Annotated in this window: 44 protein-coding genes; 20 read left to right on the top strand and 24 right to left on the bottom strand. The window is 69.7% G+C overall.

Annotated elements, in window-relative coordinates; all coding sequences use genetic code 11:
* Positions 1 to 186 precede the first annotated feature (186 nt).
* Positions 187 to 432 (top strand): hypothetical protein, encoded by a 246-nt coding sequence (locus ACWD3C_RS38455; RefSeq protein ID WP_451151604.1) that lies wholly within the window; start codon positions 187 to 189, stop codon positions 430 to 432.
* Between the two features lie 191 nt (positions 433 to 623).
* Here ACWD3C_RS38455 and ACWD3C_RS38450 read toward each other — a convergent pair whose 3' ends face one another.
* The 3 genes from ACWD3C_RS38450 to ACWD3C_RS38440 form a co-directional block, all read right to left on the bottom strand.
* The gene (locus ACWD3C_RS38450; RefSeq protein WP_451151602.1) at positions 624 to 1820 is read right to left on the bottom strand and encodes a helix-turn-helix domain-containing protein; all 1197 of its coding nucleotides are present in this window, start codon (positions 1818 to 1820) and stop codon (positions 624 to 626) included.
* A gap of 349 nt (positions 1821 to 2169) precedes the next feature.
* A complete protein-coding gene (locus ACWD3C_RS38445) occupies positions 2170 to 2433 on the bottom strand; it encodes a Txe/YoeB family addiction module toxin (RefSeq protein WP_451151600.1) in 264 nt (87 codons plus the stop codon).
* Complete coding sequence (locus ACWD3C_RS38440; protein ID WP_451151598.1) at positions 2430 to 2702, bottom strand: type II toxin-antitoxin system Phd/YefM family antitoxin; 273 nt, start codon at positions 2700 to 2702, stop codon at positions 2430 to 2432. The genes ACWD3C_RS38445 and ACWD3C_RS38440 overlap by 4 nt, the downstream gene beginning before the upstream one ends.
* 171 nt (positions 2703 to 2873) lie before the next feature.
* Here ACWD3C_RS38440 and ACWD3C_RS38435 point away from each other — a divergent pair, with 171 nt between their 5' ends.
* The 7 genes from ACWD3C_RS38435 (at position 2874) to ACWD3C_RS38405 (ending at position 12824) form a co-directional block, all read left to right on the top strand.
* The gene (locus ACWD3C_RS38435; protein WP_451151596.1) at positions 2874 to 3236 is read left to right on the top strand and encodes a type II toxin-antitoxin system RelE/ParE family toxin; all 363 of its coding nucleotides are present in this window, start codon (positions 2874 to 2876) and stop codon (positions 3234 to 3236) included.
* Positions 3233 to 3550, top strand: a complete 318-nt coding sequence (locus ACWD3C_RS38430; RefSeq protein ID WP_269736097.1) for a helix-turn-helix domain-containing protein — start codon at positions 3233 to 3235, stop codon at positions 3548 to 3550. Before ACWD3C_RS38435 ends, ACWD3C_RS38430 begins: the two co-directional genes overlap by 4 nt.
* 234 nt (positions 3551 to 3784) lie before the next feature.
* Complete coding sequence (locus ACWD3C_RS38425; protein WP_451151594.1) at positions 3785 to 5827, top strand: thioredoxin domain-containing protein; 2043 nt, start codon at positions 3785 to 3787, stop codon at positions 5825 to 5827.
* A gap of 220 nt (positions 5828 to 6047) precedes the next feature.
* Positions 6048 to 7310 (top strand): glycosyltransferase, encoded by a 1263-nt coding sequence (locus tag ACWD3C_RS38420; protein WP_451151592.1) that lies wholly within the window; start codon positions 6048 to 6050, stop codon positions 7308 to 7310.
* Positions 7307 to 9004, top strand: a complete 1698-nt coding sequence (locus ACWD3C_RS38415) for an ArnT family glycosyltransferase (protein WP_451151590.1) — start codon at positions 7307 to 7309, stop codon at positions 9002 to 9004. The genes ACWD3C_RS38420 and ACWD3C_RS38415 overlap by 4 nt, the downstream gene beginning before the upstream one ends.
* A complete protein-coding gene (locus tag ACWD3C_RS38410; RefSeq protein WP_451151588.1) occupies positions 9001 to 10323 on the top strand; it encodes a glycosyltransferase in 1323 nt (440 codons plus the stop codon). The genes ACWD3C_RS38415 and ACWD3C_RS38410 overlap by 4 nt, the downstream gene beginning before the upstream one ends.
* Positions 10324 to 10475: 152 nt before the next feature.
* Positions 10476 to 12824: a galactose oxidase-like domain-containing protein gene (locus ACWD3C_RS38405; protein WP_451151586.1), complete on the top strand. Its 2349-nt coding sequence runs from the start codon at positions 10476 to 10478 to the stop codon at positions 12822 to 12824.
* A 34-nt stretch (positions 12825 to 12858) separates the two neighbouring features.
* Here the strand turns inward: ACWD3C_RS38405 and ACWD3C_RS38400 are convergent, their stop codons facing one another.
* The 4 genes from ACWD3C_RS38400 to trhA all read right to left on the bottom strand — a co-directional run bounded on the left by ACWD3C_RS38400 (position 12859) and on the right by trhA (position 16690).
* Positions 12859 to 13605 (bottom strand): Mut7-C RNAse domain-containing protein, encoded by a 747-nt coding sequence (locus tag ACWD3C_RS38400; protein WP_451151584.1) that lies wholly within the window; start codon positions 13603 to 13605, stop codon positions 12859 to 12861.
* A 3-nt stretch (positions 13606 to 13608) separates the two neighbouring features.
* A complete protein-coding gene (locus ACWD3C_RS38395; RefSeq protein WP_451151582.1) occupies positions 13609 to 14241 on the bottom strand; it encodes a TetR/AcrR family transcriptional regulator in 633 nt (210 codons plus the stop codon).
* 5 nt (positions 14242 to 14246) lie between these two features.
* Positions 14247 to 15845, bottom strand: coding sequence for an MFS transporter (locus ACWD3C_RS38390; RefSeq protein WP_451151580.1), 1599 nt, complete (start codon positions 15843 to 15845; stop codon positions 14247 to 14249).
* A 131-nt stretch (positions 15846 to 15976) separates the two neighbouring features.
* Positions 15977 to 16690 carry a PAQR family membrane homeostasis protein TrhA gene (trhA, locus tag ACWD3C_RS38385; RefSeq protein ID WP_451151578.1) on the bottom strand — a complete coding sequence of 238 codons (714 nt, stop codon included), beginning with the start codon at positions 16688 to 16690 and terminating at the stop codon, positions 15977 to 15979.
* 320 nt (positions 16691 to 17010) lie between these two features.
* Here trhA and ACWD3C_RS38380 point away from each other — a divergent pair, with 320 nt between their 5' ends.
* The gene (locus ACWD3C_RS38380) at positions 17011 to 18837 is read left to right on the top strand and encodes a phosphoenolpyruvate carboxykinase (GTP) (RefSeq protein ID WP_451151576.1); all 1827 of its coding nucleotides are present in this window, start codon (positions 17011 to 17013) and stop codon (positions 18835 to 18837) included.
* 97 nt (positions 18838 to 18934) lie between these two features.
* Here ACWD3C_RS38380 and ACWD3C_RS38375 read toward each other — a convergent pair whose 3' ends face one another.
* The 7 genes from ACWD3C_RS38375 to ACWD3C_RS38345 form a co-directional block, all read right to left on the bottom strand.
* On the bottom strand, positions 18935 to 20089 hold the full coding sequence (locus ACWD3C_RS38375; protein ID WP_451151574.1) for a methyltransferase domain-containing protein: 1155 nt from the start codon (positions 20087 to 20089) through the stop codon (positions 18935 to 18937).
* Positions 20080 to 21033 (bottom strand): ATP-grasp ribosomal peptide maturase, encoded by a 954-nt coding sequence (gene tgmB, locus ACWD3C_RS38370; protein ID WP_451151572.1) that lies wholly within the window; start codon positions 21031 to 21033, stop codon positions 20080 to 20082. Before tgmB ends, ACWD3C_RS38375 begins: the two co-directional genes overlap by 10 nt.
* A gap of 4 nt (positions 21034 to 21037) precedes the next feature.
* Positions 21038 to 21268: a hypothetical protein gene (locus ACWD3C_RS38365; RefSeq protein ID WP_451151570.1), complete on the bottom strand. Its 231-nt coding sequence runs from the start codon at positions 21266 to 21268 to the stop codon at positions 21038 to 21040.
* 398 nt (positions 21269 to 21666) lie between these two features.
* Positions 21667 to 22032, bottom strand: coding sequence for a DUF6415 family natural product biosynthesis protein (locus tag ACWD3C_RS38360; RefSeq protein ID WP_451151568.1), 366 nt, complete (start codon positions 22030 to 22032; stop codon positions 21667 to 21669).
* Positions 22029 to 22253 carry a hypothetical protein gene (locus ACWD3C_RS38355; RefSeq protein WP_451151566.1) on the bottom strand — a complete coding sequence of 75 codons (225 nt, stop codon included), beginning with the start codon at positions 22251 to 22253 and terminating at the stop codon, positions 22029 to 22031. The genes ACWD3C_RS38360 and ACWD3C_RS38355 overlap by 4 nt, the downstream gene beginning before the upstream one ends.
* A gap of 2 nt (positions 22254 to 22255) precedes the next feature.
* A complete protein-coding gene (locus ACWD3C_RS38350) occupies positions 22256 to 22567 on the bottom strand; it encodes a hypothetical protein (protein ID WP_451151564.1) in 312 nt (103 codons plus the stop codon).
* 127 nt (positions 22568 to 22694) lie between these two features.
* Positions 22695 to 23945 carry a helix-turn-helix domain-containing protein gene (locus tag ACWD3C_RS38345; protein ID WP_451151562.1) on the bottom strand — a complete coding sequence of 417 codons (1251 nt, stop codon included), beginning with the start codon at positions 23943 to 23945 and terminating at the stop codon, positions 22695 to 22697.
* A 170-nt stretch (positions 23946 to 24115) separates the two neighbouring features.
* Here ACWD3C_RS38345 and ACWD3C_RS38340 point away from each other — a divergent pair, with 170 nt between their 5' ends.
* Positions 24116 to 24796 (top strand): HAD family hydrolase, encoded by a 681-nt coding sequence (locus ACWD3C_RS38340; RefSeq protein WP_451151560.1) that lies wholly within the window; start codon positions 24116 to 24118, stop codon positions 24794 to 24796.
* Positions 24797 to 24866: 70 nt separating this feature from the next.
* On the top strand, positions 24867 to 25109 hold the full coding sequence (locus tag ACWD3C_RS38335; RefSeq protein WP_451151558.1) for a CYTH domain-containing protein: 243 nt from the start codon (positions 24867 to 24869) through the stop codon (positions 25107 to 25109).
* Positions 25110 to 25235: 126 nt separating this feature from the next.
* On the opposite strand, the gene ACWD3C_RS38330 is transcribed toward ACWD3C_RS38335, so the two are convergent.
* Positions 25236 to 25688: a winged helix-turn-helix transcriptional regulator gene (locus tag ACWD3C_RS38330; RefSeq protein ID WP_451151556.1), complete on the bottom strand. Its 453-nt coding sequence runs from the start codon at positions 25686 to 25688 to the stop codon at positions 25236 to 25238.
* 63 nt (positions 25689 to 25751) lie between these two features.
* Between ACWD3C_RS38330 and ACWD3C_RS38325 the strand changes: the two genes are divergently transcribed.
* Entirely contained in the window at positions 25752 to 26171 is a 420-nt protein-coding gene (locus ACWD3C_RS38325; RefSeq protein ID WP_451151554.1) for a YybH family protein, read from the top strand.
* Between the two features lie 10 nt (positions 26172 to 26181).
* Here ACWD3C_RS38325 and ACWD3C_RS38320 read toward each other — a convergent pair whose 3' ends face one another.
* Together ACWD3C_RS38320 and ACWD3C_RS38315 are read right to left on the bottom strand one after the other, a co-directional pair.
* The gene (locus tag ACWD3C_RS38320) at positions 26182 to 27225 is read right to left on the bottom strand and encodes an MBL fold metallo-hydrolase (protein WP_451151552.1); all 1044 of its coding nucleotides are present in this window, start codon (positions 27223 to 27225) and stop codon (positions 26182 to 26184) included.
* Between the two features lie 83 nt (positions 27226 to 27308).
* Positions 27309 to 28256, bottom strand: coding sequence for a serine hydrolase (locus tag ACWD3C_RS38315; protein ID WP_451151550.1), 948 nt, complete (start codon positions 28254 to 28256; stop codon positions 27309 to 27311).
* Between the two features lie 103 nt (positions 28257 to 28359).
* Between ACWD3C_RS38315 and ACWD3C_RS38310 the strand changes: the two genes are divergently transcribed.
* Positions 28360 to 29328, top strand: coding sequence for a LysR family transcriptional regulator (locus tag ACWD3C_RS38310; RefSeq protein ID WP_451151548.1), 969 nt, complete (start codon positions 28360 to 28362; stop codon positions 29326 to 29328).
* Between the two features lie 224 nt (positions 29329 to 29552).
* Here ACWD3C_RS38310 and ACWD3C_RS38305 read toward each other — a convergent pair whose 3' ends face one another.
* Positions 29553 to 30785 (bottom strand): hypothetical protein, encoded by a 1233-nt coding sequence (locus tag ACWD3C_RS38305; RefSeq protein WP_451151546.1) that lies wholly within the window; start codon positions 30783 to 30785, stop codon positions 29553 to 29555.
* 226 nt (positions 30786 to 31011) lie between these two features.
* On the opposite strand from ACWD3C_RS38305, the gene ACWD3C_RS38300 reads away from it, so the two are divergent.
* From ACWD3C_RS38300 to ACWD3C_RS38275, 6 genes are all read left to right on the top strand, one after another.
* Complete coding sequence (locus ACWD3C_RS38300; RefSeq protein WP_451151606.1) at positions 31012 to 31983, top strand: serine/threonine-protein kinase; 972 nt, start codon at positions 31012 to 31014, stop codon at positions 31981 to 31983.
* Positions 31970 to 32452 carry a hypothetical protein gene (locus ACWD3C_RS38295; protein ID WP_451151544.1) on the top strand — a complete coding sequence of 161 codons (483 nt, stop codon included), beginning with the start codon at positions 31970 to 31972 and terminating at the stop codon, positions 32450 to 32452. Before ACWD3C_RS38300 ends, ACWD3C_RS38295 begins: the two co-directional genes overlap by 14 nt.
* A gap of 122 nt (positions 32453 to 32574) precedes the next feature.
* Positions 32575 to 33696, top strand: coding sequence for a hypothetical protein (locus tag ACWD3C_RS38290; protein WP_451151542.1), 1122 nt, complete (start codon positions 32575 to 32577; stop codon positions 33694 to 33696).
* Between the two features lie 107 nt (positions 33697 to 33803).
* Positions 33804 to 34565 carry a vWA domain-containing protein gene (locus ACWD3C_RS38285; protein ID WP_451151540.1) on the top strand — a complete coding sequence of 254 codons (762 nt, stop codon included), beginning with the start codon at positions 33804 to 33806 and terminating at the stop codon, positions 34563 to 34565.
* Between the two features lie 10 nt (positions 34566 to 34575).
* Positions 34576 to 35418 (top strand): PP2C family serine/threonine-protein phosphatase, encoded by an 843-nt coding sequence (locus ACWD3C_RS38280; RefSeq protein ID WP_451151538.1) that lies wholly within the window; start codon positions 34576 to 34578, stop codon positions 35416 to 35418.
* Positions 35415 to 36569 carry a hypothetical protein gene (locus tag ACWD3C_RS38275; protein ID WP_451151536.1) on the top strand — a complete coding sequence of 385 codons (1155 nt, stop codon included), beginning with the start codon at positions 35415 to 35417 and terminating at the stop codon, positions 36567 to 36569. Before ACWD3C_RS38280 ends, ACWD3C_RS38275 begins: the two co-directional genes overlap by 4 nt.
* A 22-nt stretch (positions 36570 to 36591) precedes the next feature.
* Here the strand turns inward: ACWD3C_RS38275 and ACWD3C_RS38270 are convergent, their stop codons facing one another.
* From ACWD3C_RS38270 to ACWD3C_RS38245, 6 genes are all read right to left on the bottom strand, one after another.
* A complete protein-coding gene (locus ACWD3C_RS38270) occupies positions 36592 to 37218 on the bottom strand; it encodes a hypothetical protein (protein ID WP_451151534.1) in 627 nt (208 codons plus the stop codon).
* Positions 37205 to 38785: a substrate-binding and vWA domain-containing protein gene (locus ACWD3C_RS38265; RefSeq protein ID WP_451151532.1), complete on the bottom strand. Its 1581-nt coding sequence runs from the start codon at positions 38783 to 38785 to the stop codon at positions 37205 to 37207. The genes ACWD3C_RS38270 and ACWD3C_RS38265 overlap by 14 nt, the downstream gene beginning before the upstream one ends.
* Positions 38782 to 39990 (bottom strand): toxic anion resistance protein, encoded by a 1209-nt coding sequence (locus ACWD3C_RS38260; RefSeq protein ID WP_451151530.1) that lies wholly within the window; start codon positions 39988 to 39990, stop codon positions 38782 to 38784. Before ACWD3C_RS38260 ends, ACWD3C_RS38265 begins: the two co-directional genes overlap by 4 nt.
* A 15-nt stretch (positions 39991 to 40005) precedes the next feature.
* Positions 40006 to 41088, bottom strand: coding sequence for a hypothetical protein (locus ACWD3C_RS38255; protein WP_451151528.1), 1083 nt, complete (start codon positions 41086 to 41088; stop codon positions 40006 to 40008).
* 658 nt (positions 41089 to 41746) lie between these two features.
* Positions 41747 to 42166, bottom strand: a complete 420-nt coding sequence (locus ACWD3C_RS38250) for an SCO4983 family protein (RefSeq protein WP_451151526.1) — start codon at positions 42164 to 42166, stop codon at positions 41747 to 41749.
* Positions 42167 to 42242: 76 nt separating this feature from the next.
* Positions 42243 to 43454: a pyridoxal phosphate-dependent aminotransferase gene (locus tag ACWD3C_RS38245; RefSeq protein ID WP_451151524.1), complete on the bottom strand. Its 1212-nt coding sequence runs from the start codon at positions 43452 to 43454 to the stop codon at positions 42243 to 42245.
* Between the two features lie 230 nt (positions 43455 to 43684).
* Between ACWD3C_RS38245 and ACWD3C_RS38240 the strand changes: the two genes are divergently transcribed.
* On the top strand, positions 43685 to 44290 hold the full coding sequence (locus ACWD3C_RS38240; protein WP_451151522.1) for a hypothetical protein: 606 nt from the start codon (positions 43685 to 43687) through the stop codon (positions 44288 to 44290).
* Positions 44291 to 44504: the final 214 nt, after the last annotated feature.

The raw sequence follows: 44504 nt of genomic DNA, 5'->3' as shown, positions 1-44504 counted from the left end.
CCCACCGCCCTGCGCATACCGCATACCTCCGGCATACCGCAACAATCATGAAACGTCAGATCCCCACCCGCCATAGCGAGTTCAACCTCAGTAACTGCCCCGAAGGCCCCATTGTCTGTGAAGAGCCGCTCACGGGAACCTTCGAGATGGGGCCCGGACTTGGAAGTTCGGGCACAAGGGGTTGATGTGGTCGGCGCGCACGGTCAAGTGCTCACGGATTTTGACATCGTGACCCGGAATGCAGTGGTCCAGGTGAAGTCGGGTTCAGGCAAAGGGGCATTGAAGCAGGCCCAGAGAACCCAAAGCTTGACGGACTATCCGGCAATCGTCTATCTGCCGCAGGGGCGAGGTAGCGTGATCAAGAGTCCTGAGCAGGCCGGCATCATGGTCACTCGCGACAAGGATGTCCTGCTGGATTTCCTGGCTCCGTAATCCAAAGCGCGGCTCTAATTGCCCATCACGATGCGGGCGATACGGTGCGGCACGTCGGCGCTCCTTGTCAGGGTTGGCCACGCCCCCGGACCGTTCGCCCGGTCGCGGGGGTCCTGACTGAGCGTCAGCCTGCCGACTGGCGATGCGCAGCAGTTGCACCGAAGGGTGCAACTCCTCTCGCCGGGGACCTGCTATATCCCGACCCACTCCCCGTATTGCGCCAGCGAACTGTTACGGGTCCGTTCCTGTCGCTTGAGGGCCAGCACGGTGTCCCGCACGGTCGGGTGGTAGCGGGTCTGCTGAGGCGCGATGCGCCGGGCCTGGTGCAGGCAGTCCAGAGCTTCCTCCGGGTGGCCGGCCCAGGCGTGGGAGCGGCCGAGGTCCATCCAGTGGTGCCCGGTCCGGGAGCGGGTCCAGCCTCGCGGGATGTGCACATCCTCGGCGAGTTCGATCGCGCGCCCGAAGTCATCCATCTCCGAGGCGATGGCCACGGCATGCACACCGACGTTCACCGGCCCCCAGGTGACGCCGAAATCGGGCAACTCGCCCGTGGTTCGAGCGAGAGAGCGGGCCTCGGTCAGGCGGGCGTCCGCGTGGTCCCGGCCCTTCATTCGGCCCGCGATTGTCGCGGCCCGCAGATACAGCATGCCCCGCATGGCCTCAATGCCTGCCGGGCGGCGCGATTCCTGGCCGTCGAGATCCCGCAACGCCCGGTCGACCACCCGCAGACCTACGTCGTACCGGCCCGATGACATCGTGGTCTGCGCGCGAAGGAAGGCATGCATGGCGGCCAGGCCCGGCTCATCGGCACGAGGGGCGGTCCATGCCAGCCTGTCCAGCGCGACGGTCGCGAGGTCGAGGAAACCGAGCTTCCACGCCACGGTGAACACGCAGCGGAACGTCTCCGCCAGGCACTCGTAGGCCAGTCGCTGTTCTTCGCCGGTACTGGTGTGCACCGCCTGCACCGATTCATCGATCAGCGCCGGCAGGTCGCGCATCATGTCCGTGTACTGCGCCTGACGGCGCTGCTCCAGAGTCCGCTGGACATCCGTCCAGATCAACGAGGCCGGGCGTGGCGCCGTCTCCCAGTCCAGAGGGATGTCCCAGTTCTCCAGCCCCTCGCGGATCGGCTGGATCAGCGCATCCATCCGGTCCCGGCGCAACTCCTCGGCGTACGGCTGTCCCAGCAGCTCGGACGTGGAGACTCCCAGTGCACGGGCGCAGGCTGCGACGAGAGCTGGGGAAGCGGGCTTCTGTCCGCACTCGACCTTCGACAGCAGCGACTTGGACACGTGCGCCCGCATCGCCAGTCCCTGCTGGGTCAGGCCACGCTGCCTCCGGATACGGGCGATGCGGGCGCCGGTGTGTTCCTCATTGCTCTGCGACACGGCGGACTCCGTTCTGCGGCAACCTCAGACGGTACCCCCGCCACATCGCCCCGGCCGTTGGCGCGGAGCCGGCTCGATCTGTTCGGCCGTCAGACCAGAACGCCGGACCCGGACAAGGGCACCACTGTGACCGAGTACAGCAAGCTCGACACGGTTCTGCAGAGACTCCGGCACCCTCCATCTGCTCCGTGGGCGGCAAGTACGGACAGGCATACACCCGGTCGGTCACGGAGTCCGACAGCCTGTCCCGGACGGTCGCCATCCGGCTGGAACTGCCTGCCGACGATCCACTGGTCGAGGCGGGCACACCGACCACGACGAGCGCGGCAAAGAGGCGGCGCCGTGGAACTCAACCGTCATAGTGGTACCGAGCCTTGAGGATCTTCACTTCTTTCTCGTCCGCCCGGTACACCAGCCGGTGTTCGTCATCGATCCGGCGGGACCAGTACCCGGAGAGGCCGCCCTTCAGTGGCTCCGGCTTGCCGATCCCGGTGAACGGGTCACGCTGGATCTCTCCGATCAGCCGGGTGATCCGGCGGGCCATCTTCCGGTCCGAGCCGAGCCAGTACAGGAAGTCCTCCCAGCCGTCCGGGTCGAAGTGGATGCTCCTCATGGTTCACCCGCCAGGGCCTCCAACTCGTCCATGGTCTTGGTGGCGGCGGCCTGACCGGCTTTGTCGCGTGCGACCGCCTCCATGAGCCGCCGGGCGTTGGCGGGTGAACGCAGCAGGTGGACGGTCTCCTGCCAGGAGTCGAAGTCGTCGGCGGACATCAGCACGGCGTCCCCGCTTTTGGAGCGGATCCGCACGGGGGTGTGATCGGTGTTGACGCGCTCGATGAGGGGAAACAGCGTCTTCCTTGCTTCGCTGGCGCTTATGGACATGTCCCTCACTCCTTTTGGGGCGGTACGAAATGATGGTACTGGTCTGGTACTCATTTTTTCCGTACCGGTTTGTTGGAGGCCGCGTTTGCTCACGTGGCTCCTGTGCCGCCCCGGGCTGCCATGCTCTCGTCTTCGGTCGCCATAAGGTGTAGCGATAGCTATACTCGCCCTGTGAGCGGCGAGTGGGAGATCTTCCTCGTTGACGAGGTTCGTGAGTGGATCGACAGCCTGGACGAGCCGGCGTTCGCACGGGTGGTGCAGGCGCTGGACGCACTGGCCGAAGGAGGTCCCGGGCTGGGGCGTCCGCTGGTCGACACTATTCACGGCTCGTCGATGGCGAACCTGAAAGAGCTGCGACCGGGGACGGTTCGGATCCTGTTCGCCTTCGATCCGTGGCGCAGCAGCATCCTGCTGGTTGCAGGAGACAAGTCGGGCCGGTGGAACGAGTGGTACCGGGACGCGGTCCCTCTGGCCGAGCAGCGCTACGAGACGTATGTGAAGGAACGAACTCGGGAAGAAGGTGGACGACCATGAGCGGCTACACCCGTTGGCAGGACATTCGCGCCGAGTACGTCGCCCGTGCCGGCGGTGAGGAGGCCGTACGGGAAGGCAAGGAGGAACTCCTCGCGGAGATGACCGGGCGCCGTCTGGCGGAGCTGCGACGGGCCCGTGGGCTGACGCAGCAGGACGTGGCCGATCGCATGGGCGTCACCAAGGGTCGCGTGTCGCAGATCGAGCGGGGGCATATCTCCGGACAGGACGTTCTCGCGCGGTTCGCCGCTGCGCTCGGCGGACGTCTGCACCAGGCCATCTACTTCGATGATGGCGATATCGCTGCCATCGCCTGAGGCGGGGGCAGCGTCCGCTCGGGCGATGTGCCACCCCGCCACCGCTGCACCGTGCTGCCAGGTGTATGGGCCGTGGGACGGGTGCCACGGGGCGGGTCAGCTACGTGCCGATGCCCGCGCTGCCGGGGCGGGAACGGCCCGCGCGCCCGGTATCGGCGCCGGGTCCGCCGTCCGGCATGCCTTCCGGCCCGTGGCGCATAGCAGGGCCCCACATACGTGCGCCAGGATGGAGGTATGCCGAACCGACTGGCCCACGAGACGTCCCCCTACCTCCTCCAGCACGCCGAGAACCCGGTCGACTGGTGGCCCTGGTCGGCCGAGGCCTTCGAGGAGGCGCGGAAGGGCAACAAACCGGTCCTGCTCAGCGTCGGCTACAGCAGCTGCCACTGGTGTCATGTCATGGCGCACGAGTCCTTCGAGGACCAGGAGACCGCCGATTACCTCAACGCGCACTTCGTGAGTGTGAAGGTCGACCGCGAGGAGCGGCCGGACGTGGATGCCGTGTACATGGAGGCCGTGCAGGCGGCCACCGGGCAGGGCGGCTGGCCGATGACGGTGTTCCTGACGCCGGACGCGGAGCCCTTCTACTTCGGTACGTACTTCCCGCCCGCGCCCCGGCAGGGCATGCCCTCCTTCCGGCAGGTGCTGGAGGGTGTACGGGCCGCCTGGGCCGACCGGCGGGACGAGGTCGCGGAGGTCGCCGGGAAGATCGTGCGGGACCTGGCGGGGCGGGAACTGAAGTACGCGGCCACCGATGTCCCGGCCGAGCAGGACCTCGCACAGGCGCTGCTCGGGCTCACGCGGGAGTACGACGCCGCGCGGGGCGGGTTCGGCGGGGCGCCCAAGTTCCCGCCGTCGATGGTGATCGAGTTCCTGCTGCGGCACCACGCCCGGACCGGGTCCGAGGGGGCGCTGCAGATGGCGCGGGACACCTGTGAGCGGATGGCGAGGGGTGGGATCTACGACCAGCTCGGGGGCGGGTTCGCGCGGTACTCCGTGGACAAGGACTGGGTCGTGCCGCACTTCGAGAAGATGCTGTACGACAACGCCCTGCTGTGCCGCGTCTACGCCCACCTCTGGCGCACCACCGGCTCCGAGCTCGCCCGCCGGGTCGCCCTGGAGACGGCCGACTTCATGGTGCGGGAGCTGAGGACGGACGAAGGGGGGTTCGCCTCCGCCCTCGACGCCGACAGCGACGACGGGAGCGGCAAGCATGTCGAGGGTGCTTACTATGTCTGGACTCCCGAGCAGCTCACCAGCGCGCTCGGTGAAGCTGATGCCCAACTCGCCGCCCACTACTTCGGCGTCACCGAGGAGGGCACCTTCGAGCACGGGCAGTCCGTCCTCCAGCTTCCGCAGCGCGAAGGGGTGTTCGACGCCGAGCGGATCGCTGGGATCAAGGACCGCCTCCTTGCGGCACGAGCCGGCCGCCCCGCCCCCGGCCGCGACGACAAGGTGGTCGCCGCCTGGAACGGGCTCGCCGTCGCCGCCCTCGCCGAGACCGGCGCCTACTTCGAGCGCCCCGACCTCGTGGACGCCGCGATCGGCGCCGCCGACCTCCTCGTACGGCTGCACCTGGACGACCACGCTTGTCTCGCCCGTACCAGCAAGGGGGGACAGGTCGGGGCGAACGCCGGGGTGCTGGAGGACTACGCCGATGTGGCGGAGGGCTTCCTCGCGCTGGCGTCCGTCACCGGGGAGGGCGTGTGGCTGGAGTTCGCCGGGTTCCTGCTGGACCACGTGCTCGTGCAGTTCGCCGACGAGGAGTCAGGATCCCTGTACGACACCGCCGTCGACGCCGAGAAGCTCATCCGGCGGCCGCAGGACCCGACCGACAACGCCACCCCGTCCGGCTGGAGTGCCGCCGCCGGGGCCCTGCTCGGCTATGCCGCCCAGACCGGCGCCGAGCCTCATCGCACGGCCGCCGAACGGGCGTTGGGCGTGGTGAAGGCGCTCGGCCCGCGCGTCCCCCGCTTCGTCGGCTGGGGGCTCGCCACGGCCGAGGCCCTCCTCGACGGGCCCCGCGAGGTCGCGATCGTCGGGCCGGCGGACCACCCGGGCACAAAGGCCCTGCACCGTACGGCACTTCTGGGCACCGCCCCGGGCGCCGTCGTCGCCGTGGGCGTTCCGGGGAGTGACGAGCTGCCGCTGCTCGCCGACCGGCCCCTGGTCGACGGGGAACCGGCCGCGTATGTCTGCCGTAACTTCACGTGCGACGCCCCGACCACCGATGTGAACCGCCTTCGTACAGCTCTGAATACGGCCCTGAACGGGTGAAACCTTCCCGGACAAGATCGAGCAAGAGGGCGAAAGTGGGCACGTGTTCGGATTCGTCCGATTAAGCATGCCTCCGATCCGAAACAAGCTATTTATCTGAACACCTCCCGGACTTCACGGTTCCCCCCTAGTCTCTCCACCGTGACGCGACAGGAGCGACGCGCCGTCGTCGGGTGATGTCCTGTTCGCGACAGGGGGATTGTGGATCTGGGGGGATCTGTTGCTGACGTCTGTCTTCATCGCCGTCGTCTCACTGGCCTTGTTCTGGATGGCGGCCTTCACCTTGTGGTGGCAGATGCACGCGTGGCGTACGCCCGAAGTGCTTGCCTCCACCCGATTCAGCAGGCCGGACGGCGGGGAGCAGCTGTCCTTCTCGCTGCTGCTGCCCGCACGGCACGAACAGGCCGTGCTCGATCACACCATCCAGCGCCTGCTGGAGTCGTCCCACGACGACTTCGAGATCATCGTCATCGTCGGGCACGACGACCCGGAGACCGCCGAAGTCGCCGACAGGGCGGCCGAGCGGGACCCGCGCGTCCGGGTCGTCGTCGACACCCACGACAAGAAGAACAAACCGAAGGCCATGAACACGGCACTGCCGCACTGCCGCGGCGACGTCGTCGGGGTCTTCGACGCCGAGGACCAGGTCCATCCGGAGCTGCTCGCCCATGTCGACCACGCGTTCCGGAGCACCGGGGCGGACGTCGTACAGGGCGGGGTGCAGCTCATCAACTTCCACTCCAGCTGGTACAGCCTGCGCAACTGCCTGGAGTACTTCTTCTGGTTCCGCTCCCGCCTTCACCTGCACGCCCAGAAGGGGTTCATCCCGCTCGGCGGCAACACCGTCTTCGTGCGGACGAAGGTGCTGCGGGAAGCGAACGGCTGGGACCCCGACTGCCTCGCCGAGGACTGCGACCTGGGCGTCCGGCTCTCCAGCGTCGGCAAGAAGGTCGTCGTCGCCTACGACTCCGACATGGTCACCCGGGAGGAGACCCCGGGCAGCCTGATGTCGCTGATGAAGCAGCGCACCCGCTGGAACCAGGGCTTCCTTCAGGTGTACCGGAAGCGGGACTGGCGACAACTGCCCGGGTTCCGGCAGCGGTTGCTCGCCCGCTACACCCTCATGACGCCATATCTCCAGGCGGTCTCCGGCGTGATCATCCCGCTCAACGTGGCCATCGCGCTCTTCCTGAACGTGCCCGTCGGCGTCGCCTTCATCACCTTCCTGCCGGCTGTCACCGCCCTGGTCACCTTCGTGTTCGAGGTCGTCGGACTGCACGACTTCGGCAAGCAGTACGGGCTCCGAGTCCGGCTCGTCCACTACGTGAAGCTCATCGTGGGCGGCCCCTTCTACCAGGTCCTCCTCGCCGGGGCCGCCGTCCGCGCCGTCTGGCGTGAGCAACGCGGCCGCAACGACTGGGAGCTGACCAGCCACGTCGGCGCACACCTCGCGAACGTGAACCGAGAGGACGTTCCTGCGTGACCTCCACCCTTCCCGCGGCGACCGGAGTCAAGGTCCCCGCGCAACGGACAGCTGCGCCCACCACAGGTTCGGCATATCGAACAGCCCCGTCGAAGCGCCCGCACGGTACGCGCCCCGACCTGCTCCTCTGCGGTGTCCTCCTCGTGGCGATCCTCGTCGTCCAGGGCTGGAACATCGCCGACTACCCGACCCTCAGCGACGACGAGGGCACCTACCTCGCCCAGGCCTGGGCCGTCCAGGAGGGCAGAGGGCTCGCCCACTACACGTACTGGTACGACCACCCGCCCTTCGGCTGGGTCCAGATAGCCGCCCTGACCTGGCTGCCGGCGTACTTCGCGCCCGAGTCGATGACCGTCGGCTCGATGCGTATGACAATGCTGCTGATCAGCGCGGTCAGCGCCGTCCTCGTCTACGTCCTCGGCCGCCGCCTCGCGCTGCCCCGCTGGGCCGCCGGGCTCGCCATGGCGCTCTTCGGGCTCTCCCCGCTGTCGGTGGTCCTCCAGCGCGAGATCTTCCTCGACAACATCGCGGTGATGTGGACGCTGCTGGCCTTCTGCCTCGCGGCCTCCCCGAGCCGCCATCTGTGGCACCACTTCGGCGCGGGCATCGCGGCCGCCGCGGCCGTCCTCACCAAGGAGACGATGCTCCTCGTCCTGCCCGCCGTGCTGGTCACCATGTGGCGGCACAGCCACCGGGACACGAGGAAGTTCGCGATCACGGGCGCCGTCACCGCCTGCGCGCTGATCGGCATCTCCTACCCCCTCTTCGCCCTGCTGAAGGGAGAGTTCCTGCCCGGCCAGGACCACGTCTCGCTCTGGGACGGCATCGCCTACCAGATGACCCGCCCCGGCTCCGGCTTCATCCTCGAACCCGGCACCGGCTCGTACGGCGTACTCCAGTCCTGGCTGTACTACGACCGGGTCCTGCCCCTCGGCGGACTCGCCGGCGCCCTGCTGCTCCTGTGCACCTGGCGCTGGTCGGTGACCGCGCGGGCCCTCGCCGGGCCGGCCCTCGCCGTGGCGATCCTCGCCGGGATGGCCATGCGGCCGGGCTACCTGCCCGCGATGTACATCATCCAGGCCCTGCCCTTCCTCGCCCTGGTCCTCGCCGGCGCCGCCGCGAGCGTCGCCCACCTGGTGCTGCGCCGGTGGCGGCGTACGGCTCAGAAGCGGGCCCTGACCTGGGCGCGGTACGCGGTCGCGGCCGTCCTCGTCGGGGCCTCGGCGGCGTACGTCGTCCCGCGCTGGTACGACGGCGACCGCACCGCCATGACGGCCGACGCCAACGCCCCCTACCGGGCGGCGGTGAACTGGCTCGGCACCGAGGTGCCGGATCCGGGGAGCACCCGGGTACTCGTCGACGACGCGATGTGGCTCGACCTCGTCCACGCGGGCTACGAGCCGGGGCTCGGCGTCATCTGGTTCTACAAGGCCGACCTCGACCCCGCGGTGACGAAGACGATGCCCCGCGGCTGGCGCGACCTCGACTACGTGGTCGCCTCCCCGACGGTACGGCGCGACGCGGTCGACCTGCCCAACGTCCGGGCCGCGATGGAGCATTCGACACCGGTCGCCGTCTTCGGGAACGGCGAGGACCGGATCGAGATCCGACAGATCGACGGGGCCGACAGGGCCGAAGGGTCCGAAGGGTCCGAAGAGGCAGACGGGATCCACGCCGCGGGAGGCGACCGATGAGCAGCAGTTACGAGTCAACCGTCCCGGAGGAACTGGGAGATCCGGCAGTACGCGGTGCCACCGCGAGTGAGCCGGAGGGGCGCGCCGGTGTCGAGAGGGCGAACGCGCGGAGGCCCGGAGGGTTGAGCACGATCGCCCTCTCGACACCGGCTGTAGCGCTCCGGAGGCGAATCGAGCGCGAGAATACAGTCCCGGAACCCGGCGCCGTCACCATCGTCGTACCGACCTTCAACGAGTCCGCGAACGTACAGGAGTTGCTGCACCAGATCACCGAGTCGGTGCCGACGAGGCTGCCCTGCGAGGTCGTCTTCGTGGACGACTCCACCGACGACACCCCCGACGTCATCCGCGAGGCCGCGCAGGACTGCCCCTTCCCCGTCACCGTGCTGCATCGCGAGGAACCGGTCGGCGGGCTCGGCGGTGCGGTCGTCGAGGGGATGAAGGCGGCGACGTCGGACTGGATCGTCGTCATGGACGGGGACCTGCAGCATCCGCCGTCCCTGGTACCCGAGTTGGTGGCGACGGGGGAGCGGGCCTCGGCCGGGCTCGTCGTGGCGTCGAGGTACATCAAGGGCGGCAGCCGCGCCGGGCTCGCGGGCGGTTACCGTATCGCCGTCTCGCGCGGGGCCACGTGGCTGACCAAGACCCTGTTCCCGCGTCGGCTGCACGGGATCAGCGACCCGATGAGCGGCTTCTTCGCCATCCGCCGCAGCGCGGTCACCGCCGAGATCCTCCAGCCGCTCGGCTACAAGATCCTCCTCGAACTCGCCGTGCGCAGCCGCCCGCGCGAGGTCACCGAGGTGCCCTTCGTCTTCCAGGACCGGTTCGCGGGCGAGTCCAAGTCGACCGCGCAGGAAGGCCTGAGGTTCCTGCGCCACCTGGTCGGACTGCGCACGGCCTCGCCCATCGCCCGCATGGTCGTCTTCGGCCTGATCGGCGTCACGGGCTTTGTACCGAACCTGCTCGGCCTGTACGCGCTGACCTCGTTCGGCATGCACTACGTACCGGCCGAGATCCTCGCCAACCAGCTCGGCGTGGCCTGGAACTTCTACCTCATCGAGCACCTGTGCTTCCGCGAGCGCCGCCGGCACCGCGCCTGGTGGGACCGCATCGGCCGGTTCGCGCTGCTCGCCAACGCCGACCTGGTGCTGCGTATCCCGCTGATCGCGCTGTTCGTCACCCAGTTCGGGATGGGTGCGCTGCCCGCCACCGCGCTCGCGCTGGTGACGACGTTCGTCCTGCGCTTTGTCGGGACCGAGGCGCTGGTCTATCTGCCGCGGAGGAGCGGCAGGAGCCGTACAGCAAGGAGGACCGCGTGAACCTCAGAATCAGGCCCGGAGCAATCAGACACGGAGCAATCAGACACGGAGGAATCAGGCCCGGAAGAACCAGGCCCAGGGGAATCAGGCCCGGAGGAATCCGGCCTGGACGGAGAACAGCCCTGCTCGCCGCGGGCGCGCTCACCGCGGGCATGCTGTTCGCGGTGCCCCACCCCGCGAGCGCCGCCAACCTGATCAAGAACCCCGGCTTCGAAACCGCGGGCACCGGCGACATGCCGTACTGCTGGTCGAAGTCGGGCTGGGGCGACAACGACTTCACGTTCGACACGGTCGCCGACGCGCACTCCGGCACCAAGGCCATGAAGGTCGAGCTGACCCGCCGCGCCGACGGCGACCGCAAGGCGCTGATCACCGAGTCCGCCGAGTGCGCGCCGCTGGTCACCCCGGGCAAGCAGTACGACCTCGGGCTCTGGTACAAGTCGACCACCCCCGACACCGCGATCACCCTCTTCCGGCACGACACCACGGCGGGCTGGCAGTACTGGACCGACCTCAAGACGCTGGAGATGGCGGGGAGCTGGACCGAGGCCACGGTGCGCACGCCCGAAGTGCCCGTGGGCACCGACCGGATCACCTGGGGCGTCTCCGTCTACGGCACCGGCTCCGCCACCACCGACGACTACACGATGGAACAGGTCGCCGACCCGGTCCCCGACCCGGTGTGCACGGGCACCCCCGAGGAGTGCGAGAACGGCCGCTGGGACGTGCTGCCCACGCAGAACCCCGTGCGCTCCATGCACTCCGTCGTCCTCAACAACGGCAAGGTGCTGCTGATCGCGGGCTCCGGCAACAGCGAGGAGATGTTCGAGGCGGGCACGTTCACCAGCGCGGTCTACGACCCGCGGAACGGCACGTACAAGACGATCCCCACCCCGGACGACATGTTCTGCGCCGGTCACGTCCAGCTCGACGACGGGCGCGTGCTCGTGATGAGCGGCAACAAGGGCTACCCGTCCGCGGACGGCACGATCGGCTACCAGGGCTACAAGGACTCGTACATCTTCGACCCGGTCACCGAGACGTACAGCAAGACCAACGACATGAACGACGGCCACTGGTATCCGTCGGCCACGATCCTCGGCAACGGTGACGTGATCTCGTTCGGCGGCCTCAAGGAGGACTCGACGGGCTCGGTGACCGCCGAGCTGTGGTCGGACGCGCAGGAGCAGTGGCTGCCGCTGTGGCAGGTCAACCAGACCTGGTCGTACTGGGGCCTGTACCCGTCGATGATCCTCATGCAGGACGGACGGCTCTTCTACTCCGGCAGCCACGTCTTCGGCAACGGCACACCCGGCACCGGTTCGGCGGTCTACGACTACGACGCCAACACCATCACCGAGATCCCGGGCCTCCAGGACAAGGACGAACGCGACCAGTCCGCGAGCGTGCTGCTGCCCCCGGCCCAGGACCAGAAGGTGCTGACCCTCGGCGGCGGCAACATCGACACGAACCCCGACGGGAACCGCCTCACCGACATCATCGATCTCAAGGCCCCCAACCCGTCGTACGTCGCCGGGCCGCCCATCCCGCAGGGCACGGTCGACCTCGGCGACGGCCGGGTCGCCCAGACCGGCGACCAGGGCAAGATGTACGTCTCCGCCGTACTCCTGCCCGACGGCAAGGTGCTGGAGACGGGCGGCGCGCTGCACAACCGGGCCGACCCGGTCTTCGAGACGTCGATCTTCGACCCGGAGACCGAGACGTTCGACCCGGTGGCGGTCGACCCCGAGGCGCGCGGCTACCACTCCTCGGCGTTCCTGCTCCCCGACGGCCGCGTGATGACGACCGGCGACAACCCGGGCGACGGCAGCTGGAACCACGACGTGTCGCTCTACACGCCCCCGTACCTCCTCAAGGGCGAGCGTCCGACGATCACCTCGGTCATCGACACCGAGTGGACGTACGGCGACACCCAGCGCATCACCGTCGACCGGCCCATCGCCAAGGCGGAGCTCATCCGACCGGCAGCCGTCACCCACTCCTCCGACCCGAACCAGCGGTTCGTCGACCTGCCCCTGTCGGTGGACGGCAACAACGTCGACCTGAACGTGACGAGCAACCCCGACCTGGCCCCGCCCGGCTGGTACATGCTCTTCGCGGTCGACGCGAACGGGGTGCCGTCGGTGGCCGAGTGGGTGCACCTCCAGGGCCCGGCGGCGCTCAGTGCGGACGCCCCCTCGGCGCACGTCCACACCTTCGCCGACTCCCTGGAGGGCGACGTCACCAAGCCCGGCAGGAAGCGCACCTCGCAGCCCGTCGGCCCGGCCGTCTCCGGCTGCGACCGGCACTACGGCTCCGCCAACATCTGCGTGCCGACCACCTTCCCGGCCGAGGTCAAGAACACGACCGAGGCACGCTGCACCTGGCTGGAGCAGCACGACTACGGACGGCTTGAGGTCAACGGCAAGGACGACCCGCTGAAGCTGGACCGGAACCGGGACGGACTGGCTTGCGGGAAGGGGGATGTGAGGAAGCGTTAGATTCCCTCGTGCGTATTGGCTTCCTTCGTACGTATCAGCCTCCTTCGTGCGTAGGTGAGTTGCCGAACTCGGCGAGGGCGCGCTCCACGACGGCCACCAGCTGCTCGTGGTGCGCGCCCCTCCAATAGGCGCGCCCGCACTCCTGACACTGCGCGAAGATGTCGTACGACCGCTGCGTGCCCCCTTCGAGCTGGTGGGCGACCTCCGCCTTGGTCGCCTCCTTGAGGAGACCGTTGCAGGCCGTGCACCGTGTCCAGGGCTTCAGCTCGGGCGCGAACCGGCCGAGTACGTCCCGGAGTTGGTCGTCCGGGCGGGTGCTGTAGACGAAGGCGCCGGCCCACAGTTCGCGGCGGCGCAGCAGACCGCGGTCCCGGCTGAGCATCACCCGGCGCTCGGCGGCGGAGCGGGCGGCAAGGGCGGGGTCGCCGATGTCGGTGGACTCGTACGCCGTGTCGACGCCGAGGAGGCGGAGGCGGCGGGCGAGGGTGCCGAGGTGGACGTCGAGGAGGAAGCGGAGCGGGGCGCCCGGGACGCGCTGGGGGCGCTCGACCGGCCGTACTTCCACCGACTCGCCCGCGGCCGGGATGTGCGAGACGGGTACCGGGGAGCCGTCGACGACCAGTGCGCCGACCTCGGTCAGCGGTACGCCGAGCGACTCGATGACATGGCCGAGCGTGGACACGCCGTCGGTGACGACCTTCGTGGGGCCCGAGCGGCGGCCGTGGGGCACGAACATCCCCAGCTCGGGGGCGAACTCGACGTGGATCTGCGGTCCATTCACCGGTCAGCGCTTCGGCAGGTCTTTGAAGAGGTCGAGTGCACGGTCGAGCACCTGGAGCAGGTCGTCCTGGTAGTCGCGTTCGGCCCAGTAGATGACCGCCTCCAGGAGCGCGCCCATCAACGCCATCGCGTAGGCCCGCACTTCGAGGTCGTTCTCGTCGCGCCCGGTGCGCTCCGCCATCGCCCGGCACATCAGGCGGCCGGTGACGGACATGCTCTCCATGGCGCGCGAGCGCACGGCCGGAACGTTGGCCATCAGACCCATCCGCAGCTTCATCTCGCGCTCCGCGAAGGTCGGGTCGTCGGCGATCGCCATGGACAGCCCCTGCCGGATCGCGTACCGCAGCGAGTCGAGCAGCGACTCGTCGGCGGGGCGCTCCCGCAGCAGGTCCTCGACCAGGGGGTCGTACTCGTCCGTCAGGACGATGTCCTCCTTGGTCGGGAAGTAGCGGAAGACGGTGCTCGGCGAGACCTCCGCGCGCTCCGCGATCTGCTCGACGGTCGTGGCGTCGTACCCCTGCTCCTCGATCAGCTCATAGGTGGCGTCTCTGATCGCGATGCGCGTCTTGATCTTCTTCCGCTCCCGCAGGCTCAGCTGCCGGGCGGCCTCGGGAACAGGGGTCCGTGCCGTGGTCATGCCGGTTATTGTCCGCCATCGGGCTGGTGGGAGGCCACGTCGGGCGTGGGGACCGCCTGTACATCGTCTTGTACGTCGTCCTCTGTGCCGCCGCCCTGCGTCGGCCGCACGTTCGGCAGCAGGGCCGCCGTCAGCAGTGCCGTCACCAGCGCGGCGGTGCCGCAGACGATGAGGACCGCGCCCATGCCGTCGACGTACGCGGCGTCGGCGGAGCGGGCGAGGGCGGGCAGGCCGAGCTGGTCGGCGACCAGGTGCGCGGCGGTCAGCGACTCGCGGGCGGCGTCCGCGGCCTCGGCCGGGAGGCCGGAGGTGTCGATGCGGTCGCTGTAGGAGCCGGCGAGGAGGCTGCCGAGCAGGGCGATGCCGATCGCGCCGCCCACCTGGCGCAGCGTCATCAGCAGCCCGGAGCCGCTGCCCGCCTCCTGCGCGGGGATGCCGCCGAGCGCGGCGTCCATCGCGGGCACCATCGCCAGACCGAAGCCGAGGCCCGCGACGGACAGCCAGAGCGCGGTGAATCCGTAGCCGCTGCCGGTGTCGGTGCGGGAGCCGAGGAGTGCGGCGAAGCACAGCACGACGAGCCCCCCGGTGACCACCGGGCGCGGGCCCAGGCGCTGGACGAGGGGTGCGCTCGTGCGCGCGGCGACCAGCAGTCCGCCCATCATCGGCAGCAGCTTGAGGCCGGTGCCGAACGCGTCGCTGCTGCCGACCTCCTGGAAGTACGTCGGCAGCACGAACAGCAGCCCGGCGAAGACGAACGTGCCGAGGGTCGCGGCCAGGGTGTTGAACAGGAAGCCGCGGTGGGCCAGCAGTCTCAGGTCGAGCATGGGCCGTACGGATCGGCGCTCCCGCAGGACCAGGGCGGTGAGCAGGAGTACGGAGACGGCGAACGAGCCGAGCACGGGTGCGCTGTCCCAGCCGCGTGCGGGTGCCTCGATGATGCCGAAGACCAGGGCGCCGAGGCCGAGCGCGCTGTACGCGGTGGACAGGACGTCGACCCTGGGCGTGGCCGGGTCGCGGGACTCCGGCAACAGGAAGACGCAGGCGGTGATGCCGATGGCGACCATCGGGATGTTGATCAGGAAGATCGAGCCCCACCAGTAGTGGTCGAGCAGCAGTCCGCCGACGAGCGGCCCGAGCGGCATGCCCGCGGCCATGGAGGCGGTGACCGCGGCGACGGCCTTGCCGCGCTCCTCGGGGCCGAACATCGACGGCAGTACGGACAGCCCGAGCGGAATCACCAGGGCGGCGCCGACGCCCATGACGGCGCGGGCGGCGACGACCAGCTCGGGGGTGTCGACGAGGGCGCCGAGCAGAGAGCCCGCCAGGAACACGGCGAGCCCCGCGATCAGCATCCTGCGCCGTCCGAAGCGGTCGCCGAGCAGTCCGGCGGGGAGCATCAGCGCCGCGAACACCACGATGTACGCGTCCACGATCCACTGCAGCTCACCGGTGCTCGCCCCGAGCTGCTCGGCCATCGTCGGCAGCGCCACGTTCAGGATCGTCAAGTCGAAGCCGAGCACGAGCATGCTCGCGACCAGGGCCCCGAGGGCCCACCAGCGGCGGGGGTCGAGCTGTGCGTCGGCCCGGTGAGTGACAGTAGCCATGAAATGAGAGTAACTCTCAAAAGGTATCCACTGTCAATGTGTAGGGCGCCGCGCTGTGCCCGTGCATGCGAAATGGCCGCGGCTTCGAAGCCGCGGCCATCGAGGGGGTCGCCTTGGAGGGGCGCTCCGGATCATCCGTGCTGGTAGGCCACCAGGGAGATCCCGACGTAGTGCACGACGAACGCCGCGAGGGTGAAGGAGTGGAAGACCTCGTGGAAGCCGAACCAGCGCGGTGACGGGTTCGGGCGCTTGATGCCGTAGACCACGCCGCCCGCGCTGTAGAGGACACCGCCGACGATCACCAGGACGAGCACGGCGATGCCGCCCGCGCGCATGAAGTCGGGCAGGAAGAAGACGGCCGCCCAGCCCATCGCGATGTAGCAGGGGGTGTAGAGCCAGCGCGGGGCGCCGACCCAGAACACCCGGAAGAGGATGCCCGCCGACGCGGCGGCCCAGATGCCCCACAGCAGCCACTGCCCCTTGGCGCCCGGGAGCAGGAGCATGGTCAGCGGGGTGTAGGTGCCCGCGATGATCAGGAAGATGTTCGCGTGGTCGAGCCGGCGCAGTACGCCGTCCATGCGCGGGCTCCAGTTGCCGCGGTGGTACAGCGCGCTCACGCCGAACAGCAGGCAGGCGGTCAGGACGTATATCCCGCAGGCGATACGGCCGCGGGGCGAGTCCGCGAGAGCGGTGAGGACCAGTCCCGCGATGAGTACGGCCGGGAACATCCCGAGATGCAGCCAGCCGCGGAGCTTGGGTTTGACCGGATGCGGCAAGGAGAGCGCGACGGGACCGCGGCCGGCGGCCGGCGGGTCCGTGGGCGCGTCGGGGACGGACGCATTCATGTCCAGCATCGTACCTACGGAACCGTAAGTTGCGGATCAGTGTGGGGAGATGACTGTTGAAGAGTGGCCATCGTCTCACGGGATACCCGGAGGAGACACACCCCGGGTGAAGAAGTGGTGACGTACGGAGAACATGAGAGTGAGTGGTGATGCTCACGACGCTCAGTTGTGAGGCCCTCTGGACATATGCGCGGATGCGTCGGATGATCAAATGAGTGCGGTCGGCACCGGATGAGCGCCAGTGATCCACACCGTGAAGCATCCGGGCCGCGGCCCCCACGGGGCAATCGACAACAAAATCCCTCACTATAGGAGCAATCGTGGCGCGCGACATCGCGGCTCCCCCCTCGACCGTCCCGACCAACCACCAGGAACTGATCTCGTGGGTGAACGAGATCACCGAACTGACGCAGCCGGACAACGTGGTCTGGTGTGACGGATCCGAGGCCGAGTACGAGCGCCTGTGCGGGGAGCTCGTCGAGAAGGGCACCTTCAAGAAACTCGACCCGATCAAGCGCCCCAACTCCTACTACGCGGCCTCCGACCCGACGGACGTCGCCCGAGTGGAGGACCGCACCTTCATCTGTTCGGAGAAGGAGCAGGACGCGGGCCCGACGAACCACTGGAAGGACCCCGCCGAGATGCGGGACATCTTCCAGGGGGAGAAGGGCCTGTTCCGGGGCTCGATGCGGGGCCGGACGATGTACGTCGTGCCGTTCTGCATGGGCCCTGTCGGTTCGCCGCTCTCCGCGATCGGCGTCGAGATCACGGACTCCGCGTACGTCGCCGTCTCCATGCGCACGATGACCCGCATGGGCCAGTCGGTCCTGGACGAACTCGGCACCGAGGGCTTCTTCGTGAAGGCCGTGCACTCGCTCGGCGCCCCGCTGGCCGAGGGTGAGGCGGACGTCCCCTGGCCCTGCAACCGGACCAAGTACATCTCCCACTTCCCGGAGACCCGCGAGATCTGGTCGTACGGCTCCGGATACGGCGGCAACGCGCTGCTCGGCAAGAAGTGCTACGCCCTGCGCATCGCCTCCGTCATGGCGCGGGACGAGGGCTGGCTGGCCGAGCACATGCTGATCCTCAAACTCACGCCTCCGCAGGGAGAGTCGAAGTATGTCGCCGCGGCCTTCCCCTCCGCCTGCGGCAAGACCAACCTTGCCATGCTGGAGCCCACGATCTCCGGCTGGACCGTCGAGACGATCGGTGACGACATCGCCTGGATGCGCTTCGGCGAGGACGGCCGCCTGTACGCCATCAACCCCGAGGCCGGTTTCTTCGGCGTCGCCCCCGGTACCGGCGAGCACACCAACGCCAACGCGATGAAGACGCTGTGGGGCAACTCGGTCTTCACGAACGTCGCGCTCACGGACGACGGCGACATCTGGTGGGAGGGCATGACGGAGGAGACTCCGGCCCACCTGACGGACTGGAAGGGCAACGACTGGACACCGGCGTCCGAGACCCCGGCCGCCCACCCCAACGCCCGCTTCACCGTCCCGGCCGCCCAGTGCCCGATCATCGCGCCCGAGTGGGAGGACCCCAAGGGCGTACCGATCTCGGCGATCCTCTTCGGCGGCCGCCGCGCGACCGCGGTCCCCCTGGTGACGGAGTCCTTCGACTGGAACCACGGCGTCTTCCTCGGCGCGAACGTGGCGTCGGAGAAGACCGCCGCCGCCGAGGGCAAGGTCGGCGAACTGCGCCGCGACCCCTTCGCGATGCTGCCCTTCTGCGGCTACAACATGGGCGACTACATGGGGCACTGGGTCGAGGTCGCCAAGGGCAAGGACCCCTCGAAGCTCCCGAAGATCTACTACGTCAACTGGTTCCGCAAGGACGACCAGGGCAAGTTCGTCTGGCCCGGCTTCGGTGAGAACAGCCGCGTCCTGAAGTGGATCGTGGACCGGCTGGACGGCAGGGCCGAGGGTGTCAAGACCCCGATCGGCATCCTGCCGACCAAGGCCGCGCTCGACACCGAGGGACTTGATCTCTCCTCGTCCGACCTGGACTTCCTCCTCACCGTCGACAAGGAGGTGTGGCGCGAGGAGGCCGCCCTGGTCCCCAACCACCTCAACACGTTCGGCGACCACACGCCCAAGGAACTGTGGGACGAGTACCACGCTCTGGTCCAACGGCTGGGCTGACGCCCCTGTTTCGCTGCGCGGCCGGGGCCCGCACGAGGGTGTGCGGGCCCCGGCCATCTGCCATGGGGGAGAGACGGCCGGGGTTGGTCGGGCGAACTCAGATGGTGAACGAACATGTGCCGTCAGGGGAGGTCAGGCTTCCACCGTCCGGGGACAGGGCCACGCGCAAGGTGTGGAGCGGGAACCTGCCTTTCTCGTCCCACTTGCTTCGTACGGCCTCCAGACCGTCCCAGAGGCGACGAGGGCCGCCTTGGCGCACGATGGCCGTCGTGCCGTCGTCTTCCGTACGTGCCCACGAGCCGTCAGCAGCCAGGAGCCAAACGACGCGCCGACCGTCGGGGTACGTCGCGGCCCGGGTTTCCACGCCCGGCGTGTCCAGCTCGTACAGCCACCTGAGCGGCCAGTCCCGCCAGAGGTCCGGGACCGGCCCGACCGCCGGACGCACGTCCTCGCCTTCCTGGACTCGGGCCGACGTGAAGACCTCGTTCAGCTTGGGCGGGTAGTCGGCGGTCTGCCGGGTCTCCATGAACGTGGCCGGGTCCGGCTGGATGCTGCCGCGTGCGGTGCCGTCCTCGCCCATGTCGGCCGTGATCAGTAGGGCGGTGTGCGCGATGGTTGTCACGAGCCGTCCACCGGGACGGAGCGCGCGCAGCCACGTTGCAGGGACGGGGCGCACGGAGACCGTGGCCATGATGCGGTCGTACTCGGCATCCGGCAGGGCGCCGGTCGCGTCGATGGACTCCAGACGTGGTGACCGGCCGAAGCCCTCCAGCCGTCCGCGGGCGGCGTCGACCAGGTACGGGTCCACGTCCACGCTGGTCACGTGCTCGTCCCCCACGCGTCGGCCCATGAGGGCGGCGGAGTAGCCGGAACCGGTGCCCACGTCCAGGAGCCGGTGTCCGGGGTCCGCCTTCAGCCGGTGGAGCATGGAAACGATCAGGCTCGGCAGGGTGGAGGAGGACGTGGGGCTCCCGGTTGGCTTCTCCTCCGGCCGCGCGTGGTCGGCGTGCCGGGGGCCGACGCGGGTCACCAAGGTGTTGTCCGTGTAGGCCGCCGCCTGGTGTTCCCGGAAGCCTTCGGCGGGGGCCACCAGCTCCCATTCCTCGGTAGGACTGTCCGGGAGGCGCTGCCACCAGCGGGGTACCAGGAGGTGACGGGGGGTGTTGCTCACCGCCTCGTGCCACTCGGGGGCGTCGGCCGCCACCTTGTCGGCGAGTTTCCGGGCCGCGTCGTGCCAGGGGGTCACGGGCATGCCGCTCCTTCTTGTAGCGCGTCGGCCATGGCCGCGACCAAGGGGATGCCCGCCTTGACCGCGATCCAGTGCCATTGGCCATTGGGGTTCACTTCAAGGAACTTCCAGCGCCCCTCTGGGGTGATGGCGAAGTCCAGGGCCCCGAAGAACAGCCCCAGTTCGTCCAGGAGCCGCCGGACCCCCTTCTTCACCTCCGGAGGGAGAACGACCGGCGCGTATGACAACGAGCGGTAGTCCGTGCGCCAGTCGAGCTGTGCGGCCTCGCTGCCCGCGTGAATGGCGACCGGGAACATGCGGTCCCCGATGACCGTCAAGCGGACCTCGAACGCCTTCTCCACGTTCTCCTGGAGCAGGTGGGCTGTGCCTGCCACTCCGTCGTTCACGTCGTCGGCGCCGACGAGGGACACCGGGAGGAACTGGCGCTCGCCCCCGGGCCCGAGCACCCCGCCGCCCAGGCCTTTGTAGATCACCCGGTCCGTTCCCATGAACTCCCGAGCGTGGTCCGGGTCCGAGGTGATGACGGTTCGCGGTACGTCCAGCCCGGCGCGGGCGGCAACGGCCAGTTGGCGCGGCTTGTAGTTCGCGGCGGCGTCGTGCGCGGGGTGGTTGATCCACCGAACGTCCAGCGACCCGAGCACCCCGAGGAGCCCAGAGCGCGCTTCCGAAACCGCGAGTGCCCGCGCGTGCCCCGGCCAGTCGGCAGGGGTCACGAACTCGTTGGGGCGCCGCCACCACACGGACTTCACGTCCTCCAGGCACGCGGTCCTGGAACCGGTGAGGGTGCCCGCCCAGCCGTCCCCCGTGAGGGAAACGGCCAGGCGGGAGGCGGTGGGGAAGTCAGCCGTGTCGTAACGGACGACGTTCTCACCGCGCTTCACCAGCTCCTCAACCACGGCATCGGACGTCAAGTCGTCCCGGCCGGTCAGGATGAGGATGGTTGCCACCGGGTCACCACAGGTCCGTTCCGCTGTCGGAGCCCGGCGACGAGCCGTCACCGTTACTGGTCTCCGTCTGCGTCTCCGGCATCTCCGCCGTGATGGCGTGCCACGGGTTGCCCTCGGCGGAGACGTTCAACTGGAGCGCGTCGCTGTAGGTGATCACAGGGTCCTCGGTGCTTGCCTCCGGCGGGGAGACGAGACACTGAACGCCGAACGGCACCGGCGTTGTCGCTGTCGTCACTGCTTCCTCCTGGGTGATTCCGTTGGGGGACGGGTGGTGCGTCCGGCCGGCCGTGGTGTCCTCCGGTCCAGTCGGCCGGGAGTCCGTGGTGATGTAGGCCCTGACGTGAATTGGTCGACATGGGTATTGAGCGTGGTAATCGCCCCAGGGCGGGGGCTGGCTACTCGCCCCCATACCAGCGGTCTTCGCGGAAGCCCTTCTTGTGAAGCGACGTGGACACCTGCTCCTGCTTCTCTTTCGAGCCCTGCGCTCCCGCCACTTCGGAGTCACGGTCTCGGCGCCCCTTGGCAGCGTCCACGGTCCTCTTGCTCTTGCCCACGTGCTCGTACTCTTTCTGCTCGGTTCTCATCGAGTCCCGCCCCGGCGGCCACGTCGCAGCACAGCGGCGAGGGTCCGGATCACGGCTGCGCACTGCCCAGGCTCTCCAGGCTCGTGAGGAGCGAATCGACCGAGCGTGCGAGCCTCCGTGCGTACGCGCTGGCCGCCCACGCGCCAGGGTGCAGCGGGATGTCCAGCTTCCTGCGGGCCTCCGCGGCGGCCACGACCGCGCAGGCGACGGGAATGGTCAATGCGGGGTCGTCGTCGGGTTGCTGCGCTGCGACTCGCTCGACTTCGGGGATGAGTACCCCTAGGTGCCCCTTCAGCGTGAGGGTCAGTGTGTCCAGCTCGATCGGGGAAGGCGGTGCGGCGTCGTCCGCGAGCAGGCGGGCCGTGGTGGCGCGCATCGTCTCCGTGTCGACCGGCAAGGGCACGTTCGCTGTCACAACCGCTCTCCCCTCGACCTGGCGTTGACTGCGGCGACGCCTGCGCTCAGGGCCTGGTCACGGGTCGCCGGACGCAGCTTCTCGGGCCTGGCGTCCCACTCCCGACCACCATCGACCGGCCGCAACTGCACGTACGGGCCCACGAACCCCATCACCTTGCCGACCTTCTGCCGCTGGGTGTCCTCGACTGCGTCGCCAAGACGCGGCCTGTAGGCGGTCATCGTCACCGTGCCTCCCTCGCCGAGTAGGCCAGGACACGGATTCGCTCGTCCTCCGGCAGCACGTAGGCACGCACCAGGGCGCCCGTGACGGCGTCGGTAAGGAAGGCGGGCGGTTCGGGGAACGGCCACAGGCGCGGGGCTCGGCGGCGGCGCGCCCCGGCGAGGATGGCGCCCCACATCTCGGGCGACGGGCAGGGCGTCGTCGGGTGCGGACCTGAGGCCGGGACTGAGATCGTGCGGGTGGATTCGCCCGGTGAATGTGCCCCGAACAGGAGGGTTCTCACCCATTCGAGTGCCTGTGATACATAGTGCATGTCGGCGCTCCTTCGCAGCGTTGGCCAACGCCCCGGGAGGTCTCACCACCTCGCCGGGGTCTTTGTCGTCATCAGCGACGCTAGGAGCACCGGGAGCACTGTAGGGGCACAGTTTGTGCCCCTATGGTCATGCGGCCAAGAGGCCGATTTTCACGGCGAGTTCGGATGCGCGATGGCGCCGGGCCGGATCCTTGGACTCGGCTTCTTCGAGGACGATCCGCTTCGCGTACCCGTTGTACTTGATCGTCTCCGGAGCGGCTTCGTGCGCCTTGTCCAGCGTGGCGAGCGCGACATCCGGCTGCCCGTCGAGGTGGTAGCCGCGGGCTTCCTCAATGCGGTGCCGGGCCCGTCGGGGCCTCGACTTGATCGTGTCCGCGTCTGCGGCGGCGGCCTGCCGTACGGACTCTCCGCCTTGGCACAGTTCCACGGCGACAGTGACGGCGTGTGCGCCCATGATGGCGCGGGAGAACGACGTCACGGGATGGTAGTAGTCCTCCGGGAGCCGCTGTGCCATGGCGCGCGCTTGGTCCCAGTACCGCCATGCCGTGCCCGTCTCGGCCCGCCGGGCGGCTGTGTAGCCGATCTCGAAGGTGAGCGCTCCGGAGATGGCCAGGACGTCGTCCGACGCGTCGGGCAGCAGCGGTTCGAGGTACGCCAGAGTCTCAAGGTTCACCGCGTCTGCGGCGTCGAAGTGTGTCTGGCCCGCGTCGCGGTGCGCCTGCGCCGCCAGCCACGCGGCCACGCCGATGGCGTGCGGGTCCTCGGACTCCTGCGCGGCGATCAGCCCTCGCTCGGCGACCCTCCACAACAGGGCCGGATCGGGCTGGTAGGCCACGAAGAACTGACACAAGGAGTAGACCTCGGCGAGCGCGGCCTGTGCCTTCCTGCGGTCCGGTGCGGTGTCGGCCTGCCGTACGGCAAGCTGAGCGTCCTGGATCAGATCCGGCAGTAACGCGCCGATCACCTCGCGGTGGTTGGGCGCGGAATGGCGTGCCTTCCAGGCTCGGGCGAGCCGCGCCTGAAGGTGCGCGGCCGGAGGCGCCTCACGCCGTGTGGTGAGCGGGAAAACGTCGACTGCAGCCCTGACCGCGGCGAGCCGGGGATGGCCAGGGCCAGTGAACAGGTCCACGTGCACGGACTGGTCGCCGGTGAGCTCCGACAGGTCCCGGACACGCAGCAACTCGGCGATGCGCAGGACCATTTCGAGCTTGGGCGTCTTCAGGCGCCCAGTCTCGACCCCCTTCACCCAAGAACCGGTCCTGCCGACCAGGCCTCCGAGCTGATCGCGGGTCATGCCCTTGCGGGTGCGCAAGATCTGGAGACGCTGGCCGAACACAAGCGGGTCGGCGTACGGGTCCGGGGTGGCATCTGGAGACATCAGGCCTTGTCCCTCCTTGCAGCTTCGTCCCTGTCAGGGTAGGGGCGGGGCCGTTCTCATGTGAGGTTCCAGCGGTACGCCGATCTCACGCGCGCTTGACGCAGGGGCCTGCCGCGTGGCCAGGCCTCGTACGTTTTCCGCCCCAGTGACATACGGGAGTTGAGGTGCATATGGCGGAGCGACTGGTCCTATGGGACATCGACCACACCCTGATCGACACGCGCGGTGTGGGCCGCGAGCTGTCCGCCGCAGCCTTCCTGCGGACCACGGGACAGACCATGCGTGAGCAGGCCAGAATCGATGGCATCACAGAGCCGGTCATCTTCCGGGAGACCGCGAAGCTGCACGGGCTGACCACGGACCGGGCCGATTTCGAGGGCTTCGCCCGCGCTCTGACCGAAGAGCACCTGAAGCGGGCCGCACAACTCCGCGAGCGCGGCCACGCGCTGCCGGGGGCGGCAGCGGCCCTCGACGCGCTCAACGCAGTCGGCGTCCGGCAAACCGTCGTGTCGGGAAACATCCGCCCGGTCTCCGAGATCAAGCTCCAGGTCTTCGGGCTCGACCAGCACATCCGGTGGGACCTGGGCGCCTATGGGGAAGAGAATGACGCGCGCGCCGAACTGGTGCGGCTCGCCCTGAATCGCGCCAACGCATCCGCTTCGGAGACCGTATTGATCGGTGACACCCCAGCCGATGTGGACGGTGCGCATGCGAACGGCGTACGGGTGATCGCGGTGGCGTCCGGGCGCAGCGATGAGCTTGCGCTCCGGGGCACCGGTGCTGAGACAGTGCTGTCGGACCTGCTGGACTCGGATCTGCTCGTCAAGCTCGTACGAGGCAGCGACCGATGACCTAAGCCGCAGGTCAACCGCCGGTGATCGAGGCCGAGTTGAAAGCCCGCGTCTATACCCCGAGGCGGTCATGAGGCAGCTCGGCGCGTGGGTCGAGGCTCGGGTCGAGGTGTACCGGGACACGAATTACGACCGGCCGGGCGGCTCGCTGGAGAAGGCCGGGGAAGAGCCCCGGGTGCGCACGGTGCACGGCGCGCACGGCACGCGCACGGTGGTCACCTACAAGAGCGCGGCCGTCGACGAGGGCTCCGGGCCGAAGCCGGAGTACGAGACCCGCGTCGAGGACGCCGACGCGGCGCACGCGATTCTGTGATCCGCCCCGTCCACCGGGTGGGCCGTCGTGCTGTGCGCCCGCTTGCTGCATGCGTGATCACGATGTGATCGATCCCGGCCGGGCGTGACGGGGTGTTGGTCGGTGTCGCCGAGGGAGCCTGCGCTATCACCGGGGACCCTGGGGGCCACGCCGGCCTGCCGGCCGGTCATCGAAGAGGGCTTGTCCACAGCTGATCTCAGCCCCGCCGTCTTGAGCTGGGGCCTCTGCTCCCCAGTCCCACAGGGCTTGGAGGACCGGGCCGAGGCGGTGTCCACGCGGGGTGAGCGCGTAGCGCACTCGCGGCGGCCAGCCCGGGCGACGGTCGCGCTCGACGACTCCGGCCTCGCCGAGCTGTGCCAGCCGGTCGGACAGCACCTTGTCCGACAACGTGGGCAGAGCCACGCGCAGCTCGCTGTAGGAGCGGTCGCCGCGCAGCAGTTCGCGAACCACCAGCGTCGTCCAGCGGCCGTGCAGGGCCGCCAGCGTGATCTCCACTGGGCAGGCGGGAGTGGGCGCCGCGACGTTCGCGTGCGGGGCATCGGGCAGTCCTGGCGGGTGACCAACCGTTCGGTGAGCCACGAGATCGCCTCCTAACGTGTAGAGCGCTTCGATTCTCCCGGCACGGAAGGACGTCTGTCGATCATGCGAGAACTGGCCGATCGGCCCGAAGAGGTGCCCGCAGTGTTCGCCGAGCGGTTCAACAGCGGCGACGCCACCGCGTTGGCGCAGGTCTACGAGGACGGGGCGGTGCTGGTCTCGGAGCCGGGAACGCCGGTGACCGGCCCGGACCTGCACGCCGCCAACGGCCGCCTGCAGAAGCTCGGAGTCCCCATTTCAGTCCGTCCGCGGCACGTCTACCGCAACGGAGACCTGGCGCTGCTGATAGTGGACTGGGCCATCGACGGGACCGGCCGTGACGGGCAGGCAGTGCACGTCGAGGGCACTGCTACCGACGTCGCCCGGCGGGGCTCGGACGGCCGCTGGCGGTACGTCATCGACAACCCCTTCGGTCTCCGTCCACAGCAGCTCGTCTCCGAGGACGCCGTGGAACCAACGTCCTGAGACAGCACACCTAGTGCCTTCCGGGGCGCATGTCGCCGTCATACACGGTGTGGTAGTCCGGGACGACGACCCGGGTTGCCGGAGATGCCTTCTCGACCTGGGCGAGGAAGGCGGCAAGGTCCATCGACGGGTCACGTACCGGGGAACCGCTCAGTGGCACCTCGAAGTTGTCCCAGTGGACGGGGACGACGACGCCGGGGATGTCCAGTGCGCGCAGCAGCCGGGGGACGTAGCGGTGGGTGGCGGTGCTGGAGGGTACGGCGATCATCGCGAGGTCGGGGCACAGACCCCGTACCGCCCGCTCGGAGAAGTCGCTGGCCCCCATGAGGAACGCCGACGGGCCGCCGTCCCCGGCCGTTACCTGGAAGGCGAGGGTGTCGCCCTCGGGCAGGTCCGAGATGGTGCTCGGTACCGTCGTGGGCGGGGTGTTCAGCGTGCCCGGAGCGAAGTAGGCGCACTTCTTGTTGCGGCTGTGCAGGCTCGGCACGACCTCGACCGTGATCCCGCCGAAGTCCAGCACCTCCCCGCCCTTCACCACGGAGATCTGCCCCGCGTCGACCCCCAGGGCGACCAGCAGGTGGTACGTGGTCTCGGTGCCGACGACGCGGGCGCCGGTGGTCCTGGCGATGTGGGGCACGTCGGCGAGGTGGTCCCAGTGGGAATGGCTGACGAGGACGAGTTCGGGGCGGCCGATGTGCGCGTCCACGACCGTGGGCCGGGTCTGCAGTCGGGTCCGCGGGTCGAAGGCGCCCTCGAACAGGCCTGTGCTGAAGCGGGTGAGGTACGGATCGAAGAGTACGGTCCGGTCACCGGCGTCGATGCGCCAGCCGGCGGTGCCGAGCCAGCGGAACGACACCGAACCGGCGGTTCCGTCACCTCGGCCTCGGCCCGTGGATGCGGGCGCCGTGGCGGCTGCGGCGGCCGTGGCCGTGGCCGTGGCCGGGATCAGCGGGGAGGCCGCGCCGAGCGCGGCGCCGCGCAGCACCGTACGACGGTCGGGCCTGCGGTCGGAGGGTACGTCCGGTCCGTCCGCGACATGTCTGTTCTGGGGCATGGCGTCAGGAGACCAGGGCGTGAACCCCCGTGTCCAAGACCAGAATTCACCCCTCCCGATACGCGAACGCATATGTGATCTGGTCACCGGCCGCCGCCGCGAAGGAAACCGACCGCGATTCCGGCTGCGTTGCCTATCGCGGCGTCCACCGTTGGGCGGGAGGCGGTCAGGTCGTGCGTGCGGGCGAAGACGGCGATCGCGTAGCACTCGCCGTCGGGGTAACGGGCGACGCCCGCCTCCATGTGCAGCCCCGGCAGGGTTCCGGTCTTGGCCGCGACCGTGACGTCGTCCGGGAAGCCCGACACCAGCCGGTGGCGGAAGACCTGGCGGCTCATCAAGTCGCGTACGAACGCGCAGGCGTCCGGCGGCCCGGCGGCATCGGTCCAGATGAGCCGGAGCAGCCGTGTGATCTCGCGGGGTGTTCCGGCCGTGGTGTGGCGGGGATCCAGCACGGCCAGCCGTCTCTTGCGCTCGTCGGGCAGGGCCGGGTAGCGGACGGCGAACTCTCTCTCGTCACGTGCCCCGACCTCCGCGAGCATCGACTCCAGCAGGTCTCGCGGGCCGCCCACGATCCGGGTCCGGTCCAGTCCGAGTTCCTTCGCGAGCAGTCGTACGGTGTCCAGGCCGACGCGGGCCAGCAGCAGGTCGGCCGCCGAGTTGTCGCTGACCGACATCGCGAAGTGGGCCAGATCGCGCAGCGACAGCTCGACGTCGTCCAGACAGCCGGCGGTTCCCCAGCCGCCGAGCCGGTCGGCCGCGGTCACCCGCACCCGCTCCCTCGGGTCGAGCTGGCCGGCGACGACCTGCCGGGCGAACTCCAGCACCAGCAGTACCTTGAAGATCGAGGCGATCACGACGGGATCGTCGGCGCCCACGGCGACTTCACGGATACCCGGCTCCGCGCCGGCCTCCGCGCAGAGGTCCGCGCCGAGGTCCTCGGCGACCGTCGTGCGCGCGTGGACGGGAATCACGTGCAGCTGCCCCTTGGCGCCCACCCCCGCGAAAACCTGTCGGATCCGTTCATCGATCACTGTTCCGTCCCCCTGGCCGTCGGTTGGTCCTGATCATCGGCTCGTCGGCCCCCGACCGACTGATCCATCCCCCACGCACGTCCTTCGCATACGATCCTTGATCGTGGATCTCATACGCCACCTGCGTCTTTTCGTCACCGTAGCCGACGAGTTGCACTTCAGCCGGGCCGCCGAGCGGCTGGGCATGGCGCAGCCGCCGCTCAGCCAGGCGATCCGCAGGCTGGAGAAGGAGCTCGGTGCCGAGCTGTTCGACCGCTCGCAGCGCGGCGTCCGGTTGAGCGCCGCCGGGGCGGCGCTGCTGGACGAGGCCCACGAACTCCTCGCCCGGGAGGAGAGGTTGCGCGCACTGGCCCGCCGCGCCGCCGACGGTGGCCTCGGCACGCTCCGCGCGGGCGTACCGCCCGACACCACGGCCGCCGTACTGTCCGCGCTGCTCTCCGCCTGCGCGGAGCACGCCCCGGGGCTGTCCGTCGACCTGCAGGAGGTCACCACCGAGGAGCAGGTGCGGCTGCTCTCCTCCGGAGGTCTGGACGTCGGACTCGTCCACCACCCCGTCGACGCCACCGACCTGCGGCTCGGCCCCGAGATCTCACTGGACCTGGGTGTCGTCCTGCCGCGTACCTCGCCGCCGGCCCGGCTGCCGGAGGTGACGCTCGGCGAGCTCTCCGGGCACGACCTGGTGCTCTTCCCGCGGGCACACGCACCCGGCTGGTACGACCGGATCCTCGACGTGTGCCGCGCCGAAGGCTTCGTCCCCGGCCGCCTTCGACACGCCTCCAACCCCGAGTTCCTGCTCGCCCTGGTGACGGCAGGGCACGGAGTCGCCTTCGACCAGGGACCGGTGGCCCGCAAAGAGCCCCGCGTCGCCTGGCGCCCACTTGCGGACCGCCCCCTCACCCTGCGCATCAGCGGCGCCTGGCTCGCCGGCCGCGGAGCCCACCCGGCCGCCCGTCGCTTCGCGGAACTCGCGGCTGATGTCCTGGCCCGCGACCACACCGCGACTTCACGGCGCGAGGGTGTTCCTCGCCCACCGGACGGTTCCCCGCGCCCGTGGTCGGTGATCTACGGCTAGGTCCGAGTCCGGTTGACGCACCGTCCCCGGTTTGTGTCACGCGCCGTAGACAGCCAAGTCATCAAATCCGGCGGGGCGGCTTCGACTGGGCCAGGCCGGTCCAGCGCCCCCCATCGCTTGGCCGTCCCTGCTCATCCGGCTGTGCCTTGTCGCAGACGAGTGGACCGCCGTACTCGTGTACGGCATCGCGTCCGCCGCTGTGACTGCGCCGACGGGGTGGGTGTTCAGGTGCGGGTTGCGGTGAAGCAGGCCGTGCCGTCCGTGTCCTCGGAGTTGATGTCGCGGCTGCGGTCGTAGGGGTCGACGGCGGGTCCTGTCGCCGGGTGTGTGGCGAGCAGGTCGGAGTCGAACTGCGGGTGCAGATAGCCGTCGTGCACGTGGCAGTCGTCGTTGCCGATGTCCACGTTGTGGAAGGCGACCCACAGCTTGCCCTCGGTCGCCTCGGCATGGGCCGGGTCGTAGGACTCGAACTCCACGATGCGGCGGACGATGGTGCGAGTCACCTCCGTCGCACCGTCGGCGGCCTTCACCACCGGGTAGACGAAGGTGAAGTCGGCGCGGATCTTCACCGAGCCGTACTGCCCCTCCGTGAAGGTCATCCGGCCACGGGTCTTGACCACGTCACCGACCAGCTCCACCTCGTCCGGGTCGAACCGGCTGAACAGCAGCACCGGATCGGTCTCCTCGCCCGGCTTCTCCAGCCAGGTCTCGACCTCCGCCGTGAACTCGTCGTGTGCGGTGTCGAACTGGGCCAGCGCGGTCTCCGGGCGCTCTCCGCGCAGCGTGGCCGGGTCGAGGTTGGCGTCGACCAGGAAGTCCCGGGCGGCCTCCAGCGCCGTGGCGACCTGCTGCCGCGTCATGTGGCCGACCGGCTCGGCCTCGGGTACGACGATGCCCTTCGCTCCGTCGGCCCACCGCCGGGCGGGCGAGCCGCGGAACGGCTCCGCCGGCGTCGGGGTGTCGGGCAGCAGCTCCCGGGCCGGGGCGGCGGTGGGCGCGGCGGTCTCGGCCGACAGCGGCTCGACGTCGGCCGCAGCCGGGCCGCCCAGCCCCTCCGGCAACCGTGACGTCACCAGCGACGGCTTCACCGCGACCACGGCCAGCCCCACCACGAGCAGCACACCCAGCGCCGTACGCACCCGACGCCCCCGCCGCTTCCGCCCGTTCATCTCCTGCCAGGCAGGCCCGGCACGCCACCCCTCCGGCTGCCACGGCTCGGCAGGCGCGGCTTTCCTGTCCTTCCTCCCCAGCGGTCCGCCCGGCCGGCCCTGGGCGTGGGCGGTCTCCTCGTCCAGCTGCCGCAGCCGCTCGGTCACCATCCGCTGCCGTGCGGACGGTTCCTTCGGCGCGCTGCCGCCATTGCCGGATTCGGCCTCACGGACCAGGCGCTCCCACTCCTCGTCAGGGATGTCAGGGACGGACGGCTGGTCGCCGGAAGCAGACGGATTGGTGCTCATCGTGCGTCGTACTCTCTTTCAGGGTTGTTCTCAACGGGCGATGGCATACGTGCCCATTCGCAGTCTGCTCCGGCGTCGGCTTCCATGGGTCCGGTCCACCCGGACCCTACCCACCCCAAACACCCGACCGGCTGAAAAGTGCGAGATTTCGCGGGACACTCGGGGACATCCTGCACCGAACCCCGAAATGAGGTGAGCGGGGGTGCGTACGCCTGTCAGCGACCCCATGAAAATCGGCCCGTACCGGATTGTGGGGCGGCTCGGATCCGGGGGAATGGGGTGGGTTTATCTTGGGCGGTCACCCGGTGGGCGGGAGGTTGCCGTGAAGGTGGCGCGGCCGGAGCTTGCCGCAGAGCCCGAGTTCCGGGAACGGTTTGCGCGGGAGGTGGCTGCCGCGCGGGTTGTCAGTGGTGCGTACACCGCGGCGGTGATCGATGCCGATACGGAGGCCGAACTCCCGTGGCTGGCCACGATGTACGTACCCGGCCCCTCACTCGCGGAGGCCGTGCGTACGGACGGGCCGTTGCCCGAACCGCAGGTGCGGCGGCTCGGTGCCGGGCTCGTGGAGGCGCTTCAGGCGATTCACGCGGCGCATGTCGTGCACCGGGACCTGAAGCCCTCGAACGTGCTGCTCGCCGCCGACGGGCCGCGGGTCATCGACTTCGGGATCTCCCGGGTGGAGGGTGCCCCCGGCCTCACCCGGGCCGGGATCGTGGTCGGGACACCGCCGTTCATGTCGCCGGAGCAGATGACGGCACGGCAGGTGGGGCCGCCGAGTGATGTGTTCTCGCTGGGGGGAGTGCTGGTGTACGCGCTGACGGGCAGGCCGCCGCACGGGACGGGGGAGGGGGTGCGCTACCAGGTGGTACGGGGAGAGCCGCAACTCGACGGCGTACCGGACGGCCTGCGGCCGCTGATCGCACGCTGCCTGGCCAAGCGGCCCGAGGCGCGGCCCCGACTGGCCGACGTACTCGCCGAGTTGGTGGAGGAGGAACGGCCCGGGTCGGCCGCCTGGCCGCCGCCCAAGGTGGCCGAGACCATCGAGGTGCGCCGGAGTGAGCTGAGGGCGCGTGAGCGGGCGCGAGCCGGTACGAGTGAGTCCGTGCCCTCCTGTTTGTTGCTGCACGCGCAGGCGTTGCTCGACGCGGGGCTGACCGACGCGATGGTCGCCGGGGCGGTGGTCCGTGGCGACGCCTGACCCCTACGCGGACCTTGCCGCCTCCGGGCGGGAATCCCAGCGGATCTTTGAGATCGGCGGCCACTGGCGGCAGTTGGTGCAGAACTGGGTGGCCCGGCGCAACTACCACACGGTGACCGACACGGTTTCCGTATCGCTGCAGTTCGACCTCCAGGAAACGGGGCGGATGGTCACCGTGAGGTTCATGACGACCAAGCGGTTGCTGGTCGCCTTCGCTACGGACGGGAATTGTCTGCGACGTGATCAATTGGCCATTGCGGCGGCTGCCTCGAACGCCTGGAATACCGAACAGTTGAATCCGATGTTGTCGGTGTGGGATGTGCGCGGACCTCGACCTTGTCTCGCAGGAGTGTGCGATATTCCATTGACCTGTCGGATCACCCAAGCGGACTTTGATGCTTTGGCCAACGATTGGGTGGAACGGGCGCGGCAGATGTTTCTGCGCTGCCATCAGGTGTTCAAGTTGTAGAAGAGAAAGGGGCGGATTTCCTCAAACCCTTCCGGCGGTGCCGTCATGTCCCCCACTATGAGCGATGTGCCTTTCAGGGCCACGGGGGTGTGGCTTTCCGGCCACGGGGGGTTGTTTCTGCCATGCGTGCCACCAGCGTCAGACGGCTCTGGCTCGTCTTCGTCGTGTTCATGGGAACGGCCGTCGTCCTCGTGCCGCCCGGTCCCGCCTCCGCCGCGGACAGCGCGTCGTGCCCGGGTGAGTTCGTCGAGCGGCTGGAGTGCTGGGAGGAACGGGCCGGTGACGGATACGTCCTCGTCACCCTGAACCAGCGGCTGGAGATCGGCGGCAACGCGCGCGACGGCAAGGAGGTCGCGCAGAGGATCCGGGACCGGCATCAGCTCGTCGTCGAGGTGCCCGACAAGGCGTCCACCGGTGAGGGCGGGTCCGCCCTCCTGGCCCTGGCGGAAGGCCTTCTCGTACATCCGGGCGCCCGGATCGACGCGCTGTCGCCCGAGACCGTACGGGTCCTGGAGGAGGTCGGCGCCTGTGCCGCCGAGAACGCGAAGGGCACCACGGACCTGTGCGACCAGCTCGGCGTCGCCGACCCCGTGCCCGGCAGCAAGCTCATCGAGTCGGGGCACGCCGTCGACCTGGCGGCGAACAAGAACTTCATCGTGCCGCCGTCCGAAGTGACCGGCCAGGAGGGCAACAAAGGCACCCCCGCCAAGGGCGGCAGTTCCCCGGCCATGACCTCCAGCAGGTGGACCATCCTCGCCATGAGCGTGCTGCTCATCCTGCTGCTCGCCGCCCTGGCGACCCTCGTCCGCCGCTCCCGGGGCCCGGTCGCCGTGGGCCATCGCTCTCCGGCCGCCACCCCGGGACCTCGCGCCGCCTCCCCGCCCGCCCGCACCCCCACCCCGACCCCCACCGGCAGCGCGCAATCCGCCGGCTCCCCTTCCGGTCACGCCGACGAGGCCACCACCCGGATCAGGGTCGCCTCCTCCACCCGGTACGGCCGCCGGGTCGAGGCACGTACGGGCTCCGCGCGCACCGCGGTCGTCCGCACCGAACTGCACCCGCAGGGCTACGTCGAACTCGACCGGGTCCTGTACCGCGCGGTCTGGGCCGAGCCCGGCCGCCCGCCCCCGGCCCCCGGCGGACTCGTCGACGTCACCGACGCCCGCGAACGCGAGACAGACGTCCTGTACGCCTTCCCACCGGCCGGCGGCGGCGGACGACACGCGGCCCAGGGCACCCGATAGCCCGGCCCACCAGCCGCACCACACCTCAGCACCAGCACAGGCACCACGCACCCAGCACCACCGCACCCCAGCAGCAGCACCAGCACCGTCACCCCAGGAGAGCCCCGATGCACAGCGAATACCCGCCCACCGTGCCGGCGGAGTACGCCGACATCGAGTTCGAGAACAACGCCCAACGCCTGCCGCTGGTCCTGTGCCTCGACACCTCCAGCTCCATGGCAGGCCCGCCCATCCAGGCGCTCAACACGGCGCTCGCGGAGTGGACCCGGGAACTGCACGACGACGTGAGCCTCAGCTACAGCGTCGAGGTCGCCCTCGTCACCTTCGGCGGCCAGGGCGTCGGCGCCTGGCGCGGGCCGCACATGCTGGACGCGCGCGCCCGGGTGAGCCCGTTCATCCCGGCGCACGCCTTCCAGGCACCCCAGCTCACGGCCGCCGGGGTGACCCTGATGACGGAGGCGCTGGAGCTGTCGATGCACATCGTGGCGGCGCGCAAGGCGGAGTTGCGCGCGTCCGGGCTGCAGTACTACCGGCCGCAGATCTGCCTGGTCACCGACGGCATCCCGACCGACGCGACGGGCCATCTCACCGACTCCTGGCACCGGTTGATCCCCGTGCTGGCCGACGAGCAGGCCGCGCGCCGCTTCCGGCTGTACGCGATCGGCGTCGGCGGGATCGCGGACATGGGGGAGCAGGTGTTGCGGGCGTTCGCGCCCAAGTTCAACGCCCGCCTGCAGGGCTTTCCGTTCCGTGAGCTGCTCCAGATGATGTCGGCCAGCGCGAACGCCGAGCAGAAGGGCGCGGGCGACGAGGTCTTCGAGAAGATCTTCAGCCAGTTCAAGACCCAGCGCCCGGCCTGGGAATCCTGAGGGCGGCGGCATGGACCAGGGGGACGCACGGGGCGGCGCACGCGAGGCGCACGACGTACGGGACTCGCCGTGGCGCATCCACGGCATGAGCGTCGAGGGGTACCGTCACCGCCGCCAGGGCCTGCCCTGCCAGGACGCCTGCCGTTACGCGGCGACCTCGTCCGTGGCCGTCCTCGCCGTCGCCGACGGGGCGGGCAGCCGGCCGCGCTCCGAGGAGGGCGCGCAGCTCGCGGTCGACCTGGCCGCCGAGCACTTCGGGCGCCGGGCGGCCGCGGCGGTGGAGTGCCCACCGGGGGAGGCCGTCCACGAGTTGCTGCAGGACGCCTTTCACGACGTCAGCAAGGTCTTCCTCGACACGATCGACGCGACCGGCGCCGACGTCCAGGACTTCGCCACCACCCTCACGGTCGTCGTGCTCACGGCGGGCTGGCTCGGGCATCTGACCGTGGGGGACGGCTTCGTCGTCGTACGCGCCGGTACGGAGGACGGCGAGCGGCAGTTCCATCTGTTGCCGCAGGCCGCGTCCGTGAGCGAGTACAGCAACGAGACGGTGTTCCTGACCTCGCCGGACGCGGCCCGCTGGGTGCACACCGACTGTGTGGCCGACGACGGCATCGATGGAGTGCTGCTGTCCACGGACGGGCTCGCCCAGGCAGCCTTGGCCCGGCCCAGCGGCGGCGTCCAGGCCCCGAACACGTCCTTCGCCGACGCCGTGTTCCGCTCCCTGGACACCGTGTCCGACAACGCGCACGACAGCCTGGCCGCCCTCCTCCGCTCGGACCGGCTGACCGCGCTGAACGCCGACGACAAGACGCTCCTGCGGGCCGTACGGAAACCGAAGGGGCGGGTATGAGCGGCCGCACGGTCCTCCTCGACGGCAAGCCGGTCACCCTCGCCGAGCTGCCGCTGAAGGGCGGCGGGCAGGCGGCCGTGTTCCCGGTCCAGGGCGACCCGGGGATCGTCGTCAAGATCTACCGCGACCCGCCCGGCCCCGACCAGGAGCGGCGGCTGACCCGCATGCTCACCATGTCCCCGCTCGCCGCCCGCCCCACCGACGCCAGCCAGCCGCCCGAGCTGGCCTGGCCCACCGCGATCGCCCGTGGCACCGACGGCGAGTTCATCGGCTACGCCATGCGCCGCTTCGGCGAACCCGGACACGTCCAGCTGATCGGCCTGTTCACCCGCGCCCAGCGGCTGAAGCTGTTCCCCGGCCGGGCCGACTGGCGGTTCCTGCTCGGTGTCGCCTGGAACCTCGCCTTCATGACCGCCCGTATGCACTACGACAACCTCGTCATCGGCGACTTCTCCGCCAGCAACGTCGTCGTCGACGCCAACGGCTTCGTCACCTTCCTCGACTGCGACTCCATCGCCTTCACCGACCCGGCGACCGGCGAGCAGTTCCCGTGCCTGATGCACACCACCGAATACTCGTCCCCGGAACGCCAGGCGGGCGGCCCGGCCACCCGGCAGAGCGACGACTTCGCCCTCGCGGTCCTCGTCTACCAGCTGCTCACCGCCGGCAACCACCCGTTCGGGGGCGTCCCGCACGACAGCGCGTCGGAGTCCACCGTCAAGGACAACATCGCCGCGAGCGTCAGCTACGTCGTCCGCCCCGAGCTGGTCATCATCCCGCGCGGCACCATCGACCCGTCCGTCCTGCCGCCCGACCTCCTCACCCTGGCCCGCGCCGCCTTCGGCCCCGGCGTCCATGCCCCCGCCTCCCGTCCCCCGGCGGAGGCCTGGCTGCGCGCTCTCGACAAGGAGCGCTCCCAGGTACGGGTCTGCCCCGCCCGCCCCCTGCACACCTACGGCTCCCACCTGCCGACCTGCCCGTGGTGCACCCGGGCGGCGCTCACCGGCCACGACGTGTTCAACGGGCCCCAGGCGACGCCAACTCCCGTGCCTCCGCAGGAGGAACAGCCGACGGATTCCTACGCCGCGCTGAAGATCGTGGCCGCGGTGATCACGGTGGTGCTGCTCATCCTGATCGTGGTCACCGCGTGAGGGTTCAGAGGCTTCAGAGGGTTCAGCCCGACCGGTCCTCCAGATACCGCGTGTGCGACTCCTGCCGCCGCGCCTCGGTGTCCCGCAGTGCGGCCGCCAGGCTTCCGAACTCGTCCTGGAGAAGGGTGAGTTGACGCTCCAGGTGTCGCTCCGGTGGTTCGGTGCCCGGGGTGAGCCGGGTCCACCATCGCGTCCGTACGAAGGTGTCGACCGCCTCGGGGACGTCCTGCCGTACGGCCCTGGAGAGGGCGTGCACGCCCTCCGGGTCCTGTGCGAGGACCTCGGCGACCCAGCCGGGGTCGAGGAGGGCCGTGAGCAGATCAGTCAGCTCGGCGAGCCGGCCGGAGGCGGCGGGCGGCAGATCGATGTCCGCGAGGTAGTCGCGCAGCCTGCCGAAGTCGGCGCGCAGTTCGTCGAGTTGGGCCGACGGGTCCGGGAAGTCCGGCAGCGGCGGGCGTTCCGGCGGGGCGCTCAGGGCGCCCGCGCCGTACAGACCCGCGACCACGACCGGCCAGTACGCGCCCGCCGCACCGGTGAAGGTCAGTGCGAGCCCGACGAGGCCGAGGGCGCCGCCGGTGAGGTTCTTGCGGGACTCCAGGTAGCCCAGAGCCTTGTTGGTACCCCTACCGGCACTTCTATTGGTAGCCACGGATCTCCTCGAAAGCGTCGTCGAGCGAGCCCTGCCGGGCGTCGAAGAGACGGCCGCCGGTCAGTTCGGCGATGTGGTCCAGCTCGTCCCGGTCGGAGTCGCCGAAGAGGATCGAGAAGACGGGGACGTTCCGCTGCTGGTGGTCGCTGAGTCGACGGTGGAACGCGTCGAACTCCTCCGGGCTCGCCCCGGTCGTGTTCTCGCCGTCCGTCATCAGCACGATCGACGTGAACGTGTCGCGGTCGGCGCCGAGATGCTCGTACGCCTTCTGCAGCGACGTGTAGATCGCGGTGTCGCCCTGGGCACTCAGCTCCCGCGTGTCCTGACGGATACCGTCGAGCCCGGACCGTGGGTCCTCGGGCCGTACGACATGGGTGCGCACGCTCTTCACCTCCGACCCGAACGGCATCAGCGTCACCTCCTCCCGCTCCCGGAAGTCGCTGGTCAGTTCCGTGAGGGCGGTCTTCAGCCGGTCGAGCCGTTCGCCCTCCATCGAGCCCGAGGTGTCCAGGACGTACACGGTCCGGGAGGGGCGGCGGAGCTTGTCCTCGTACGCGTCGAGGAGCCCGTCGGCGACGGAACGGGTGCCCGGGAAGGGCAGTTCGCGCCGGCGGTCGGTGTCGAGCCCGGCCGCGGGCGGCACGGAGGGGACGACCGGGCGGCGCAGGGTGCGCTCGGTGATCAGCCGCTGGGTCTCCGGGGTGCGCAGGGCTTCGGCGAGGCGGCGGACGTCGTCACGCACGTCCTGGCTCGTGGAGGCCAGCGAGGAGAGCGGGTAGTCGGCGGTGACCACGCCGTCGCGGGGCAGGATCACGGTCAGGTCGCCATGGGTCCGGAGCACCGACTCGTAGTTGAGCAGCGCGTCGACATCGCCGCGCCGGTCGTACGCCTGGGCCAGCCATCCCGACGAACCCGACGTCAGCCGCTGCCCCTTGAAGAACTCCCTCAGCCGCGGCGTCGCCTTCCCCACGTCCGCGTCCGTCAGCGCGGACTGGGCGCCGGAGAGCGCGGAGGCAACGGAGATGAGGGTCGAGAAGCCCGAGTTGGAGCGGGACGGGTCGGTCATGCCGTACGTCAGCTTCCCGTCCGCCACCGCCTCGTTGATGTCCGACCAGGTGATGTCCGCCGGCTTCCACCCCAACTCCCGTACGGTGTCCGGCTTCACGCCGATCGCTACCGGGCTGGACATCACCGGCGTCTCCGACACGATCTCCCGCGCCGCCTCCGGGCGCAGCCGCAGGTAGTCGTTCGAGGCGAGCCAGACCGCGTCGTACGAGTCCGACGCCCTGCCCTTCGCGAGCAGCTCGACCGCGCCGAGGGTGCCCATGTAGGTGGGCCGGATCTGGATGCCGGTGTCCTGGTGGAGCTGCTCCCACACCGGTTCCATGTCGGCGAGTTCGGAGGAGGCGAGGACGCGGAGGGTGCCGGGGATGGGCTTGGTGTTGGTGTTGGTGTTGGTGTTGGTGTTCGTGTTGGTGGTGGCGGGGGTCGGCTCGTTGGTGGAGCAGCCTGTCAGGAGGGCCGCCGTTGTGGCGAATGCGAGGGCGAGAGCTGTGCGCGTTCTCATCCGAGCCCGCCTTCCAGCGCGCCCTGCGAGCGGCTGCGCTCCAAGTACGCGGTGGCGTGCTGGAGTTCGGAGGTGAGGGACTCGACGGTGGCCGCCATGGTCTCGGTGGCCTGGACCTTGTAGGTGTCGATGGCGTCGAGGGTGCGGTAGATCTGCTGGAAGGCGGAGCGGAGCGTTTCGGCGCCGACGGCCGGGTCGGCGGCGATGCGCTGGATCTCGCCGGACTGGGTGGCGAGCATCTCCGCGTTGCCGCGGATCAGGTCCTCGGTCGTGCCGCGCAGGGCGTTGACCTGGTCGACGACCTTGCGCTGGTTGTCGAGGGCGGAGGCGAGCATCACGGAGATGCGCAGCGCCGAGACCGTGGTGGTCGCGGCTCGGTCCACGCCCTTGATCAGCTCGTCGTTGTTGCGCCGGACGACGTCCATGGCCAGGTAGCCCTGGGCGCAGACCGCGAGTTGGGTCAGCAGGTCCTGGTGCTTCTGGCGGACGGGGAAGAGGACGTCCGCGCGGAGGCTGTCGGCCCGGGCCGGGTCCGTGGCCTCCGCCGCCGCGATGTGCTCCTCGACGGCCGTGTCCAGGGCTTCGGTGAGGACGACGTACTCCTGGAGCTTGCCCATCGTCTCCCAGAGGCGGACGCGCTCGGTCTGCAACGCGGCGTTGTCGCGGCGGAGTTCGTCCTGTCCGCCGCGCAGCGAGCCCACGATCTTGTTCAGCGTGCCCTGCGCGGAGGCGTACTTGGCGACGTGGTCGCGCAGCTTGTTGCCGCCGGGGAGTTTCGAGAGGAACCTGCGGCCCTTGCTCCCGGGCAGGTCCCTCGGGTCCAGGTCCTCCACCACACGCCGGAGTTCCACGAGCGAGCCCGCTACGTGGGACTGAGCGTCCTCGCCCTTGGAGGGGAGGCTGCGGATGGTGCGCTCCAGCATGCGGTTGGACTGGGCGGCGGCGGTGCGCATTTCGCCCGAGCCGAGGGCGGTGATCTCGCCGACCTTGCCCGCGAACTCGGGGGAGCGGGCGTCCAGGGCGGCGAGTCCGCGTACGTACTCGGTGGCCTTCTGCGCCATGTCCTCGCGTACGGAGTCGTCGACGGGTACGAGCCCGCCGGCCTGCTCGCGGGGGACGGGGGTGACGGGCTCGGGTGGGGTCAGGGTGAGGGTGGTGTTGTTGTCATTGGGGTTGTTGGGGTTATTGGTGTCGTTGGTGGTCACTGGTTGATCCCCCGTTCAGCTCTTCGCCCGGTGCGTCATCTCGTGCAGCACCTCGGAGGTGGGCACGGGTGCCTGGCGGACGGTGAGCTTCGGCATCAGGTGGGTGGAGTGCCTCGCGGCTGCCGCCTCGAACTCTGCGGTCGCGCCCTGCGGGCGGAAGCCGTGCCGGACCGCGAGCCTGCGCAACTCCGGGTCGGTGCTGAGGAGTTCGCCGAGGGCGCGGCCCTCTTCGGTGACCGGGACGACGGTGTGGTCGCTGTTGACGGTGGTGTCCGGGTAGAGGACGACCATGTCGTCCACGGTGTCGCCCACGGTCTGGCCCTGTGTGAGGAGCGAGGCCACCTGGGACTCGTAGACGAGGACGAGCGGATTGCCGACTCCGCTGATGAAGTCCCGGAACGCCGCGTCGGAGCTGCTCTGCTGGGCGCCCTGGACGCTGGTGAGCCTGCGCATCAGGTTCGCGGTGGTGTCGATGGCGGCCTTGTCCGCGACCACGCGGCCGCCGTTGGCCACGTATGAGGTGGCGGCGAGGTAGAGGGCGCCCGAGTTGGAGGTGGTCGGGTCGGTGGTGGCGACGTAGAGGAGGCCGGTCAACTCGCCGTACTTTTCGGCGCCCTTGAGGTTCTGCCAGGTTCGGTCGTTCTCCGCGGCCTTGAGGTAGGCGTCCATTTTGAAGGTGCCGCTGTTCTTGCTGAGCGTGGCGAGCCCGTTCTGCTGGAGTACCTCGGCGGCGGCGCGGTGGGCGACGATGACGAGGGGGGAGTAGAAGGGGCGGGGGAGCGGCTGGCGTACGTTGTATTTGTCGGCCAGTTCGTCGGCGGGGGCCTGGCTGCCGGGGAACGCGAAGTCGTGGCCCTTGAGGTCCAGACCCTCCATGGCCCAGGAGCCGGATGTCTCCGTCTGCACGGTGTAGCCCTGGGCAGCGAAGGCCTTCACCACGTCGGGATCGGCGAAGAACTCCGCCTTCTCCGATCCGATCACTCCTCGCACGGTCTTCGTTGCCGTGTCCGTGTCCTGCGCTTCGCGGCCTGTGACGACGGCTGCTGCCACGCCGCCGAGCAACAGGACCGCCAGGACGATTCCTGCGATACGTCTCACATGGGTGAGGTTGCTCCCGGACTCCAACATTCCTCACGGTCGGGGGTGAACGGGAGGTGGCGTGTCGGTCTCGTTACGCAACGGGACCCTCCGGGGGAGGAGGGGAGGGTGCGGGTTGTGTGTGGCTGGTCGCGCCCCGCGGCGGAGCCGCTGATGTCACCGCCCCGCGCCCCTTATGGGGCGCGGCTGTCCCGCCGTTGTGGCTTGGGCGCCTGCGGTGTCGTGTGGGGTCGGTGGCGCGCCGGGGGTCTCCGTCCTCGGTCCGGCGGGCGCTGTTGCCGGGTACGGCACCCGGCGACGGACGCCGGCCGCTGCGGGCGGACACCCCCGGCACACCCCCTTCCCGCCGTACGCGGCTGCGGGTGCGTGGAGGCTGGCGCGCGCGGACGGGCTTCTGCCGTGCGTACGGGGCTGACGGTGCGTGGGGTACAGGGGCCTGCCCCCCCTGATCCGCCGCAACGGCGCTCAGCCCTCGCGGCGCATCCCGGCGGTGCCAAGCGACCCGGAACCCACGCGGGCCCGGCCCAGGGCAAGGGCGCCCTCGGCATAAGACGGGCGCCCCCAGCCCCTGCTCAAGCCAACGCAGTGCTGTGGCGCCCGGTCCGCGCGTCGCTGCGGGTGCGCGCGGACCGGGGCCGTCGGTGGGAGCGGGGCCGGCTCAGTGGGAGGCGAGTTCGCGGGGCTCTGTTGCGGCCGCGTGGGCGTCCATGCGCTCGGCGGCGAGGATGGCGACGGCTGTGTCGGCGCGGGAGGCGGCGACGACGAGGGTGCGGCCCGCGAGGGTGTGGGCGCGCTGGTGCAGGGCGGAGAGGTCCGGCTTGTGGGGGGTGCCGACGGCCGCTGCCCGTACGGTCGGGCGTCCGCCCCGGAGTCGTACGATCTGGTCGGCCAGGCGCTCCGCGGCGATGTCCAGGTCGCCGGAGGGGGCCAGGGCGCGCAGTTCGTCGGTCACGGCGAGCAGTGCCGTCAGGTGGCCCGCGAGCTGGATGTCGAGCTCTTCCTCGCGGGAGCGGTGGGGGAAGTCGGGGGTGGTGCCGGCCATCGCGTGGACCGACTTGGTGCGGATCGGCTCGTACATGGGATGGCCTCCAAGCTGTCGTCCATCCACTCTATCTTAGATTTCGTCTAAAGTTGAGTGCGGTCCGGGCGCGGCGTCAGGGCTGGCCGTAACCGTTCAGGAAGTGTCCGATCCGTGTGATCGCCGACCGCAGATCCACGACTGACGGCAGTGTCACCACCCGGAAGTGGTCGGGCTCGGGCCAGTTGAAGCCGGTGCCCTGGACGACCATGATCTTCTCGCGGCGGAGGAGGTCGAGGACCAGCTGCCGGTCGTCCTTGATCTTGAAGACGTTCGGGTCGAGCCGGGGGAAGAGGTACAGCGCCCCCTTCGGCTTCACGCATGTGACGCCGGGGATCTGTGTCAGCAGCTCGTACGCCACATCCCGCTGCTCCTTCAGCCGCCCACCGGGGAGTACGAGGTCCTTGATGCTCTGCCGCCCGCTCAGCGCGGCCACGACTCCGTGCTGTCCCGGCATGTTCGCGCACAGTCGCATGTTCGCCAGGATCGTCAGGCCCTCGATGTAGGAGTCGGCGTGTGCGCGCGGGCCCGAGATCGACATCCAGCCCACCCGGTAGCCCGCCACCCGGTACGCCTTCGACATGCCGTTGAAGGTGAGGGTCAGCAGGTCGGGGGCGATGGAGGCCGTCGGGATGTGCGTGGCGTCGTCGTAAAGGATCTTGTCGTAGATCTCGTCGGAGCAGACCAGCAGGTTGTGGCGGCGGGCGATGTCCGTCAGGCCCTGGAGCATGGCCTCGTCGTACACCGCGCCCGTCGGGTTGTTCGGGTTGATGATGACGATGGCCTTGGTGCGGTCGGTGACCTTGCGTTCCACGTCGGCCAGGTCGGGCATCCAGTCCGCCTGCTCGTCGCAGCGGTAGTGCACCGCTGTGCCGCCGGAGAGTGAGACGGCCGCGGTCCACAGGGGGTAGTCCGGTGCCGGGACGAGGACCTCGTCGCCGTCGTCCAGGAGGCCCTGCATCGCCATCGTGATCAGCTCGGACGCGCCGTTGCCCATGAAGACGTGTTCGACGTCCGTCTCGATGCCGAGGGTCTGGTTGTGCATGACGACGGCCCGGCGTGCGGCGAGCAGTCCCTTCGCGTCGCCGTAGCCGTGGGCCGACGAGACGTTGCGGAGGATGTCCTCCAGGATTTCCGGCGGGCACTCGAAGCCGAAGGCGGCCGGGTTGCCGGTGTTGAGCTTGAGGATGCGGTGTCCCGCCGCCTCAAGCCGCATCGCCTCCTCGAGCACCGGGCCCCGGATCTCGTAACAGACGTTGGCTAGCTTGGTCGACTGGATCACCTGCATGCCCGTGAGCTTACGGCGCGGTAACGCATCCCGGACCGTGTTTTCCACCACGTGAGACGGTCGCTTTGCGGTGAAATGGGCCTCCGCTGTCCCCTGGCCCCCTCCCGTCCCTACAATCCGCCGCCATGTCCAGCCATCCTCAGCATCACAACGGGGCATACGGCGTGAATGCTGCTAACAGTATGAACGGCGCGAAATCGGATGATCGCGAATCGCACGGAGCACCGAACGTGTACCACCCGTTCGGTGACAGCGTGCCGACACCCGAGTACGAGGGGTACGCGGACCCGGCCGCCGCGCACGGATGGGAGAACGCGTACGACGACACGGTGCAGTTCGATCACGTGGTGACGGACGGGCCCGGCGGGGCTGGGCCGAGCCGCCTCGACCGGTCGGCGCACCGCCGGGCCGAGGCGCGGAACCGGACGCTCCGGCGCGGAGCCCTCGCCGGGGGCGGGTTCGCCGCCGTCGTTCTGGCCGTCGTGGTCGCCGACTTCTCCTTCTCCGGGACCTCTACGCAGGAGGAGGGTCCCGCCATCACCCCGACGGGTCAGTACTCCGTCTCGGCCACGGGCGGTCCGGCCGGTGCGGGCGACGGCGAGGGCGGCGAGGGTCGGTCCCAGGAGGGCTCGAAGGCGAGCGACCCGGCTTCGGTCGAGGGGTCCGCCGGTGTGTCGGGCCGTGGCTCCGCCGCGCCATCCCCCGGCCGCTCCACCGCCCCCGTCGCCGTGCCGCCCGCGGCCTCGGCCGCCCCCGCGACGACCGCTCCGGCCCTCCCGGGCAACTCCGACGACAGGCCCGGCAAGGGGAAGGGCTCGACCAAGGGCCCAAAATGACGGAGGGGCGCAAGGGTTCGGCATGAAAGCGGCGTGTGGGCCTCAAGTGGCCTGACGGCGGCGGAAGTTGCGGGGAGCCCCACCCGCGCCGTCCTTCGGTCGTCGCATACAGTCGCGTGTACTGATCTTTAATGCGTGAGGTAGCAAGGTCACGTTTGGGTCGGACCAATGGTCAGGCCGGTCTCGGTGAGGCAGCCGTCGACGAGGTGCGGGC

Source organism: Streptomyces sp. NPDC002845, assembly GCF_053591955.1.
The sequence above is the reverse complement of the archived record's forward strand: the minus strand, read 5'-3'. Positions and strand labels throughout refer to the sequence as shown.

Coding starts and splice junctions, on each gene's coding strand:
- ACWD3C_RS38445 (WP_451151600.1), bottom strand. CDS start 2,433: ATGAGGAGCATCCACTTCGACCCGGACGGCTGGGAGGACTTCCTGTAC.
- ACWD3C_RS38440 (WP_451151598.1), bottom strand. CDS start 2,702: ATGTCCATAAGCGCCAGCGAAGCAAGGAAGACGCTGTTTCCCCTCATC.
- ACWD3C_RS38430 (WP_269736097.1), top strand. CDS start 3,233: ATGAGCGGCTACACCCGTTGGCAGGACATTCGCGCCGAGTACGTCGCC.
- ACWD3C_RS38425 (WP_451151594.1), top strand. CDS start 3,785: ATGCCGAACCGACTGGCCCACGAGACGTCCCCCTACCTCCTCCAGCAC.
- ACWD3C_RS38410 (WP_451151588.1), top strand. CDS start 9,001: ATGAGCAGCAGTTACGAGTCAACCGTCCCGGAGGAACTGGGAGATCCG.
- ACWD3C_RS38405 (WP_451151586.1), top strand. CDS start 10,476: ATGCTGTTCGCGGTGCCCCACCCCGCGAGCGCCGCCAACCTGATCAAG.
- ACWD3C_RS38395 (WP_451151582.1), bottom strand. CDS start 14,241: ATGACCACGGCACGGACCCCTGTTCCCGAGGCCGCCCGGCAGCTGAGC.
- ACWD3C_RS38390 (WP_451151580.1), bottom strand. CDS start 15,845: ATGGCTACTGTCACTCACCGGGCCGACGCACAGCTCGACCCCCGCCGC.
- trhA (WP_451151578.1), bottom strand. CDS start 16,690: ATGAATGCGTCCGTCCCCGACGCGCCCACGGACCCGCCGGCCGCCGGC.
- ACWD3C_RS38375 (WP_451151574.1), bottom strand. CDS start 20,089: ATGCCCGTGACCCCCTGGCACGACGCGGCCCGGAAACTCGCCGACAAG.
- ACWD3C_RS38355 (WP_451151566.1), bottom strand. CDS start 22,253: ATGACCGCCTACAGGCCGCGTCTTGGCGACGCAGTCGAGGACACCCAG.
- ACWD3C_RS38350 (WP_451151564.1), bottom strand. CDS start 22,567: ATGCACTATGTATCACAGGCACTCGAATGGGTGAGAACCCTCCTGTTC.
- ACWD3C_RS38345 (WP_451151562.1), bottom strand. CDS start 23,945: ATGTCTCCAGATGCCACCCCGGACCCGTACGCCGACCCGCTTGTGTTC.
- ACWD3C_RS38340 (WP_451151560.1), top strand. CDS start 24,116: ATGGCGGAGCGACTGGTCCTATGGGACATCGACCACACCCTGATCGAC.
- ACWD3C_RS38335 (WP_451151558.1), top strand. CDS start 24,867: ATGAGGCAGCTCGGCGCGTGGGTCGAGGCTCGGGTCGAGGTGTACCGG.
- ACWD3C_RS38325 (WP_451151554.1), top strand. CDS start 25,752: ATGCGAGAACTGGCCGATCGGCCCGAAGAGGTGCCCGCAGTGTTCGCC.
- ACWD3C_RS38320 (WP_451151552.1), bottom strand. CDS start 27,225: ATGCCCCAGAACAGACATGTCGCGGACGGACCGGACGTACCCTCCGAC.
- ACWD3C_RS38305 (WP_451151546.1), bottom strand. CDS start 30,785: ATGAGCACCAATCCGTCTGCTTCCGGCGACCAGCCGTCCGTCCCTGAC.
- ACWD3C_RS38300 (WP_451151606.1), top strand. CDS start 31,012: ATGAAAATCGGCCCGTACCGGATTGTGGGGCGGCTCGGATCCGGGGGA.
- ACWD3C_RS38290 (WP_451151542.1), top strand. CDS start 32,575: ATGCGTGCCACCAGCGTCAGACGGCTCTGGCTCGTCTTCGTCGTGTTC.
- ACWD3C_RS38285 (WP_451151540.1), top strand. CDS start 33,804: ATGCACAGCGAATACCCGCCCACCGTGCCGGCGGAGTACGCCGACATC.
- ACWD3C_RS38280 (WP_451151538.1), top strand. CDS start 34,576: ATGGACCAGGGGGACGCACGGGGCGGCGCACGCGAGGCGCACGACGTA.
- ACWD3C_RS38275 (WP_451151536.1), top strand. CDS start 35,415: ATGAGCGGCCGCACGGTCCTCCTCGACGGCAAGCCGGTCACCCTCGCC.
- ACWD3C_RS38265 (WP_451151532.1), bottom strand. CDS start 38,785: ATGAGAACGCGCACAGCTCTCGCCCTCGCATTCGCCACAACGGCGGCC.
- ACWD3C_RS38250 (WP_451151526.1), bottom strand. CDS start 42,166: ATGTACGAGCCGATCCGCACCAAGTCGGTCCACGCGATGGCCGGCACC.
- ACWD3C_RS38245 (WP_451151524.1), bottom strand. CDS start 43,454: ATGCAGGTGATCCAGTCGACCAAGCTAGCCAACGTCTGTTACGAGATC.